The sequence below is a fragment of the Rhodococcus sp. NPDC055024 genome (genome assembly GCF_053608585.1).
The window spans coordinates 1,293,825-1,350,067 of the sequence record NZ_JBSGVT010000001.1; the positions used below are offsets into that span (position 1 = coordinate 1,293,825).

Consider the following 56,243-nt stretch of genomic DNA (forward strand, 5'->3'; position numbering starts at 1 on the left):
CGTACACACCGGACTCCGTCACGGTACACAAAGGACAGACCGTCACGTGGATTTTCGAGGACCAGGGTATGCCACACGATGTCGTGTTCGCAGAACTGGGGACCAAGAGTGAGCTGCAAGGAAGTGGAACCTACAGTCAGACCTTCGACACAGTGGGAACCTTCACGTACACGTGCACACCACATCCGAACATGACCGGCACGATCATCGTCGAAGAGTGAGTGGCGCAATGAAAGTGAATGAGGCTGCGGCCTCGGAAGATTCGACTGGTCTCGTCGACCGAGACGCTTTGGGTAGGATGATCGCGCCCGTGAGAAATCGACTCCTCCTGGGGGCTGGTTTGTCGGCGCTGTCGGTGCCGCTGCGTTTCCTGCCCTACGTAGCGGTGGTCGAGATCGCGCGAGTGCTTCTGACCGACGCGTCGTTGAATCTGGTCTGGTGGTGGGCCGCGATCGGCGCAGCGGGCACAATTCTCGGTTTTGTCGTCTACAACGCGGCCCTGACGGTGTGTCACACTGCCGACGCGCATTTCAAGTACTCGATCCGCTCGCGTATTGCTCGGCATCTGTCTCGAGTTCCTCTGGGATGGTTCGCAAACGGTGGAACCGGCGAAGTGAAACAAGCGATGACCGACGACGTCAAACGGATGCATCTCCTCGTCGCCCATCTTCCCGCCGACGTGGCGCCTGCCATCCTGTCGCCGCTAGTGGCTCTGGTCTATCTGGTGGCGATCGACTGGAAGTTCAGCCTGGTCCTGGTGGGCTACATCGGAGTGTGTCTCGCTCTTGCCGCGCCGTCGATGCGCAGAGCGTATCGAACGAACGTCGACTCGTGGAATCTTGCGATGTCGACATTGACCTCTGCAACAGTCGAACTGGGTGACGGTATCGAGGTCGTCAAGACCTACGGGAATGGGAGTCGAGCGTTCGCGCGCTACTCGAGCGCAGTCGATTCGATGGTCGCGGTGTGCGTGCGCTGGATGTCGGGGATGGGAAGACCGGTGGTCGCGATGTCGATCCTTCTCTCGCCGGCGGTACTCATCGTGGTTATCACGGGGTCGGGGATCGCACTGCTTTCCGGGGGTTGGGTTACCCCGGTAGCTCTGGTGGCTTTTCTCGTCGTCGGAACAGGCGTTCCATCTTCGGTTCTCCACCTGGGAACGATGGCCAACCTCTACCGCGAAGGCCAACTCGGAGCGACCCACGTCGAGAGCATTCTCGGCGAAGAAGAGCTGGCTGAACCCCGGGAGCCGGTCTCGGCTCGCGGTACCTTGGTTGAATTCGATTGCGTCGGATTCGAATACACCACTGGACAGCGCGTCCTCGAGAACATCTCCTTCGAGATGCAACCGGGCACCGTCACCGCGATAGTCGGACCGTCCGGCTCCGGAAAGACCACGTTGGCGCGTCTACTTCCGCGGTTCTGGGACGTGACGGATGGATCTATTCGCCTCGGTGGAAGCGATTTACGAGATCAGTCCAGTCGTGAAGTCTTGAAATCGATGGCTATCGTCTTCCAGGATGTTGTGCTCTTGCGGGACACCGTGCGCGAGAACATTCGGCTCGGCAGACCAGATGCAACGGATTTGGAAGTGGAGACAGCGGCGAAGCGGGCGCAAATTCATGACGTGATCGTGCGACTGCCAGACGGGTATGACACAGAGATCGGTGGTGGTTCGGGCGGTGAGCTGTCGGGTGGGGAGAAGCAACGCCTGACGATCGCCCGCGCCATCCTTCAGAACCCGCCGATCGTCATCCTGGACGAGGCGACTTCGCAGGCCGATCCCCACAGTGAATCGGCTGTTCAACGCGCCCTGGGCGAGATCAGCGCAGACGGCGGCACCCTGATGGTGATCGCTCATCGACTGCACACCGTCCGATATGCAGATCAGATACTCGTTCTCGACGCCGGACGGATCGTGGAAAAGGGTACGCACGAACAGTTGTCGGCACTCGGCGGAACCTACGCGCGGATGTGGGCGCTCCAGAACCCCCTCGTCGAAGACATATCTCCGCGAAAGGCGCTGCAATGATTCGAGACCTGGACGAAATCCTCGGGCGCGACAATGGGATGCGAGGTCAGATAGCGGGTTTCACGCTCGCCGGGATACTCGAGGGTGTCGTCTTTGCACTGATGATTCCGATACTGAAAGCGGTGGTTCGCGGCGATTACGACGCCGCAGTGCCGTGGGTTGTCACGGCTGCTCTCGTGGCGGTGGCCTGTGGCGCCGTACGGTGGATCGCCGAGAATCGGGCGTACCGCATCGGAATCGAGGGTTTCGCCGGTGGAATCATGCATCGCCTCGGTGAGCACTTGGTGCAGGTTCCGCTCGGGTGGTTCAGCAAGGCAAACCGTGGAGCGTTCACTCGCCTGGTCACCGAGGGCACGGCAATCTTGATGAGCATCCCGGGGATGATCATCGCGCAACTCGTCACTGTCACCGTGACTCCCGCGACCGTGGCGATCGCTGTCTTGTTTGTGGACTGGCGACTGTCCCTCGCGATGGTCGTGTTTGTTCCACTGGGAATTCGGGCTTACCGCAATGTGCAGCGGGCGGTTGTGCCCGAATACGAGACGATTGGCAAGAGCGAATCCGAGTTGGCATCGCGCGTCGTCGAATATGCACAGGCACAGCAAGTTCTACGCTCGGCCGGAAAGAGCGACGAAGGCTGGAATCGGCTGGACGACGCTCTTGTGTCCAATCGGGATGCGCACCTGCAGGAAATCGGTTCGGTCGACAAGTATCTGCTGCGGTTCATGATCGTCGTTCAGGTTGCCTTTCTCACCGTGCTGGCTCTGGCGGCACTGCTGGTCACCACCGGGTCCATCGACACCGCAAGCGTGATAGTTGTTCTCGTGTTAGCCGTGAGGTTCGTGGAACCGATGCAGATGCTCGCAGGGTTCGGCGAAGGGATCTCACTGGCTCGGGTGTCGCTCGGATCCGTCCGAGAGATGATCGGCGTACCGGTGCTGGCGGAGCCCGAGGTATCGAAAGAGCCCACGTCGTACGATATTCGGTTCGATTCGGTCACCTTCGGCTACGGGTCCGTCTCCGTGATCCGCGACCTCAGTCTCGAGTTCCCGGAAAGTTCGGTCACCGCTTTGGTCGGCCCTTCCGGTTCCGGAAAGACCACGCTGGTTCGGCTGATCTCGAGATTCTGGGATGTCGACGAAGGAACGGTAGCGATCGGGGGAGCGGATGTTCGCGAGATCGGAACGCGTGCGCTGATGACGCGGATATCGACTGTCTCGCAGCAGGTTTACCTGTTCGACGGAACCATTCTGGAAAACGTTCGGTTGGCGAGACCGGATGCCACGGAGTCGGAGGTCCGCCAAGCAGTGAGCGATTCCCGACTCGGCGAAGTGATCGATCGTCTGCCGAGCGGTGAAGAGACAAGGGTGGGTGAAGGGGGATCACTGCTGTCCGGTGGTGAACGTCAGCGGGTCTCGATTGCGCGGGCATTTCTCAAAGACACTCCGATCGTTCTTTTCGACGAAGCAACTTCTGCCCTCGACGGAGAGAACGAAGTCGCGATCACCGAGGCGATTCACCGCTTGGCTCGTGGTCGAACCGTCGTGGTGATCGCTCATCGCCTGTCGACTATTCAGGGAGCAGATCACATCGTCTACCTCGAAGACGGTGGGGTCGAGGAGGTCGGTACCCACGAAGACCTGATCGCGCGTGGTGGAAAGTACTCGGATCTGTGGGCCGAGCGCAGTGGCGCGGAGGGATGGAGGATCGACCGAGCACCTAAGCGGTGAAGAAACCGTGTGGTTTGATCGACGAATGGACGAAGCCGCTGCAGATCCAGTGAAACCGCCACGGAAGCGCAGGTGGCCTCGCTGGGTCGCGGGTATCGCCGTGCTCGGAGCGGTTGTCTACGCGGGGTCGATCGTGTGGATTTCCGTGGCGTCGGCCGGCCACACGTCGGACGCAGCGGACGCTCCGGAGGCTCCGGTGGTGATCGTGCTGGGCGCGCAGATCAAGGACGGCAAGCCGATGGCGTTCCTGCAGGGACGGCTGGACGCAGCCGTCGACCTGGTGGAAGCGGGGAAGGCAAGAGCGGTCCTGGTCTCCGGCGACGCGAACGGCGGCTCGGGTGACGAGATCGCGGCGATGACGAACTACCTGGTGGAGCAGGGAATCGATGAGCGTCGCATCGTGGGGGATCCGTACGGCCTCGATACCTATGACACCTGCTTCCGTGCCGTACATACGTATGGGGTGACCAAGGCGTTGATCGTCACTCAGGGGTATCACGTGCCCCGCGCTGTGGCGCTGTGCCGGGACGTCGGCATCGACGCAGACGGTGTGAACAGCGATTGCGGGTGCGCAACTCCGACGCTGATCAAGAACGCCGCTCGCGAGTGGGCACTCGCCAAACCCAAGGCGGCACTCGACATGCTGTGGAGTCGGGACGCAAAGGTGACGTCGCCGTCGGAGGACTCGATCCAGACGGCGCTGTCGGTGTCCTGACGCGCTGAGAGTGCGCACAGTTTGTGTCGAGCGAACACACGCTCCGGGGAGTCGGAGCGTGTGTTCGCTCGATGTACGGGGTGCTAGGTCGACAGTCAGATCAGTGCTGCTGCGGCAAATGCTCCCAGTGCTATCAGCGCAGCGCCGGTGACGCTCTGCACTCGACGGTCCACGACGCACATGATCGAGAGGAATCCCGGCATCGAGCCACCGCGCTTGGTGTGCACGATTGCCGCGAGGCTGGGCATACAGCGGCCAATGGAAACGACCGTGAACAGCGCCGCACCGAGTGCCGGCGAACCCGAGGCAATGACGCCGAGCGCCAGGAGGTAGTACGCACTCGACCGGATGAAGATCAGAAATCCCGGACCGATGATCGCACCGAAGATCAACGAGACCTTCCACGGCGCCATGCTGCGGCGTAGATGACGCGGAAGCTGTTGGCGCCGCATCGGAGTCGGCATCCTCACCGCACCTAACTCGTGCAGCCCGTACGCAACCGCGACGAGGGCCCAGACGCCTAGCGCCCAGCCGACCGGGACGTACCCGGACACTGCCGCTCCGATCGCGCCGATCAGTGCGCCGGTGACGGCTCCTGTCGTGACGGAACCCAGTGCGTGCCAGCCGAGTCGGCGTAACGGAGTCGAGGATCCCTTTCGGTCAGCTTGCTTCGGAGCGGCAACAACTGCGGCAACGGACATGCCGCAGGTCGACCAGTTGGCGGCCAGCGAGGTGACCAGCCCCGCTCCGACAACGGCAGTGGTCAAAGCTGTTGCCGCAGAAGGTGCAGCCACGAGTGCAATGCCGGCACCCGCGGCCGCACCCGCCGCGATGAGGCTGGCACGAGTTGCGGTCCCGACCGAGCCTTGAAGGGTTGGCCGGATGTCGGGGACATCGGTCTGGAGCGGGCCGTGTGAGAGAACGGTAGTCATCAGATCCTCCGAAATGTGTGTGGTTCAATGAAAGTAGTGAGCCAATCTCACAGCGAAAAAGGTTGAGCCAGAGTCACAGCACTGTGATGACTCCGATCATGTACGGGTGTACGGAGCACGAGTATTCGTAGACGCCGGCGCTCTCGAACGTGTGCCGGTATGCGCCGTCCCCGGTGATGCCGCTGTCGAACAGGCCGGGCGACTCGACGTGATGCAGGAGTCCACCGTCGTCGAAGCGCCACTCGACGGTGCCACCACGCTCTACTGTGACGTCCATCGGACTGAACTGAACATTGCTGATCTCGACCACCACGTCGGGGACGGGATCTTTTGTGCCGCATGCTGGAACACACGTTGCGGCGACGGCGAGGCCGAAGCCGGCGATCCACCTCCTCACTATTGAACGATCACGGTGCCCACCATCATCGGGTGGGGCGTGCAGTGGTAGGTGAAAGTTCCGGCGTCGTCGAACGTGTAGGAGAAGGTCCCCTCGGTGAGCAAGTCGCTCTTCAGTTTCCCGTCGAGTTCACCGTTGCCGACCACATCGTGGGGGAGTCCGCTGTCGTCGAACTTCCATTCGACGGTCTGTCCTTTCTCGATGGTGACCGATGCCGGTGTGTACGCCATGTTCTTCACCTCGATCACGACGGCAGGTTCGTCCGACGACGCACCTGCATCACTACTGCAGGCGGTGAGGCTCAAGGCAGCGCACGCGGCGAGGAAAGCGGGAACGAGTTTCTTCATGAGGAGTTCTCTCCATTCTTCAACTTGTCAGCGGACGTAACGCAGATTTGCCGTCATGCCGGCTTCGAAGTGGTAGGCGTTGTGGCAGTGGAACATCCACTCGCCGGGATTGTCGGCGTCGAACTCGATGGCAAGCTCGGCACCTGGTAGGACGTTGACGGTGTCGCGGCGAAGTCCGCCGTAGTCCGGTACCGCAAACGTGTGGCCGTGGGTATGCATGGGGTGCCACATCGTGGAAGTGTTCTTCATCGTGATGCGAACCCGTTCGCCCTGTTTCATGACGAGTTTGCCCGCATCGGCACCCGCCATGCCCCAGACGTAACGATCTCCGGCTTGGATCAATTCGATGTGGTAATCGCGGTCGGGTGACCTCGTCTGGAGACGTACGGATTCCGCTGGTCGTAGCGCACTTTCGGGTACCAGCCTGCCGGCCAGTTCCGAGAGGTTGCCGCCCACATCCGGATTCGCGAGAGCCAAGGCGTCAGTGCTCCGCAGGACGGTCGATGCGTAACCGTCTCGACCCTCGACCTTCGCGACCACCGGCCACGTTCCCGACTTCACCGTCACCAGTACGTCGTAGCGTTGGGCCATGCCGACGATGATGGTGTCGGCAGGAGTTGGCACCACGTCGTAGCCATCGGTGGCGACAATCGTCATCTCGTGTCCGGCCACGGCAAACCGGTACGGAGTTTCGGCTGCCGCGTTGATGATTCGTAGTCGAAGGGTCGAACCAGGCGCTGCAGTGATGACAGCAGGATCATTGGGTGGTCGCCCGTTGATCAAGTGCAGTGGATACGCGATGTGTTGAGTCATTCCGCCGAGTGCCTCGGAAGAACCGTGTCCGCCGCTCACCAACTGTTGCGCGACGGACATGTCGGCTTCAGAGTGTTCTGCCGGAGTTGTTGCCCCACCGCCGTGTCCGCCATGCCCGCCCGAAATTGCCGGGTTCAGGGCCATCAGGACGGAATCCGGGGTGGTACCCAATCCGTCGAGCCAGTCGTCGAGCACCAGGACGGCATCGGCGTCGGCTCCGGTGATGTCGTTCGGGTCCTCGACGATCATGGCGCCGAATAGCCCCCGATCGGCTTGTAATCCGCTGTGCGAGTGGTACCAGTACGTTCCCGGATCCGGTGCGATGAAGTTGTACTCGAAACTCGAACCGACGCCGATGGGGGCCTGCGTGGTTGGTGCAGCGCCGTCCATGTCGTTGCGGATCCGAATTCCGTGCCAGTGCAGCGTCGTTTCGGCCGCGAGACCGTTCTGGACGGTCGCACTGACACGGTCTCCGGACTTCAGACGAAGCTCCGGCGCCACCGCAGCGCCTCCGTACGTCCACGTGTCCACGAGGCGTCCGCCAAGATCTACCGTCGAGAATCCGGCGGCAAGGGCAAACGCAGCGGTGGTTCCGTTCCAGGCTCGCGCCGATTCGGCTGCAGCAACTTCGGGGTCGGTGGGCAGGATGTAGTCGAGATCGGTTGTGGGCGTCGGAGTTGCTGCAGTGGAACTGCATCCGGCGATCGTTCCAACAGCACCGAGCCCGAGTGCTCCGGCGCCGAGTGCTCCCAAACTCAGGAAACGGCGCCGGCCCATCACCACACCGGATCCGGGACGACTCATCGGAGTACTTCTGGTGTGATCAACCCACTGACATCGCCGACGTTGCCAGAGACATCGACAGAACTGACCTGCTCACCGGTGGTCGCGTTGTAGCCCACGATCTTCTGCGGTGCAGAACCTTCGGCTTCCGGCCCCGTACCCAGCACGTAGAACGTGGCGCCGTCGACGGAGAAGGTCATGCTCTTGATGTCCGTCAGGCCGAGGTCTGCGAGCGTCAGGCTTTTCACCGGGGCGTAGTTCGCGGCGTCGGACAAGTCGATCTTGACCAGTGAGCCTCCGCGAGCGGAGTCCGGATGAATGGCCGTGTCCGTGTACGCGATTGCGAGCCGGGTTGCGTCGGCGTTGATGACGTTCTCCGAGAATCGACCCGAATCCTGCCCGGCGTTCCCGATCGGCTTGACAACTTCCTGAGGCAGTCCGTTGGAGAAGTCGAAAACGTAGACATCGCCGTTCTCACTGACCAGCAACGCTTTTTGTGCTTCCGATGCCCACGTGACCTTGCGGGTGGAGACAAAATCCTCGGGTAGGACCTTGCTTCGGGCGGTTTCCTTCGGAACACCGTCGTCACCGATCGTGACGTGCAGCAGTTCTCGGGTGTCCTCACACACGCTGTACAACTCGTGCCCGACCATCCACGTGAACGGGCCACAACCGACTATCTGGAGCGCACCGGTCGCTTCCTTCTTCTCGAGGTCGACCACCCGGATGCCGTACAACCCGTCATCCCAGGTGACAAAGAACTTGCCGTCGGAGGTCACGGCATTGGAGCCGGGACGGGAATGCACGCGTGCGACGTCCGGAAGCATGACCTCGGCGGGTTCCAGCAGGTTGCCCGAGTAGGTGCTGACCGTGAAATCTGCTGCGCCGCGAGAACCTCTGGGACGCCACACCTCCGCCGCGAGAACCGCAGGGTCTTCGGCAGAATCTCCGACAAATCCGTGAATGACCGGATCCCAGATTCCCGGACCGACGGTAATTCGACTCTCGGCCACACCGGTTTTCGGATCGATCACATTGACACTGAGCTCGAGCTGGCCGAATCCACCCTCGACGCCCAGCAGGCGGTCAGCTGCGATCGGCGTGATCGAACCGACGTGCAGTGGTTCGGGAATGGTATCGCCGATTTCCTGATCGTCGTGCCCGAGTGAGATCCCCTCGCCCGGGGCGGTGAACGGAACTGTCGGATAGGTGACATCGCCTGCGCTGGAGGGTTCGTCGTTGTCGGACGAACTGCATCCGGCCAGCGCGAGCACGACGGTGAGTGGAATGACGGCAACGGCTGGGCGCGCCAGTTTTCGGGTTAGTGAACTGCTCATGATCCGGCACCGACCTTGGGGCGCTCGGCGGGTCGAGTCTGACAGTCCTCACCGATGATGGGCGCCATCGTGCAGGTGTATGCCTGAGACTCGTCGGAGACACACCAGATGATTTCCTGGTCGTAGCTTCCGGAGACCGGGTTGTACATCACGGCCTGCATGTCCGGTTCGCCGCAGAAGGCGTTGGAACACGAAGGCGCGCCGCAGCAGTCGTAGTAGGCGATCAGATAGGTCTTGCCGGTGTCAGGGTTGGTGCAGCATCCGACCCAGAACTCTGCGCCGGGTTTGCTGCCGGGCGCACAGGTGGTGACACCGCCGCCGTTGCATGCGGCACAGGATGTTCCGTCCATGTTGCACCAGCGCCAGTACTCGCACTCGGCTGGATCCTTGCCGTCGTAGACGGGGACAAGAGGCTCCGACCCGGGCGCCGGCGCAGGAACTTCGGGCTCCTGGGCGAAGGCGCTGCGAGTCACGGGAAGCGTGCTGATCAGTGCCACCCCTGACACACCCATGGTCCACTTGCCGATTCGACTGATCATCGAGCGCCGCGAAACTCGTTCGGAGAGTTTGCGCCCCGTTCGGCTGGTGAGCGAGCCGCCCTGGCCCGCCATCCATTCGGCCTGGGCCTGAACTGTCGCCTCGTCGACGGGATATCGATTCTCCGTCATGTTGTGCTGTGGGAATTTATTGTCGTCCAACGATTTTCTCCTGATTCGTGAAGAGGATCGAACTGTGCAGGAAGATCAGGCCGCGCTGCCGGATTTCGCCTGGGCATGAAGGTGCTGGAGTGAGGGGGTACCGGATTCGAGTGCATTGAGCAGGCTCTCCACTTGAGCCATGTGATTGCACAGGCCCTTTCCTCGGATCTTGCCGTGCTCGTCGAGAATCACTCCGTAGGGAGTTGTACCCACCTGGTACGCGATGCCGACGTCTCGGGCGTCGATGTAGCTGAGCTCGGAACCGATCCCGCTGCCGGCCAGGAACTCACGGTGCTCTTCGGGTGTTCCGTCGGAGATGATCACCACATCGAGATCGGATTCAGCTCGGGCCATTGCCCTTACGCCGGGAAGAAGACTCTTGCACGTCGAGCAGCTCGGTGCGGTGAACAGCAGGAGTTGCGGCTTGTCGCGGTGACCGCCGACTCCGACGATTCGTCCCTCCTGGTCGATCAGACCGGCAAACGACGGGCCGACTTGTTCGACCTTGGGCCCGGTATCCATCATGCGGGCGCCGAGCGGTCCGAGACGTACTTGTACGCGGCCGATTTCACGGGCCAGGGCAAGAACCATCAAGAAGAGTACGGCTACGGCGATCACCAGGATCACGGTCGCGACGAGTAGGAAAGTGGTCATCGTAGTAGTCCTGCCTTCGAGTTTTCGGGGCTGTGGGTGTGGTTCACGAGCCGTACCGGGATGCGGTTTCGGCAGTGCGGAGTCGGATCGAGGCACTCGACAGGTAGTCGTCGACCGGGCGTCGCCCTAGATGGACGACCGAACGAATTTGTGCGAGAGCAACTCCAGCCAGAACGAGGAGGAATCCGAAGGCTGCCGCCACGATCTGGACGCCGATCTCGACTTGATTGGGGGCGACCGACACGGCCACGGATATCACCGCGAGTGTCCCGGCGCGAACGGCGTGGAACCACCCGATATGCGGAATCTTGCCGACACCGAATGCAAAACAACCGCAGTCCAGATCGCGTCGGCCGCGTAGGAGATTGATCGTGAGACCCGTGAAGAACGACGCGAACATCACGGCAGCGGCCACGGCTGCGAGTCGATGGACAACGCCGAGAACCAGCAGGGCACCCACGACGGACTCGGCGACGGGGAGGGCGCGAGCGATCGGAACTTCGAGTCGCGCCGGCAGCACTTTGTAACCGCGCACGGAACTGAGTACCCCGTCGTGGTCGTTCAGCTTGGGAATGCCGGCGAGCAGTAGTACAAATCCGATGATCGCCGCAGTGGTGGCGCTGACGAAGTCCATGCTTCCTCCGTTCTGTTCGGCAGGGCCGGTGGTGTGTGGGACACATCCTGTACGGGCAGTGCTGCGAACCCGCGTCGACCGCGATACGCCTGGACGAGGTGCAACTGAGAGAGCAGTTTTCGTGTGAGAAGTGGAGAACTAGCAGGTGGAAGCGCCGCTCGTAGGCTTGGGACACCACGGGCCACTATTGATCCCGCACGATGCTGGGTGGCAAACAAAGTCGGATTCTCACTTGAAAGTTCTGTGCGCGCCATCGTGGAAACTGCGCCGAAACATAAGCGGACTAACTTGACCGAATTCTGACAATTCGCTCGTAGGTTCGGGCCCGGACGCGACGGACGGTGAGACATGGCCGTGAGTGCGGCACTGCGTGCAGCGATCGCGCGAGCGCAGAATGCGGATCAACACAGTGAGCCCGTGTTCTCCCCGCTCCGCGGTCTCGGACGGGGACGTCTGACCCCGATCGACCTGTTGGGACAATCGCTCTCCACGATCGCGCCGGCAACCGGGATGGTGTTCATCGCCCTGTGGATGATCACTTACAGTCCCGGCTACGTCGGGTTGGCTGCGATCGCAGCGACCACTTCGGCCGTGTTTCTCGTTGCGTTCTGCATCACTCAGTTCACGCGGAGACTGGCCGCAGCAGGATCGTTGTACAGCTTCGTCTTTCAGGGCTCCGGTATCCGGGCGACACTGACGGCGGGTGCCGCCTTGGTGCTCGGCTACCTCGGAATCTCGGTATCGGTTTTCTCCCAGGCGGTTCCGAGTCTGCTGGATACCGTCGCCCTTATCGGACTCGACGTGCGAGGGACTGCCGCGACGGTCATCACGACGGTGGCGATTGCCCTTGCAGTCGCGTGGATTGCAGTGCGAGGCGTTCGGTTCGCCACCCGAGCGATCCTCGTTGTCGAGGCTTGCTCGCTGATTCTGATAGTCGTGGTCATGCTGGCGACGCACACCAGCGCGACAACTGCTGTTGCCCTGCCGAACCCGTCGCTGAGCGCTGTGCCGTTTCTCGCCATGCTGACCGTACTGAGCATGGCGGGCTTCGAGAGTTCGGCCTTCTTCGGTCCGGAAGCAAAACGACCACTCATCAGCGTCACGCGCACGGTCCTCATTTCGCCGATCATCTGCGGGGTTCTCTTCGTTTTTGCGGCCTGGGCGGCGATGACCGGTCACGGCGCAACGATCGTCGGAGCGTACTTCGAAGGAACGGCATCCGGAGCCAGCGAGGAAGTGGTTCTGGCGGTCAAGATCGGAATGACGTGTTCCTGGTTCGCGTCGACCCTCGGTTGTGCGCAGGCGGGCTCGCGGTTGCTGTACTCGATGGGGATCGAACGGGTACTGCCGTCGCCGCTTGCCCTTGTGCACCGACGATTTCGTACCCCGTACGTCGCGGTACTTGCGTTCGTCGCGGCAAGCGCGGTGGGAGTATTCGTCTACTCCGATACGGTTCGCGACGATTCCGGATCCTTCGACGGGGTAGTCGAGACAGCGTTGGTCTGCGCTTACACCCTGGTGGCCTTTGCTTCGTGGAAGTTCTTGCGCCGAATCGGCGAACACACGTCACTGACCCGGATATGCACCGTGTCCGTGAGCGCTGCCGGCGCCGGTCTACTGGTCTACATCGTGCTCGACGGTGCGGTACACGGGATGTGGGCCTTGCCGATCGCAGCTCTTGTTGTCGCTGCGTCGGGGACCGTGTGGAGCGCCTTGCTCCGTAGAGCCAGACCTGCAAGCCTTCTGATGGTGGGCGCCTTCGACAGCGTCGAAACGGCAGACCTGTTGCCCGGTGCCGGCACACTGCTGATCGACGGTGACGGGCGAAGACGACTTGTCCCGGATCGCGATACCGCTGAAGGTAACTCGCCGGAGCATGGGTGGTGACCGCGGACCGTGCAACCGCTGATCCGCGATCAGGCAAAAGGATCGGCGAAGAGACTCACTTCAGCGGGCAACAACCGCGTGCGGTTCAGAAGGCACTCGGGATGCTCGAGGCTGTAGCTCACTTGGGGCCGGGAACGACTGCGAAGGAGATCGCCACGTTTGCAGGCGTCCCTTCGGCTACGGCGTATCGAATGCTCAATCTGCTGGTAGCCGAGGGCTTTCTGGTGCGGGTGCCAGACCTGTCCGGGTTTGCGCTGGGGCGTCGAACTGCCGAGCTCTCACATGCAGCGTCGGCGAGCGGTCCGGCGCCGACCCTGCACGAGCGCGTCGAAGACATGCGGACACACACGAGATTCGGATTGCACGTCGCGTCATTCGCCGGTGGGCGCTTGAGGTTCGTCGACAAGGATCCGGACCACGAGATCATCGGAATAGCGGCACTGCCGAAGAACCTTCACGCGAATGCGCTGGGGAAGGTGTTGTTGGCGCATGACGAGCGGTTGCTGCCGGGCTTGGACCTACGCCAGGTCACGGAGTTCACGATCGGTGACTTCGAAGTTTTGTCTGAACAGCTGAGGTCTGTTCGACGGCAAGGATTTGCGTTCGAGAACCAGGAGTGTCGTCTGGGTAGATCCGCCTTGGCGGTGCCCGTTCGGGATCATGCGGACCAGGTGGCCGGCGGGTTGTGCGTCCAGGGCGCGAGCGGACGAGTGACTGAAGGCGATCGAGAGTTGGTCGGCTTTCTATTCGATTGTGCGCGCCAGCTCACCGGATTGCTCTGACGTCACCCGCGCAGGTGCTGGGGGAGTCCGGCGGTCATCAGAACCACCGACTCGGATGCAGCGGCGACGCGGCTGTTCAGCAGACCGAGCAGATCACGGAACAACCTCCCGGACTTCGTGTCCGGGACCAGACCGCTTCCGACTTCGTTGGTGACGGCGACAATCGGTACCGGACAGGCGGCCCAGGCGTCGGCCAAGACGTCGATATCTGTGTGGACGCCGCTGAGATCTTCTGTGGTCCATGCCTGATGTCGGTCCAGGCGTGCGGTCAACCACGTGCCGAGGCAGTCGATCAGGATCGGTGTTGTTGCGCCTGACAGAATTTCGGCCACCTCGGAGGTCTCTACCGTCGTCCACGTCGACGGCCTCCGCGCGCGATGCGACGCAATTCGCTCGATCCAGTCGGGATCGTCGTCCTGCGGATCCCCGGTGGCGATGTACGTGACGTGCCGGTAGCCGGCAAGCAAGCCCTCTGCGTAGGTGGACTTGCCCGAGCGGGCGCCACCGGTCACGAGAGTTCGATGGCTCTGTCCTACCCCGATCTCGAGCGCAGTTCCATCGGGAACCGCTCGCGCCCCGGACACGCGAAGTGCCTCCGCGAGTTCGTTTTCGACCGGGTTGTGGTGCCCGAGGTGTACGGCGACCACATCGGTTCGATCGGTGATCGCGTCGTAGTTGCGTAGTCGCGACACCGTCTCCGCGAAACTCGGCAGATCGTGGTGCCCGGTGCCGTGGTCGGTCTTGTAGCCGAAGGTCTCTTCGAGGAAGATGGCGTCGAAACGTGCGTCGGCAAGGGCGTCGAAAGCTGATTCGGGCAGAGGCCCGGTGTCGGTGGCCCAGAAGATTCGGGATCCGGATGCGTCAGTGATGTCGTAGAGAAGGGTGGGTACTTCGTGTTCGGCTTCGAGTGTGCGAACCCGATAGGTGCCCAACATGATCGACTGGCCGGCCTCGAGTGGCGTGAAGGTCACCGGATCGCCTGGACCCACCCAGTCTCGGCAAAGATCGAGCGCGTCGGGTGGTCCGAGAACCTGTAGCGGTTCGGCGCGAGAGGCCCAGGATCGGAACAGCAACGCCATCGGGCCCAGATGGTCGGGGTGAGAGTGCGTCAGCAGAATGTGTTCGACGTGCGCCAATGTGCGACCGAATCGCGACGCGGCACGCGGTACTTCCGGCCCACAGTCCAACAGGATGCGGTTGTCCAGCAAGGCGGCGGTGTGTCCGCGAATGGTGCCATTCGACAATGCCGCCAGGCAGGAAGGGCAAGTACAGAACGGGTTCGGCCAACCGTCGGCAGCACCGGTGCCGAGCATCACCAGTTCCATCAGCGGGGGCCTTCCTGCCGAATCGGAACAACTATGGGACCACTGGGCCGGTCCAGGATTTCGACCCGAGCGCCGTACACACGGCCGAGGAGGTCTGCTTGCAGCACCGCTGAGGGTGTGCCGTCGGCGACGACGCTGCCTTTGTCCAGCAACACGATTCGTCGCCCGTATTGCCCTGCGAGAGTGAGGTCGTGCATCGCTGCGATGACTGTGATGTTGTCGGTTTCTCGCAGTTCCTCCACCAAGTCGAGAACCTGCTGCTGGTGACCGATGTCGAGGGCGCTGGTGGGTTCGTCCAGGAGCAGTACCTGAGGTTCTTGAGCCAATGCCCGAGCGAGGACCACGCGCTGCAATTCGCCGCCGGAAAGTTCGGTGGCTCGTCGATCTGCGAACTCGGTGAGGTCGAGCCTGTCGATCACCGAGGAAATCACCGAACGGTCTGTGGCGGTTTCGGTTCCGAAGCGTCGTAGATAGGGAGTGCGGCCGAGCGCAACCAGTTCCTTAACCGTTGAGCCCTCGGGTACCACCGGGCGTTGCGGCATCAGCGCGACTACGGCTGACGTGGCCTTGCGGCTGGAATTGCGTGGGCTGAGTCCCCCGACCGAGAGTTCACCGGTGGACGGAATCAATCCGGCGAGGGCGTGCATCAAGGTCGTTTTGCCTGCGCCGTTCGGCCCGACCACGGCAACCCAATCACCGGGTGTCACATCGAGATCGATGCCGTCGACGACGTCCTTGCCGCCGAGGTTGACTCGGAGGCCGCGGCACCGGACTGCGCTGTCGGTCATGCCGAAACCCGACTGCGGCGCAGAACCAGAAGGAAGAACGGAGCGCCGATCATCGCGGTCACAACCCCGATGGGGAGTTCGGCCGGTGCCATGACCGTGCGGGCGGCAACGTCGGTGAGGACGAGAAACGCCGCTCCGAGCATGAGTGACAGGGGGAGAAGCAGTCGATGCGACGGGCCGACGACCAGTCGAACCGCATGGGGAACAACGATTCCGACAAAGCCGATCAGTCCACTTGCACTCACGACCGCCGCCGTTCCCAGAGTTGCGGCGAGCACCAGTACCAGGCGTGATCTGGCCGGGTCGACGCCGAGGCTGGCGGCTTCGACGTCACCTACGGCCATCACGTCGAGTACGCGTCGGTGTACCAGGATGACGGCAGATGCCAGGGCAACGTACGGCAAGACAACCAGAACTTCCGACCAACCGTCGGTGGACAATCCGCCGAGCAGCCAGGAATAGACCTCGCGGAGTGAATCGTCGAACCGCTGCTGGACAAAAGTCTGCGCTGCATTCGCGAACGCTGCGACTGCGACACCGGCGAGGATGATGACTACCGCGTTCTGCGGCCCGCCTATGCTTCGGCCGAGCGTATAGGTGGCGAACACTGCCAGCACGCCACCGACGAAGGCGGCCATGGGAATTCCGAACATGCCCAGCGCTCCGCCCGAAACGATGGCGAGGGTTGCGCCCAGTCCGGCTCCGCTGGAAACGCCGAGGAGATACGGATCCGCCAAGGGATTTCGGAACACGCCCTGGTAGGCGGCGCCGGCCACGGCCAACATTGCTCCGACCAACGCGCCCAGGACTACTCGCGGAAGCCGGATCTGCCAGAGAATCGCCTGCTGTGTCGCGGTGAGACCGGAATCGATGTTGATGCCGGGTATTCCGTCCAGAAGTTCGAGAATGGTCCGATCAGGCGTCAAACCGGCCGGCCCCACCAGAACACCGATCAGCAAGGCAGCGCACAGAATCAGCGCGGCGCCGAGCAGAACGACGGTTCGATGTTGGGAGATACCGGCTTTGATCATCGAGCACTCAGGCCGTGGGAACTTGGGCAACGACGGCCGCGACAGCCTTCACCTGATCGGCGACTCGGGGTCCCCACCGGCTCGAGAGGTCCTCGTCGAGCACATGAATCTGGTTACCGGTGACAGCCTTCATGCCGCTCCAACCGGGTCGAGCGGCGACGGATTCTGCTGTCGCTCCGCAGCATTGGGAGTCTGCGAGAAAGATGAGATCGGGATTGGCCTGTACCACGAATTCGGCGGACAACTGCGGATAGTCACCCTGCCCGGCGGCGTCGGCGATGCTCTTCATGCCGAACAACGAGTAGATTTGCCCGACGAAGCTCGAACTCGTGACGGTGTAGAGCGAGGAGTCGAGTTCGTGGAAGTACGTCAGCGGCTGTTGGCGCGCAGGAACACTGGCGACAGCGGCGTCGATGTCCGAGCGCATGGTGGCGACAACTTCGGTGCCCTTGTCCTCGTGGCCGGTGGCCTTCGCGACGCGCTCGATCTGGGCGTAGACGTCGTCGATGCTGGTCGCTGCCGGTAACAGGAGCGTCGGCACCTTCGCCTTCTGCAGTCCGGAGACAAGATCGTTCATGTCGTCCGACGCGATCACCAGATCCGGTGCGTAACCGAGGATGGCTTCGACGTTCGGCTGAAAGCCCGAGAGATCGGTGATCGGGATGCCGGCTGGGTAGTCGGACTGATTGTCGACGGCCTTCACCTGATCGCCCGCGCCGACGGCCCACAGGGTCTCGGTGGCGCTGGGACTGAGTGACACGATCGACTGCGGACGTGACTCGATGGTGATGTCCGTGCCGGAATCCGTAGGACCGGAAACAACAGTCACCGGGAACGAACCGTCCGAGGCGGCTGTCGTTGTGGGTGCGTCGGATGTCGAGCTACTGCAGGCACCGACAAGCAGCGCGGTACTCACCGTCAGCGCTGCAAGTACGGATCTGAATCTACGTGTCGGCCGACTACTCACAGCCACCCCTCCGCTAGTGGACTAGGGTCGCGAGCAGCGCGGCCGCGAGGGGAAGCGCCACGAGCGGTCCTTCGTCCGAGAACCATCGTGTCGCCACGAGGCCGGTGACCTGACTCGTTCGCCTCGAGTAGTGACGGGCGAATTCACAGTTGCGTCGACAGTGCCGGGGTTTCACCGAACTTCACACGAGCAGCGTGGCACCCCGGTGAACCGGGGCATCTGCACTTTACAGGGGTCGTCGGGCTTGACCCGGGAGGTCAAGGCAGGGTAAATATCTATTCCACTAATGAACTAGTGAAAGGGTTCGGATGATCGACTTCCGTATCGACCGCCGATCCGGCATTCCCACATACGTGCAATTGGTCCTTCAGGTGAAGCAGGCGCTCAGGCTCGGTGATCTCCAAGTCGGGGATCGGCTGCCCACAGCCAAGGACGTCGTGGGAGCGCTCGCGATCAACCCGAACACAGTCCTGAAGGCCTACAAGGAACTCGAGCGCGACGGACTTGTTGCTCCGCGGCCTGGATTGGGCACGTTCGTCGTCAAGTCCCTGGCCAAGCCCGGTATGGCGGAAAGCTCTGCGCTACGGCGCGAGTTGGCGCGTTGGGTGGCAGATGCCGTGGCCGCTGGACTCGAGCGCACGGACATCGAAGCACTGGTGAGTTTGGAACTCGAGAAGACGTTCATCGAAACGGATCCGTCCGGAAAGCAGGGGGAGACATCATGACTGAGCAAGAATCGGCGCTCACGATGCAGGACGTAGACAAGCGCTTCGGCAAGAAGAAGGTGCTCGACGCCTGCACTTTCGAGGTCGCAACAGGAAGCATCACTGCCTTGGTCGGGGTGAACGGCGCCGGTAAGTCCACGCTGATGTCCCTGGCTGTCGGGTTGACGATGCCTGACCATGGTTCGATCTCGGTCCTGGGTAGCACGCCGGATCAGGACGGCATCTGCCCAGGCCTGTCCTACCTCGCTCAGCACAAGCCGCTGTACCCCAAATTCACTGTTGCAGAACTCCTTCGATTCGGTGCATACACCAACGACGAGTGGGATGCGAAGTACGCTCTGGATCTGGTGGAGCGCGCTGGAATTTCTCTCGATGCAAAGTCGAAGACTCTGTCACCAGGTCAACGAACCAGGGTTGCACTGGCTTTGGCGCTCGGGCGCAGGCCGCAACTGCTCCTTCTCGACGAGCCCTTGGCGGATCTTGATCCGGTGGCACGGCGGTCCGTTGCGACCACCCTGCTCGAGGACGTTGCCGAGTACGGCACCACGGTTCTGTTGTCTTCACACATCGTCTCCGAACTGGCGGATGTCTCGGATCGACTACTTCTACTGGGCGGTGGAAACGCGAGATTGTCCGGACCGTTGGATGAATTGATCGCTGCCCATTACGTATTGATCGGCGACGGCGATCCTTCGGACGTGGTCGGCGCCGGTGCGGTCATCCATACCGACAAGGGGATGCGGTCGAATTCTCATGTGGTGGAGGGCGTGCGTCCGAGCCCTCGGGACGGCTGGGTGATCGACGACGCAACTCTCGACGACGTGGTGCTCGGGCACCTGAGCGCAGAAACGATGGTGGCGGCATGATCTGGGTTACGTGGCGGCATCACCGGACGTCGCTCCTTGTGTCATTGGGATTCATCGCGGCACTAGCAGTCATTGTCTTGTCGAGTGGTGCGATCATCAAGAGCAGCGGACAAACCCAACGCTTCGGATCGCCACTCAGTTGCTTCGACGACATCACCGCGATCTGCACGGCAGAGACTGCACTCACCCTGACGACAGTGGTTGCGACGGCTCTGCCGGTGTTCCTTGGCGTGTTGATCGGTGTCACCGTGTTTTCGCGGGATGTCGAACAGGGAACACACGTATTGGGGCTTACTCAATCGGTCAGTCGGACTCGTTGGTTCTGGACCCGGGTGTTGATTGTCTTCCTGCCGATTTCTGTGGCTTCGGCATTGCTTGGATTTGCATTGCAATGGGCTCGATCGCTCCCGGACAACTCCCGGTATGCATTTGTTTCCGGGCGTTCGACTTTCGTCGAGATATCGAACCTGTCGTATCCGCTCTTTCAATCCAGCGGACTGGTCTTGGGTGCATACACATTCATGGCACTCATGCTCGGAGCAGCACTGGCTTTGCTGGTGCGTAGTTCGATCGGCGCAATGGCGATCACGATGGTCGGTGTTGTTGCGATCCTGGCAGGATTTCAGTTGGTTGCACGACCCGATTACGCCGAGCCGAGTGTTCGAACATCACCCGTCGCCGGATTCAGTTCCTACTATTCGAGCGATACCAGTATCCCCGCGGTCAATTGGGAACTCGCCCAGGGATATGTCGACGTCCGAGGTAACTGGGTCGACATCGGATACGACGAGTGCATGTGGGGTGGATCAGGCGATGAGAACCCGTACGACCAGCGCCCGGAGGAGACCGGCGCCGAGTACAGCCTCCGCATGGATGTGCTCTCAGCGCAGCAGAACAGAGAGATGGAGATCTGTTTGCGGGAACACGGCGTCGACCACTATGAAGTTCGCTACCACTCAGCTGATCGGTTCTGGCGTTTCCAGTTCACGGAAGCTGCACTCGTCCTGATCCTTTCAGGCCTGTTCCTCCTGCCTGCGCTCTGGGGTCTACGACGCCTCAAGCCGTGACTCAGCGGGCGACCGGCGCGACCGTCAGTTGGTTGATGTTCGCGCCGGTCATCGAGCAACCCTTGGTGGGGTAGGCGAGGAAGACCGAGTCGTAGCTGTTGGGCGGGTAAACCTTCAGTCCCGCAACGTCGGTCACGCCGCACTGATCTGCCGGGTAGTTCTCGACGTTCGTAGCTCGCACCAAAGACGTTGCGGCAGAGCCAGGGGCAAGGGAGACGAGTGATCCGGATCCGGAGCGGCCGGCGGCAGCACCCACTTCGCTTCCGGACGCTCCCGTGACATACGAGACGCCGGGGAAACCGTCGAGCGTGCACGTGCGGCCGCCCGTGTTGGTGAAGACCACCGGAAGCTCCACCGAACCGGCGGCGCCGCTCGGTTGGCCGAGGGTGACGTTCAGTTCCCCGATCGCGCAACCCTCGGGATTGGGTGCCGTCGAGGTTGTGGTTTGGGTGTGATCGGTATGGGTCGTCGACGGTGCAGCGGTACCGGCCGAGGTCGTCGGCGAAGAGGCGGTCGTCGTTGAGGTGGGTGCCGGTGAACTCTCGGCCGTTCCCGTTTCATCCGAGCCGCAACCGCTGAGAAGGGCGAGAGCCGCAAGTGGAGCCGCCAACAAGCCGACGTTGCGCATGCGGTTCGAATTCATCGCTCTGTACTCCTCAGGCTGGTCGACAACTGGCTCCGGAACATCCGTGTCCGGTATATCCGAGTTTGAAGCCGGATGTGCAGAAACGAATCAGGCTCGCCGGTGATCAGGACCTACTTCCCGGATGGATTGCCGCTGCGGATCTAGCATGAGAAATGACCTGTCCGGATCGCGACTACCGGGAGTAGCGAATGTTCACCTTCACCAGCGACGACGGAGTGGTCATTCATGTCCACGAATGGCCCACCGATCAGGAACCTCGAGGGGTTGTTCAACTCGCGCACGGTATGGGTGAGCACGCAAAACGCTACGCACACGTTGCCGAAGCCCTGAATGCTCGCGGTTTTCACGTCTACGCGGCTGACCACCGCGGCCACGGTGAGAGCATGCACGCCGGCCCCGGCAACATCGGCGACGACGGCTGGAACCGCTTGGTGGCAGACATGGTGACTCTCACGGGCATCATCCGCGACAAACACCCCGGCCTGCCCGTCGTACTGCTCAGCCACAGCCTCGGTTCGTTCGCTTCGCAGCAGTACATCCTCGATCATTCGCATCTCATCGACGCCGTCGCACTGTCAGGGACCACCGCGGTCGATCAACTCATCGAGAGCCTCGTCAACGACGGCCCGGACGTCCTCGCCCAGTTCAATGCCGAATTCGAACCGGCCCGTACGCCGCACGACTGGCTCAGCCGCGACGACGCGCAGGTGGATCTGTACATCAACGATCCGCTGTGCGGTTTCAGCCTCGACGACGCCGGCATGGGCGGACTTATCGCTGCCGGGCCGAGGTTCGTCGACGTCGACAGCGTGCGCCAAGACCTTCCGATCCTGGTGTTCGTCGGCACCTCGGATCCCCTCAACGCCGCGCTGAGCCGTACCGACGTCGCCGTCGAGCGGTACAACTCGGCCGGAATCGAAGACGTCACCTACTACACCTACCCGGGTGCCAGGCACGAGATCTTCAACGAGACCAACCGCGGCGACGTCATCAACGATCTGACGACGTGGATGGATCGCGTACTCGAAGCGTGACCGCCTCACCGGAAGGGGAACACGATGTCCACAGTTCCGGCTGCACGACCCGATCCAGATCCTCGGGATGTCAAGCGCTGGAGACGATACCTCGCCGACGAACAAGCCGAGGCCGCCGTCTACCGCGACCTGGCGGGTAGACGCAGCGGCGAGGAGCGCGAAATCCTTCTCGCACTGGCCGACGCGGAGGGCCGACACGAGGCGCACTGGCGAGCGCTACTCGGCGATCACGTCGGCAAACCACTTCGCGGTGATATCCGCACTCGGATACTGGGTTTTCTGGCCAGACGCTTCGGCTCCGTCTTCGTGCTCGCTCTCGCCCAGCGCGCGGAGACGCGATCCCCCTATCCAAACGACGCCGACGCGACCGCATCGATGGGCGCGGACGAGAAGATCCACGAAGAAGTGGTGCGCGCCTTGGCCGCTCGGGGTCGGAACAGACTTTCCGGGACATTTCGTGCCGCCGTCTTCGGGGCCAACGACGGCCTGGTCAGCAATCTCGCGCTCGTTCTCGGCATCAGCGGTAGCGGCGTCTCCAACCAGATCGTTCTGATCACCGGCATGGCCGGGCTTCTGGCCGGCGCCCTGTCGATGGGAGCCGGCGAGTACGTTTCCGTCCGCTCGCAGCGAGAGTTGTTGGAAGCCTCCAATCCCGGTCCCGCCGCCAGCGAAGCTGTGGGACTGCTCGACGTCGACGCCAACGAATTGGCTCTGGTCTACCGGGCCCGCGGCATGTCCGCCGAGGAAGCAGACCAGCGTGCCGCCGAGGTCCTCGCGAACAGCACCTTCGGCGCCGCGGACGTTGTCGACGACCATGAAGCCGTCGGAACCGGGTTGGGCGCAGCGGCGGCAAGTTTCTGCTTCTTCGCCTCGGGCGCAATCATTCCGGTGTTGCCGTATCTGTTCGGCCTCGAAGGTATGACAGCCCTGATCGTCGCGTCCGTTCTCGTGGGTATCGCATTGCTGACCACCGGCGTTGTGGTCGGGTTGCTGTCGGGCGGGCCGCCGTTCAAGCGGGCACTACGCCAACTTGCGATCGGCTACGGCGCCGCAGGCGCTACGTATCTGCTCGGCATGTTGTTCGGGACTTCGCTCTGAGTGCCGGGTCACGCGCGCAGGGCTGGATCGCGGTGAGCCGGATCGATCCGGACCGGAATCTGACACACCACTGCCTCGGTGTGTTTGCGCAGTGCATGAGCGATCTCGTCGGTCCGTTGGCTCGGGAGGAACCGGTGCCATCTGGTCGCCGGGTCGATGGTGGCGACTCGGTTTCCCTCGCCGATCCCCACTCACCACCGCAGTCTTTGACTGGGCAGTCGTCAGTGCTTCCACGCAGTCCACCGCCGCGGCACTCTCGAGCACGATCGTCGACCCGAACGAACTTGTCGCCCAACCGAGCTGGTGGCGCACTCTCACAGGAAACCTCGCGGCTTCACAAAACTGACCACGCAGCAGCGTGAGGAACTGCGCAGTGCGTACTCCTCGTTGCACTGGCCGCTGCGCGAGGAAGGCCCCGAGATCCGACTCGTCGTGATCGCGGAAAATGTTGTCGCACGGATCATCTCCGACCTATCCTGGACACACCCCATGCTCGACGGACACCGCTCCGTTTTCGGTTTCACCATCGAACTGCACATGATCGCGGCCGCCGCACACGAACTCCTACGCCTACGGTCCACTACACCAACGCTGCCGGCAGACGACGGAACCGACCAACTCGCCAAAGCGAGGGCAGAGTGGGACCGCCGGCACGTCGCCGCCGCACGCGTCGAAGCCGCCCTTGTCGACCGGGTCGTCGCGCTACGCGCCTACGAACAAGCCCTCGCCCCGATCGGGGTTGCACTGAACAATCTGCAGTCAGTGACCGAGCTGGCACCAGGAGCCGCGGACGTGGACCGGATTTTCGGGCAGATCATCGGATCCGACTACGCCGCCGGCCACACCAACGCATGCGAGACGACATCGACGACGTGCGCGCCGGTCTCGACGCCCAAGTCGCCTACCTCGACAGTCTCATCGGCCCACACCGCAACGCCTGAACATAGGACAAAGCGAACAGCACACAAACGGTCTGCCGCGACACCACTTCGTGATGCCTTGCCCTCTAAGGGATTCTGGTTGTGTCAGTCAGTGGTCGGGAGGTGGCTCCGGTGAGGATCGAAGGGTTCTCTCACGTGTGAGGTACTGGTAGACCGCAGGTTGAGAGAGAGAAAAGCGTTTCATCAGCTCGGGGACTGAAGATTCATGCCGTTCGTACAGGTCGAACATCTCTGCTTGCTGCTCCGGCGTGAGTTTCGGCTTACGTCCCTTGAACGCCCCCGATGCTTTCCGCTGGGCAACACTCTCGTGCAGTCGCAACCGCAGTAGACCGGACTCGAACTGCGCGAACGTCGTCGACAGCATCGAAAACACCGTCCCACCGATCGGGTCCTTCGGATCGTGCACGACACCGTCGACCATCAACAACACGTCCCGACGTGACAAATCAGAAGTGATATCCGAAAGATCCGGCACCGAACGCGCCAACCGGTCGAGCGAGGTCACCACCAACGTGTCACGCGCAGATACCGCACCGAGCGCCGCCGCAAGTGCCGGCCGCGGCCGATCGATACCGCTCAAACCATGATCGACGTGAATCCGACCTGACTCGACCCCGAGTTTCACGAGTTGGTCACGCTCAACCTGCTCATCGTCACCAGACGATGAGCATCGTGCGTAACCAATCAACATCACACCATCGTATTCTACGAAGAACCCCAATCAAGTGTAGACGCCGACTGCGGTGGGCATCCGCTACATTGAACGCAGTTTTACCAGGTCGTAGGCGACCAAAGCAGCATCGTGAAAGGAGTTGACGATGTCCGTAGTCCCACGCAAAGTCATCCGCAAGAAGCTCCTACACACCGCCGTCCTCGAAAAAATCGAACGCGAACACCTCAACCTCGACACCGATCAGGTCCACCAAAGCCTGCACCGACTGCGCCAGCACGTCACCGGCGCCTCACTGACCCGATGCCTCGACCAATGGGAACACATCGTGAGCAACAACGACCTCGACGCCGTCCGCGAGATCGAAGCCTCCGATACCGAGACTGCCCGCGAAATGCGCAACCTCTCACCCCTGTCGGTTCTACTCAGCGAACCGGAACGATTCCACGTGATCGACGACCTTCGCACCTGCACGTCGACGAGCGATTGCTGATGTGGTGCAGACCTGATCCGGCTACCGCCCGCATGATCGAAGGAACATCACTATGAGCAGCCCCATCGAGTCGCGAACACGCCGGAAGACACCACCGCGAGAACCCGCCCCCGGATCGGCCGCGCCCCTGGCAGCAAAAACGCGGCGCCCCAGGCCCGCACAGTGCGAACACGGGACGCGATCATCACCGTTGCGGCCCGTCACTTCGACACCGACGGGTACGGCCACACCAGCATGAACACCATCGCCCGCGCTGGAAGATTCGCCAAAGGCGCGATGTACTATCACTTTCCATCCAAAGAAGCGATCGGCGACCAACTCCTCTCGGACTGGAAGCGCACCGTCGACGAAACCATCACCGACGCAACGCCCGGTTCGAGCAGTACAGCGGCAGAGCAACTGACAGCGATCTTCACATCCCTCGTACGACAGATGACCGAGGACATCAACCTGCGTGCTGGCATGAAGCTCACTCTCGAACCCTCCATCGACAACGCCGACGGCTTTGCGCACTGGGTGGACGCCATTAGTGAAATCGTCGACACCGCCATCAGCACAGGCGAAATCTCCGACACCCCCACCGCACATCGACTCGCCTGGAACTTGTGCGCCGGCACCGTCGGAGCGGCCCACGCTTCCGCTTCCTTGGGTGAAGACATCGACCTCGCTACCCGTATCGGTGACACCGTCGCAGCCCACGTCAAGTCAGTGAGTGCTTGAGATGTTCGACGCCATGAGGAGCACTAGCAGCGACGCCGACAGCGCCTTCGAGACCGCGCCGCAGCGAGCTTGCGAGCGTATTTCCAGGCAAACCGGCTAGACGAGCGGGAACTTCCAGGATGCAAGGTATGCGCAAACGGTGGCTCTGAATTCGCCGTCTAGGCAATCTATTTTTATCGCAGACGCGAGCATCTCTTTGTGCGCACCAGTCGCGCCGTGCCAACGTTCAAGCATGGACTTAACCTTCTTGAGTCGATCGATTCGTGCTCCCACCAAAGTCATGCGATTCAAATCGAGTTTATTTATGGTAATCTCCCCGCGAATCGACCCCAGCTGAAAATCCACAAAATCGCCGTGAAATCGAAGATGGTCGTCAACAATGTCAACGAATGGATTCAAAATCGCCGCGTGGACATCATAATACTCACGCTTGTTATTATTGCAGAGGGGGCATGACCATGTCAGATTATCCCATTCATGCGCCAACTCCGGGAACTTACCCTTTGGGACTATATGCTCAACGTGGGGGTAGGTAATGTCTGCCATTATAGATTCGCAGTACACGCACTTTTCGAAAGACTCTTCCGCAAGAGCTGCTTTTATTTCAGCGTGTCGCCACTTCTCGGCAGATTTTTCATCTTTGCCACCTTTAAGTTTTACATATTCTTCAGTCCATTGAGTACCGTTTTTTATCAGGATGTCCGGAGCTTTGTTTTTGGTTAGATTCCTCACTCGGTCGCCCTGTCATCTCCGAAATTATCGGTCAACCTAACAACAGCATCGGGAAACTCGGTCTCCAGCCCGTTTGCTTTCAATTCATTTCGTAAAGCTCGTAATCTCTCATCGTTTAGTAGACTATGCATATATTGGGACACGATTTGGCTGAATTTGGTTTCAGCCCAAGCGGGCATGGTGCTCTCGACACCCAGCACGCGACGAAGCGTCTCGTCAGCGCTCGCGGCCTTGTTGGCGTAGTCGAGCTTCCGGGAATAAACCAGCCCATTCGGTCCATAGTCAAGCGCATATACGTAAGAGTCGGGGGTCGCTGTGACTACAAACGGACTGTGCGTAGCCACTATGAACTGCACTTTTGGAAAGGCGCGAAGTAAACTCGGTATGATTTCTCTCTGCAAGCTGGGGTGCAGGTGATTTTCCGGCTCATCAAGCAGAACGGTAAAGCTGGAGTAAGTGCGGGAACGTAGAAAGATCTGCCAAGCGACCTCGATAACTGCTGCAAGCCCCCCTGAGGCATCATCAAAAATGAAGTCGCCAGACTTAGTTTCAATGATTAGGTCAGGAACACGGGCACGCATCCTTCTAAAACCGATTGCAGGAGGAATGACATGTGATAGAACCTGCTGGAATCCCGACCAAATCGAGTCAGCATCCTCATTGTAGTCCATCGCTTCATTGCCTCGACCCCCAAAAGCAGCAGCAGCAATCAGTGACTCTTTCAAGACGAGTTGCGGTGTCTTTCCTGTGTATCCACCGGACCATTGATTGCGAACCTCATTCGTGTACTGGTCCGACAATGTGTTCGGGTCCGCAAATTCCGTAGGTATAGACGACACATGCGAGTAATTTCCTGAAACGGGCCTGTGGGAGGTTATATAAGCCCCATTCACAGCCTGCTGCGTGGTTAAAAACAGATCGTATTGAGACCTTGACCGCTGGGGTTCAGAAACCGGAACATTTATTTGGGTAGTGATACCGGTTCCGTATGTCAGATTCCCAATGGTTTGCCAGTTTGGGTCGCTTGACCGTTTTCGGTCATCCCGTTTCCATATACTCAAATCGAGGGGCGACCACCGCGTATTACTATTTTTGCTCCTGAAGGGGGCAGTCGAGTATGCCCGCTGCCAGTTAAAATGCCGGGCTAGGATGCCCAATACAGTGCTTTTTCCCGTCGCATTTGCACCCGTTAGAACAGTGAGTGAAGGGTGAAATTCAAGACTTACGTGGTCAAACTGCCTCCACCCACTGACGTCCATACTACTAAATCCTCGTTGCGACTCTAGGTTCAATCTCCTTGATCCTTCCTGGATGCTCTGGGCGAAAAGCGTACGCGACAGTTCTCATCGTGCACGAGCTGTAGATGTTACGAGCCACCACCAGCGGTTGACAGACCAGGACTGGTGCCGGGCATGGGCCAGGATTTGTTGAAGGCGTCTTGTAAGTATCCCCAGGAGCGGGTGCCGACGTCGTTGTAGTCGAAGGCCGCCGGGATGTTTATCTCCTTGAAACGGTTCTGCAGGTTATGCATGGTCATGCGTTGTCTTGCAAACATTCGTTGCCGAGACAATGTCAGGTGAGATATCGCGAAGGCCTAGGGAAATTCCCAGTGCAGCCAGCCCTCTTCGATGGTCGGAACCCAACCGCGACATGGGTGTCCATGTTCGAGTGAAGCAACAACCTCCTCCAGGAGCGCGTCGATTGATGGCCAACTCTGTCCCTGATCGTTGTCTTCTCCCATGAATCCGCGTACGCATCCGTTGGATTCGCCGGCTCGGGTATCGACGAACAAAAGATCGCCTTGAATGTTGCAGGCGATGGGGATATACGCGGACAAGTAAGTTCCAGAGACTTCCCCCGCAGGCTCGTCGAGCAAGCTGAGGCCGCCGACTGCTTCTGTCGTATCTGCCCACATTGCTGTCATCGATGCCCATACAGATGCGACGTGATCCAACGATAGTGGTTGGTATTCCGGAAATATCAGGGCGGAGTGCCTTCCGTCCGGGTTTCCGTTCTGGAGACCGAACCATGTCCGTAGTTCGGTCGGCCACTTTCTGCCGGTCGATGCTTCGATCTTGTCCACGACACTTTGGCCCGCTGGTGGGTCAATCGCCGCGGCCGTTGTCGGGGCTTCCCGCAGGCACCAATCGTGAAGCCTCAGCCAGTTCTGTTCCACGCTCATGAACGCACGCTACCTAGCTTCGATGGGTGTTCGGTCTCAGAATCGTTGGAAACGAGACGGTCGTCCTTGTCTACTGACCCCTGGCGAGTGGCGGATTGTTAGTGCCTGGCAGGTTGGGAGGGACCCCGGTGTTGGCATGGAGGGTGTCACCGTCGTAAGAGCCAGTGCCTTTAGTCATTGACTGACTCTTCTTACGTGGATGCCCTACGTGGTAGTGAGGCTGCGCGCTGTGATCCGGGTACGCATACCCGCACTCATAAACTTGCGCGCTGCCTCTTTTAAAGAATCCGAACATGAAGGGTCTCCTCGCGGTTGTGAGGCCTCACCTTAGACGCGCCGCTATTGCCAGCTGACTTCATCAATCTCATTGGGTAGCGTGCGTGTGTGGCCCTGGGAGAGATATTTTGAAGGCGCAACGCCGCTCGACGACCGTCACTGTGCTGGTTTTCGCTGGATTCGGCTTGGTGTGTGGTCTCATTGGTGCTGCCGTGTTGTGGTGGTATGTCTCCCAACCCTTCACGATCTACACAGCCAGCTACCAGCCGCACGATCTCCAATCGTTCCATATCGAGACGGTCCCGGTGTCCCGATTCATCATTGGCATGATCATCGGGGGGACCCTGTTCGGGGCAGCGGTCGGGGCCCTCGTTTCAGTGACTGGCTGGAACCTCGTATGCGAACGCACGCTCGATTCTCACTAGATCCTGTTTGTCTCGCTCGACTCCGATCGGGCGCGACAGTGCCCCGAATTGGTATGTCCATCAATCGTCCGTTTCTCGGACACGAAACGGCGACGACGATCAGATGAGGTGACCAGGCCGGGGGAGTGTTGCAAAAACCCGTCCCACTGCTTTTGTCCCGAAACTTCGCCTGTCGGTGAGTTCTGCAACACTGTGCCCTTGTGAGCGACTTTTCGGGCTATGCCAGGTTTCAACCACCGACCATAACCTGGAATTACAGCAAGACGCATTGAAAGCGGCCGGCTGTTTCCGCACATGGACAGATAAAGCATCAGGAGCGAAGACGGATCGTCCGGAGCTGGCTGCCGTCATGGACGCACTGCCGACCGGGTGACACACCCGTCGTGTGGCGACTCGATCGACTCGGCCGCTCACTGCCTCACCTGATCGAGACGGTCATCCAACTCGAAGCGAGAGGGGTGGCGTTCAAATCCTTGACAGAAGAGATCAACACGGCCACACCCCGGTGGCAAGCTGATCTTCCACATCTTCGGAGCCCTAGCGGAATTCGAACGCAACCTCATCCGCGAACGCACCATGGCAGGACTCTCCGCAGCTCGCGATCGCGGCCGCGTCGGAGGCCGGCCATCCTCGCTGACCGCGGCGAAGAAACGGCAAGCCAACAAAATGCGCGGCGATGGCGTATCAATGACAGAAATCGCCGAAGTGTTGAACGTCGCCCGCAGCACCCTTTATCGGAACTTGCAGCGAGAAAACAGCTTTGACATGAAGCAGCGGGTTCTCGGCTACCCGAAATGCACACTGAATTGTTTGGCAGGGTTTTCGTCGCAACTGACCCGAGGCTCCTATGCTGTCGGCTGGAAACTACCCCTTAGTGAATTTTTTTACGGACAGTCAAAATGGATCCGAAAAATCGCATTTCCGCAGGTGAAACCTGTAACGGAGGGGGGTGCGATTGTCTGGTGGCGATAGTCATAATGCACACCGAAAGTGCAAGAAGGTACTGAGACGGTTTCGTGAAGCGGTCCCGATAAACTAAACCAGCCTGGCGATACGTAGGCGACCGGCGTGTGCGGCCTCCGAACTGCGCACGATCCGTACAAGATAGACGAGCTGCATTTCCACTCTTCAAAACCATTGACGGAGCACATCCATGTCGCGAGAAACTTCCAAGCAAACGGGGGAGCCCAAACTGCACCCCGACGACCTATTGGATGACCGCGAACTTGCGGCCGTGAAAGATGACCGTCTCGCGCACGCGGGAATCGTCGACCAACTCGCGGTCCTCGCTACGACAGTAACAATGCCTTCCAATATCGCCCTGTACGGACCGTGGGGGTCCGGGAAGAGCGGAATTGCCAACCTGCTCAAGAACAAGATCGACGGGCACAGCGATGTTCGCTGCGTACGTTTTGATGCGTTCAAATACGCGGACGTGCCGCTACGGCGGAACTTCATCAGCGCTGTCGCGAGCGAACTCGGATGCAAGCAGTCCAAGTATCACGAGGATCTCTACAGCGGCCGGACCAAGACCGAAATCAAGGTTCCGACAACCACCATCGTGAAGCTGTTGGGTGTCTTCGCGTTGCTGCTTCTCGGTCTCACGGCGATCCTCGCGGTCGTAGTGTCAGCCGTTGCCTTCGGCCAGAGCCGCATCGGGGCACACTCGGACTTCGGGGTCGAGTTCAAGTCATTGTCCAAGCAGGTCGTGCTGGCGGGTCTTGTACCGGCCACTCTGCTCGCCGCGCTGATCACGTTGGCGAGCAAGACGTTCGGCGTCGATCACAGCCTTGCGAAGCCAGACAGCGACGAGCAGTTCGAGAAAATATTTAAGGATTTGGTCTCTGCCGCGGGAGCCAAGCGTCTCGTCGTCTTCGTGGATGAACTCGATCGGTGTTCGGCCAGCGAGGTGGTTACCACCCTCGATACCATCCGGACGTTCCTAGGCATTGACCGGTGTGTCTTCATCGTGGCTGCAGACCAGAACGTGTTGGAGGGAGCGCTCACCCGAGCTGCAAAGCAGGACACCCCGGCCGACGACACCAACCCGTACTACAGCACCGGCAGCGCGTACCTGGACAAAGTCTTTCAATACCAACTGAGCCTGCCGCCGCTACTGACTCAAAGCGTCAGCAAGTACGCGACAACGCTCGTCGAAAACCGCAAAGGTTTGTGGGCAGAGGTCAACCGCGAGTATGTGCTCTCGGTCCTCATCCCCACCCACGTCACCAGCCCCCGACGCGTCAAGCACCTGCTCAACACGTTTGCGCTGACCTATCGGCTCGCTCAGGAACGTCACAACTCAGATCTCCTGGCAGAGGATCCGCGTACGAACGCGGCCGCCCTTGCGCGACTGGTCTGTCTTCGAGTGGAGTTCCCGCTATTCGCCCGACACCTCGAAGTCGATGCCAACCTTCCGGCACTCGTACTTCAGCTAGTGCGGGACAAGGACGCGAAACTGCCTGCCGGAACCTCGGACCGCGCCAAAGAAATCGCCAGGTCGTACGCACTCGAGAGCGCCGCCCCCAGCATCGTTCTTGTCGAGGACGAACCGGACGGTGATGATGAGGCCGATCACCGTGCGACTCAGATCGGCAAGGCACACAACAAACAACTGCTCAACTACCTGAGCCGGACCCGCCAGGTACGGGGTCCGTCTCGGGACATGATCTACATGCAGAGCACCGGAACAGTCTTTGGGCTGGACGGTGAACTTGCGCTCGCGGTCGAGCGCGCTGCGGAAGATGCGGACATCGGAACACTGCAACGACACCTCGATGGGCTCGACGAAGCTGCGCGGGAAGGGGTACTGCTGGTCCTGACCAACCAAATCCGGACAGGCGCCGGGCTCGCCGGACCGAATGCCGCACGGTCTTTCCTGCTGCTCACCGAAGCTAACCCATCCCTTCCCGTAGCCAAGGTGGCAGACACCGTCGCCGAAGCTATCTGCGTTCTCGACGACGACAACACCGAGTTCCTCGACGAAGACACAGCCGAGAGTGCCTGGACACTCACCAAGGTCGGATCCGAGGCGAGCGCACCCGCACTGCGCCGCCGTGTCATCGCAGCGATCACGAGCCCCGGCTTCACTGCACCGGACTTCTTCTTCCGTGACGCGGCACTCGCACTGGACGCCGACCCCGCGATCGTCGCTAACTATCTGTCCGCTCGCATCGTGTCAGAATCCGGCCCTACAACGATCGCTCGCCTTTTCGAACTTTCCGACGACGACCTCCTCAAGGTCATCACCACCACGCAGACCCGAGTTTCCACACTTGTCAGCGAAACGGAGCAAACCCATGCAGAATGGGTCACCGAGCAGAAGGCAGCGGCCAATGCAACCGCAGCGGCAACGACGATAACCGAGGAACCCGAGCCTGAACCTTTCTCCCCCAAGGCGGCGCTTGATGCTCTCGCAGACAATTCCGGCACGCGGGAAACGCCGCTCCAGCATCTGGTCCTGCGCCTTCTTCTGAAAATCGACGTGAGAGACGCTCGCGATGCCGCGCTCCGGCTGCTCAGCAAGACCGAGCCCACCAGCGAAACCGGCCTTGCAACCAGCATCCTCGAAGCAACCCGTAAACGGGGCGTCGGCGGCTGGAATAACTGGCTGACCGGCATCGCCCCCTCGGTAATAGACGCCACGCACGCCGAGCCATTGAAGAAGCTTGTGGTGAAGGCATGGAGTAGTTGGGAAGGCCTGGACGTCATTCACTCCGCCCTCGACGCGCTCGCGCCGCTTACTGCCAACTTGCCTGACGGCAGCATCCCAAGTCTGAACTCAGACGTGCTCGAAGTCGTCGAGAACCACGTCACCACTACAGAAGAAGCCAGTGAACGCCGAGACGCCCTCGCTCGAGCGCGGCTCTTCGCTTCGGCAGGTGTCCTCGACTTCGACCGGGTCCTTTTGGCTGTGGCACGCTCCCTGCAAGACACTCTTGCGGAGACGCTCGAACCGGTTGCTGCCGACGACCCGCTGTACCGGTACCTAATAGACGACGGCACGGAGGCCGTACGCGTGTCCGCTGACCAGCTGGAAGACCAGGAGGTTCGAGGGCTACTGGCCGAAGCAGCGGAGAGCCCATGGCTCGATGACCTCGGACACGTCGCCATGCCCCTCGCCCTCGCTCAGGCGATCGGGTCCACTCACGTGCACACCACCGATCTGCCAACAGTCCAGGTCATGGTCGACGTCGCCTCCAACTACGAACAAGCGGCTGTTCACGCCGCCGCACTTTGGCTCGAATTAACCCATCCGGACCCCGATGGCTTCGCAGCCGTATACGAACCCCTGCGACGAACCGACGCCTACGCATCCGAGCTCAAGAACGCAGCCAACGAGGTGCACCGAGGATGGACAGCGGAGCAGCACCGCGCGCTACTCGACAAGTACCTCGTCGTCGCCGAGCCCGATATCCCAAACAACGCGGTGCTGGATGTGCTCGGCCTCGCCAACGCGGACGAAACCCAGGTCGCTGAACTGCTCATCAGCCGCTTCTCAGCCGCAACGAATAACGCCCGACGACAGGCCGTAATTGCTTTATGGGACAGAGCGGAAATCAAGGACAATGCGGTGCGACGTCAACTAGTCGAGACGATCATCTACGGACTTTTCGACTTAAAATCTACGAGCGGCAACGTCGGGGCAGCCGAGCTCGCTCTCAACGCCCTCAACAGCGTCGGCAACCCACTCCCGCCGCGTATCAAGGGCGCGCTAGGCAAGCGCGTCAAAAACGCAGTGACCGGTACCAAGAGTTTGGAAGACAAGGCTCTCGTTGTGCTACCGGCCCTCGGCTACGACACTACGACGAACTTCTTCGGAAGATCTAAACGCGTCCGTTATGACGACTGACCGAAGGCAGTTCGCTGCGTCTGCGTCCGCTCGTTCACGATTGGTGCCTTTCGATTCACGACGAACAGTCGTTGCCCGGCACTCGGAAATTCCCGAGTTGACCGCCAAGGCGATCCGCAACCAGCTCGGAGTGGCCGAGCCACGTCAGGGAAAGGGCAAGAAATGAAGGTCAAAGCACACGCGGTCCGATCAGGCGACTGGTGGTCGGGTCGACCATGGCGTTGATCGGGATCTCGGCATATGGGCTAGTCCCGGTGGCACTGGCATGCTGTTCGGGACCTCGCTCTGAGGGTCGGCTCATGCGCGCAGGGCGGGATCGCGGTGAGCCGGATCGATCCGGACCGGAATCTGACACACCACGGCCTCGGTGTGTTTGCGCAGTGCATGAGCGATCTCATCGGTCCGTTGGCTCGGGAGGAACCGGTGCCATCTGGTCGCCGGGTCGATGGTGGCGACTACGACAAAGGTTTCTCGGTGGGGGAAGTGTGTGCGGATGTATCGAGCGAGAGTGTTCCCCACCGAATTCTCGGTGTCCTCGATGACGATCAAACGCGAATTCGGGTGTCGGGCTTGCCATCGGCGTGTGAAGTCCGTCGTCGATTCGTGGGCCAGGCAGACTCGAATTGCGATGGGCTGTGACGACATCGCTGTTGCTGCGGCCATCGCGCGGGTGGAGAGTGACGTAATTTCCGACACGGGTACCAGCACCGCTGGTTTGTATCCGATGGACAGAGAATCGTTGTCACTCTGAACGGTCAGTCGGGCACCGAGATGCGTGTACGCGCCGCGGATGCGTTCCATGCCGAGGACGAGCGCAGGGAGGGCGAAAGCGATCAGCCAGGCTCCCTCGGTGAACTTCGTGGCGGTGGTCACCACTGCTGCGATCGAGGTCAACGAAGCGCCGAAACCGTTGAGCGCCAATCGCCACTTCCAGCCCGGTGTCCGTTCGGCGAGCCAGTGGCGCACCATGCCGAACTGCGCGAGCGTGAATCCGATGAACACACCAATGGCGAACAGCGGCACCAAGGTGTTCATGTTTCCACCCGATCCGATGAGCAGGAGAGCGCCGACGCCGCCGAGCGACAAGACGCCGTACGTGAAGACGTCGCGCGTCGACTTTCGGCTGAAGCGGTGCGGGAGCACGTTGTCGTCCGCGAGGATCCGCATCAGGTTAGGGAGTCCGCCGTACGAGGTGTTCGCGGCCAACGCCAGCAGAATCACGGTGGAGAATTGGACGACGTAGTAGCCCAAACCATTTCCGAGGGCAGCAGAAGTGAGTTGCGACAGGACTGTTGTTCCAGGGACCGGGGCGAGCGAGAACTTCTCGATCAACACAGCGAGTCCGATCAGCATGGTGCCCAACAGGATTCCCAAAGCAACTTCGGCACGCTGAGCGCTACGCACGCGAGGCTTCTTGAAACTGGGTACCGCATTGGCGATGGCCTCGACGCCGGTCAAAGCGGCGCAACCACTCGAAAATGCCTTGAGCAGAAGGAGAATGCCGATCGTGTGTGCGTTGTCGGCGAGGAAGGGAGCCGTAGCGGCGGCAGGGTTTTCCCGTAGTAGTCCGGCACCGATCACCGTGAAGATGCTGACGACAAAAACCACGGTGGGCAACATGAATACCCGCGCGGAATCTGCGATGCCCCGTAGATTCAGTGCAGTGATGCCGCCGAGTATCGCCAGTGCGATCCAGACCGTATAGGGAAGAAGCACAGGGAAGGCGGAGGTCAGAGCCGCGACACCGGCTGCGATCGACACCGCGACGTTGAGGGTGTAGTCGACGATCAACGACGCGGCGGCAGTCAGGCTTGCTCGAGGACTCAGATGCTTCTTTGCGACGGCGTAGGCGCCACCGCCTTCGGGAAATGCAGCGATCACTTGGCGGTACGACGCCACCAGAACCACAAGCAGCACCGCGATGGCGATCGTCACCGGCACGGTGAACCCGATCCCCGCGCCGCCGGCGAGGGCCAACACCAACACGATGGCCTCTGGACCGTACGACACCGAGGCCATCGCGTCGAGCGAAAGGCCCGCCAGTCCGGTTGCGACGGAGAGCTTCTGCTTCTCCGGTCCACGGCCGGGGCGGGTGGTCGACGATATGACCCCACGGTATCCGAGTATCACTGCATGTCTCACCGACTCAGTATCGATACTTCCCGTTGAGCTGAGACCGATCTTGACGATGCCTTGACGCGATGGCCCGCCAATCTGTACAGGCTCACGACGGCGGCTCGAGTGGGGGCGCGTAGCAAACTCGCTAAACGAAGACATGCCCGGTCTCGGTGGGATCCAAACGTGCGGGCTGATCCACACTTCAAGCCTCCACGCTGCGGCGATGGTGCGCCTTCACCCGAAACGGATGATGTCGACGCTGTCGTGATCCTGAAACGCTTGAAAGAGCGTACGAGCGACAGAAGGCGAGACGTCATGACGGATCCGACAGGCCAGAGCCGCGCTGTACTACCGATCCCGGATCGACAACATCTTGGTCTGGTGACGTACGACGCGAAGGATCCGGACACCGAGTTTCCGCCGATCACTCCGCTACTGCCGCCGGCCGGGGCGCCCAATGTTCTGGTGATCCTGTTGGACGACGTGGGGTACGGGGCGAGCAGTGCTTTCGGCGGACCAGCAGACACTCCGACTGCCGAGCGACTACAACGTGATGGGCTCACATACACGCGGTTTCACACGACGGCACTGTGCGCTCCGACCCGCGCCGCTCTCCTGAGCGGGCGCAATCATCACTCGGTCGGAATGGGGTCGGTCACCGAGACCGCGACCTCAGCTCCTGGCCTTTCCGGTCTACGCCCGAATACCAAAGCAGCACTGCCGATGACGTTGAAGCTCAACGGATATTCGACGGCGCAGTTCGGCAAGTGCCACGAGGTGCCGCCGTGGCAAACGTCACCGGTGGGACCGTTCACGTCGTGGCCGACGGGAGAGGGCGGTTTCGAGCACTTCTACGGATTCATCGGCGGGGAGAACAACCAGTATTACCCGGCGTTGTACGAGGGCGTTGCGCCCGTCGAGCCCGACAAGACACCAGAGGAGGGTTACCACCTCACCGAAGACTTGGCCGACCACGCGATCGACTGGGTCCGGATGCAGAAGTCCCTGGCTCCGGACAAGCCGTTCTTCGTCTACTTTGCTCCCGGCGCTACCCATGCACCGCACCATGTGCCGAAGGAGTGGGCCGACAAGTACGAGGGCCGGTTCGCAGGAGGTTGGGACGCTCAACGCGAGTCGATTCTCGAGCAGCAGAAGCAGCGGGGAGTCGTTCCCGCGGATGCGGTTCTCACCCCTCGTCCCGAGGCCATTCCGGCGTGGGAAGACATGAGTGAGGAATTGAAGCCTGTCCTCGAACGCCAAATGGAAGTTTATGCAGGCTTTCTCGAACACACCGATTTTCATGTCGGCCGGCTTGTCGACGCGATCGAAGAACTCGGAGCTCTCGACAACACGCTGGTGTACTACATCATCGGAGACAACGGAGCGTCCGCGGAGGGGACGATCAACGGAGCCTTCAACGAGATGGCCAATTTCAACGGACTCGCTGCCATCGAGACACCGGAATTCATGGCCGAGGTCAAGGACAAGTTTGGTACCAAGGACGCGTACAACCACTATTCCGTGGGCTGGGCGTGGGCAATGTGTACGCCGTATCAGTGGACGAAACAAGTTGCGTCGCATTGGGGTGGTACTCGAAACGGGACGATCGTGCACTGGCCGGCAGGGATTCGAACCAAGGGTGAGACGCGGTCACAGTTCACGCACGTCATCGACGTCGCGCCGACGATCCTCGAAGCCGCGAAACTACCGGAACCGACCTTCGTCAACGGCGTCCAACAATCTCCCGTCGAGGGGACCGGCATGGTCTATACCTTCGACGACGCCGAAGCCCCGGAACGCCACGATCTGCAGTACTTCGAGATGGCCGGCAATCGCGGTATCTATTACAAGGGTTGGAGTGCGGTCACCAGGCACAGCACTCCGTGGCTGTTCGCGGAGGTACTCCCCGCTCTCGACGACGATGTCTGGGAACTTTACGACGGGTCGCAGGATTGGACGCAGTCCAAAGATCTGTCCGCCGAGATGCCGGAGAAACTTGCTGCACTGCAACGTTTGTGGTTGATCGAAGCGGTCAAGTACAACGTGCTCCCCATCGACGACCGAAGATTCGAGAGGTTCAATCCTCACATCGCGGGGCGCCCGCAGTTGGTGTCCGGGAACAGACAGGTTCTGTTTCCCGGAATGAAGCGACTGAGCGAGCACAGCGTGCTGAGCATCAAAAACCGATCGTTCAGTGTCACTGCAGCTGTCGACGTCGCGGATGGCATCACAGCAAATGGTGTGATGATCGCGCAGGGAGGCAGGTTCGGGGGCTGGGCACTCTACGCGCGGGAAGGTCGCACCAAATTCGTCTACAACTTACTGGGCATGACCGAGTTCGTCATCGGATCCGACGTTGACATTCCGGCAGGATCACACCAGATCAGGGCTGAGTTTGCCTACGACGGAGGTGGTCTCGCGAGAGGCGGCGGGGTCACGATCTACCACGACGGTCGCGAAGTGGGCTCGGGTCGCGTCGAGCAGACGCAACCGATGGTTTTCTCCGCCGACGAGACTACCGACATCGGTGACGACTACGGCATGCCTGTCAGTGTTGATTACAGTGGCGCAACCACATTCAACGGCCGTATCGACGTCGTGCAGATCGATGTCGGTGACGACGACCATACCCACCTGATCGATCCGGAGGAGGTGGCGCGAGTGGCGGTGTCCAGACAGTGATTCCACCGACAAGTACAACAGTCGCCATCTCCCGAGGGAGGGTCGCAATGCCGACCGTCATCCGAAGTGTTCACGATCTGGTTCGCCATGCGCGGGGACCGACGCACCATCACCACCATCAATCCGTGCACGAGGCGCGGCGAATGCGTGCCCACCACATTCTGGTCACGCATTCGCTCGCCTGATTCGGGTTACAGGTCGCGCGCCAGTGCCCGCCCGGCTGCGCGGCCCGAGAAGATGCACCCACCGAGGAAGGTCCCTTCGAGCGCGCTGTAGCCGTGGACTCCGCCGCCGCCGAAACCTGCGACCTCGCCGGCTGCGTACAGGCCGTCGAAGACACTGCCGTCGGCCTTGATGACCTGTGAATCCAGGTTGGTTTCCAAGCCTCCGAGAGTCTTGCGGGTGAGCAGGTGCAACCGGACCGCAATCAGTGGGCCGTTCTTGGGGTCCAGGATCTTGTGCGGCGCAACAACTCGCACGATCTTGTCTGCCAACAGATTACGCGCACCGTGGATGGCGGTGACTTGAAAGTCCTTGCTGTACTTGTTGTCGACTTCGCGGTCGCGGGCGATCATCTCACGCTCGATGTCCTCGTAGTCCAGGAGCGGTTCGTCGGTGAGGGCGTTCATGCCGTCGACCAGATCGCGAAGGTTGTTGCGCACAACGAAGTCGGCACCCTTCTGCTTGAACGCTTCGACCGGTCCCGGCGCGCCCTTCTTGATTCGTTCGAGGAGGAGCTTGAAGTCGCGATTGGTGAAGTCAGGGTTCTGTTCCGATCCCGAGAGTGCGAACTCCTTCTCGATGATCTTCTGGTCGAGGATGAACCACGTGTACTCGTGGCCGCTGTCCAGGATGTACTTGAAGGTCCCCATCGTGTCGAAGCCCGGGAAGTTGGGGACCGGCAGACGCTTGCCGGTGGCGTCGAACCACATCGAGGACGGTCCTGGGATGATGCGGATTCCGTGGTTCGGCCAGATCGGATTCCAGTTCTGGATGCCTTCGGTGTAGTGCCACATGCGGTCGCGGTTGACGATGTTTCCGCCCGCGGATTCGGTGATTTCGAGCATGCGCCCGTCGACGTGCGCCGGCACTCCAGTCAACATGTGCTTCGGAGCCGTGCCGAGTCGCTCCGGCCAATTCTTCTTCACCAGTTCGTAGTTTCCGCCGATACCGCCGGAGGTCACCACGACGGCCTGTGCGGCGAACTCGAACTCACCGACGGGAGTGCGTGAGCTCTTCACACCGCGCAGATCACTGGAAGGTTCGAGGACGGTTCCTCGTACACCGGTGACCGCGCCGTCGGTGACCACCAACTGATCCACCTGGTGGCGGTGCTTGAACGTGACAAGTCCGCGTTTCTGGGCAGCGATGACCTTGGTCAGAAAAACGTCGACGACGCCAGGTCCCGTTCCCCAGGTGAGGTGGAAGCGCGGCACCGAATTGCCGTGTCCGAGAGCCATTCCGCGCCCGCGTTCGGCCCAGCCGACGTTGGGCATCAGGCGAAGCCCCAGATCGTGCAGGTACTGACGCTTGTCTCCGGCTGCGAACTCGACGTATGCCTTGGCCCACTGACGCGGCCAGTGATCTTCGCGGTCGCGGTCGAATGCGGCAGTGCCCATCCAGTCCTGCATGGCCAACTCGAGGGAGTCCTTGATGCCGAGTCGGCGTTGTTCGGGGCTGTTCACGAGGAAGAGTCCGCCGAGAGACCAGAATGCCTGCGCACCGAGGTTGGCAGCGTTCTCCTGTTCCACCACAAGGACTTTGCGGCCGGCGCGCGTCAGTTCGTAGGTGGCGACCAGTCCCGCCAGCCCTGCCCCGACAACGATGACGTCAGCTTGTTCGCTCACGACAGCTCCTCTTCCGATTGGTTGTTCTGGATTATTTCGCTGTAGGACAGCAGAATTCGAGTGAAGATATCGCGGCGCAACGCGAAGGCCGCGTTGGTGTCGGTATCGACGAGGCACTGCACGCTGGTGCCGTCGTGTACGGCGACCAGCGCCCGTCCCAACGACGTCGGGTCACCGACGATTGTTCGCCCGACATCGCTGAGTGCGACCTCCACGATGGGAAGCAGCGTTCGAAGGATTGCATCTTCGCGATCGGCGAGGGCTTTGCGAAGTGCCGGGTTGCGGAGAGCGTGGGCGGTGAACTCGGCGTTGATTCGGTACCACTGCGGGTCGACCGGAACCACCGCCACGATCCGGGCCACGGCGGCGTGGATATCGACGGTGTTACCGGCGGTGATCGATTCCGTCGCCAACCGCAGATCGGCGAGCATTGCTGCAGATCGCTGCTCCCACATCGCGAAGAACAATTCGTCGAGTGAATCGAAGTTGGAGTAGAACGCGCCCCTGGAGTACCCGCCGCGTTCGCAGATCTGCTCGACGGTGGCGTGTCCGAACCCGGATTCGGAGAAGACGTCCGCGGCCGCGTCCAGAAGGCGCTGCCGGGTCTGACCACGGCGTTTGGTGACACGCTTGGCCGGCGAGTTGTCCGTTCCAGTCGTCATCGGCGCCTCCGTCGGGATGGAACCCAAACGATACACCGATGTATCCGATGCGTGGGCGTATCTCGATCGGAATCTACTTGTCCGGTATTTCTATGAATATCTAGCAAATATGCAAGAGATGGAGATATTTAGATGTCATCCACTACAGGTACAGATCACGCTTCCTGATCGCCGCAGTGGCGACGACGCTGATCGCCGAGGTGGCCACCAGATATCCACAGGCCAGCCACGGTGAACCGCCGGTGGCGCCGATCAGTGCAGTAAGGATCAGGGGAGTGACGCCGGAGGCGTAGATACCCGAGAACTGGTAGACGACCGACAATCCGGTGTACCGGATTTCGGTGGGGTACAGGCTCGCGTAGAGCGTTCCCTGGGCTCCGTAGAACAAGGCGTGAATCACTCCGAAGACCACGATCATCGCGAGTCCGAAGAGCAGAAGGTTTTCGGTCCCGAACAGTGCGAAAGCGGGGAAGATCGCGAGTCCGTACGCGGCGATGCCCACGATGTAGACCCGTTGCGGACCGAACCGATCAGTGAGCAGGCCGGAGAACGGCAGCAAGATCGCCATGACAACTGCGGCGACAGTGACCACGAGGAGTACGGGCACCTTCTCGAAATGCAGAGTCTTGGTTGCATAGGTGATTGCAAAGACGCCCCAGGTGTTGAAGGCGGCGCCCTCGCCCCAGCGAGACAGCATGCCCAGTACGGTGTTTCGTGCAACCCTTCCTTGGAAGACTTCCTTGAGCGGTGCGGAGGAGCGTTGTTCGAGGTCGCGAACTGCCTGAAATGCCGGCGTCTCGTCGACCTTCAATCGGACCACCAACCCCACGATCACGAGCACCAAGCTCAGAACGAAGGCTATGCGCCAGCCGAAACGGAGAAACTGTTCGTCGTCGAAGACCGTTTGAAGTAGCGCGAACATTCCTGTGCCCAAGGCCAACCCGAGAGCCAGCCCGATCTGCGGGATGCTGCCGAACAAGCCGCGCTTCTTCTCCGGGCTGTGTTCCACTGCCAGAAGAACAGCTCCGGCCCACTCACCGCCGAGTGCAAATCCCTGCAGGATTCGAAGTAGCAGAAGCAGAATCGGTGCCACGACACCGATTTGAGCGGCCGTCGGTAGAACGCCCATGAGCGCCGTCGCGATACCCATGATGAACATCGTGAGCGCAAGCGTTTTCTTGCGCCCGATGCGATCGCCGATGTGACCGAACACCACTCCGCCGATCGGGCGAACGAGAAAGCCGACCGCAAAGGTCGCAAAAGAAAGCATGGTCCCGACAAAGGAACTCTGGTTCGGGAAGAACAGTTGGTTGAAGACGAGGCTGGCGGCCGTCGCGTAGAGGAAGAAGTCGTACCACTCGACCGTCGTGCCGAGCAGGCTTGCTGCGACGACGGTTCTCAGCCTGGAACGTCGCTCATCGTCGGTCTCGTTCGAGAACGGTGAATTGTGCTCGACTTCGGCAAACGTAGTCATCGGAGCCCCTGGGTAGCGGTGCAAATTCACGAACGTATCGCCGGGACTGAAAGTGGGCACCCCTAGAGATCAGGGTGATTTCAACCCTGTTCTTCGAGGTGGAGTGTGGATGTAATGACAGAAGAGTTCTGCCTGTTCGTCGACGAAAGGAATCACCGTGTCACTGCGCTTCCACTGGTTCTTGCCTACTTATGGTGATTCTCGGAATCTGATGGCGGGTGGGCACGGCAGCTCGATGTCCGGTGATCGTCCGGCGACGCTGAAGTACCTCAATCAGATCGGTGCGGCCGCGGAGACGAACGGCTTCGAAGCAGTCCTCACACCCACGGGCGCGTGGTGCGAAGACGCATGGCTGACGACGGCGATGATGGTCGAGACCACCGAGACGCTCAAGTTTCTGGTTGCTCTGCGCCCGGGATTGCTCAGCCCCACGTTGGCTGCCCAGATGGCCGCGACCTTCCAGTGGCAGTCGGGCGGTCGCCTGCTGCTCAACGTCGTGACCGGTGGAGAGGACCACGAGCAGCGCACGTTCGGTGACTTCCTCGACAAGAACCAGCGGTACGCACGCTGCGGCGAGTTCCTCGACGTGATCCGCCAGCTGTGGTCCGGTAACGGTCCGGTTGATTTTTCCGGCGAGTACGTCAACGTGGAAAAAGCTACGCTGCAGCGTATTCCGGATCCGGTACCGCCCATCTTCTTCGGCGGATCCTCGCCGGCAGCCGGAACCGTCGCATCGCGCTACGCGGACACCTACCTCACCTGGGGTGAGACGCCGTCCGCCGTCGCCGCCAAGATCGCCTGGATCCGCGACCTCGCGGAAGTTCAAGGACGCCATCTCGATTACGGAATCCGTTTGCACGTCATCAGCCGGGACACCTCGGAACAGGCGTGGGCAGAAGCGGATCGGCTGCTCAGTGCGCTCGACCCGGCGACCGTCGAGCAGGCTCAGGCGAGTCTTGCGCGATCCGGCTCCGAAGGTCAGCGTCGGATGCTCGAATTGCACGGCGGCGGTTCGGCATACAAAGAGGGTGTCGGAGCGAGGTCGCTGGAAATTGCGCCGAACCTGTGGACCGGCGTCGGATTGGTCCGAGGGGGAGCGGGTACCGCATTGGTCGGTTCGCACCAAGAAGTGGCCGATCGGATTGCCGAGTACGCGGCGATCGGCCTGGATCACTTCGTACTGTCGGGTTATCCGCATCTCGAAGAGGCGTATCAGTTCGGTGAGGGCGTGCGTCCGATCCTCGAAAAGCGTGGATTGGTCGCACCGCACGGTTCGGTAGGCGGACCGGTGCGTACGCCCTTCGTCTCCAGCGGGAATTGAGTCGAAGAGCGAGCTCTTCGAGAAGGGGACGTTTGTCCCGATTTTTCGGGCATGACCTCCCGGCGGGACCATTGGGCCATTTCGGGCGCTAGATCCGATCTAGGCTGCGCACTGTTGCCGAACTCAAGGCGCAGTACGAAAGGATCCTCGATGAAGCTGGGCACGAGTGGAGTACGTCGTGTAGTGGGAACCGTGGCCGTTGCCGCTGCAACCGCGGCAGGCGTCGCGATGGTCAATCCTGCAACTGCGTCGGCCGAGGTGGTCCCGCCGGTCGTCTCGTACAAGGTGACCGGAAACGATCTGGCACTGACGATCACGAACAACAACACGGGCATTGCCCCGTTGTGCCAGGCGTTTGTCATCAATGCCGCGGATTCTGCTGCCGTGCTTGACGATCCGTTGAAGCTGCTCGATCCGAACCTTGTGGTGTACCCCAAGATCACCGATCCGAAGTCTCTGTTCGCCGTGGGCAAGGGGCAGACGGTCACCAATACCGTGACCGATGTTCCGGACGGGACTTACGCGGTGCTCGGTGCCTGCTCCGATCTTCTCGATCTCGAGACGTTGGGTAAGCCCGTTCCTGGCGTGCCGAGCCTCGTTGTCATCGGTGGACCGTTCAGCGGCATCAATACCGGAAGCCTGAGCGACCTGTTCGGCAGCGGCAGCCTCGAAGGACTTTTCGGGTAGCTCAGCGTCTGTCTCCCCAAATTTCCGACTGAGCGGTCTATTCTTCAGGCATCTGGTGATCTGACCGACTTGCCTGGAGGTTCGGAAATGCGAAGTCGTGGCTTCATACGAGCTTGCGGAAGCATCGCTGCGGCGTCGGCCGCCGTCGTGGGACTGGTTGTGATGTCTCCGGCGACGGCGTCGGCAGCACCGGCGATTCTCCCGCCGCCGGTGTCGGTGGGCGCAGCGGACAATGCGATCACCTTCACCATCACCAATCCGAATCCGCGGTTCAGCTTCATCAACTGCACGGTGGCGATCCTCAATGCCAGGGATGTCCCCGACGTGATTCGTGACCCGGCAAAACTGCTCCAGCCTGGCGTGCTGGTGTATCCGACCGTCAGCAACATCCTCGATTTGTTTGCCGTCTCGCCTGGCCAGACGATCACCCGGACCGTCGGTAATCTGCCCGCTGGGGTCTACGCCGTCGCGGGAGCGTGCGTTCGACTCCTCGATCCCACCAACCCGACTATTGCCATTCCGCAGGCCGTCGTGGTCGGCGGCTGGTTCGAGGGCGCCGGAACCGGAAGTCTCTCAGGTTCTTTGGAGGACCTGGGATACAACACGGTTCAGGACTTGATCGACGCGTGGAATCGGATCAGTTCGGGAAGCAGCAGCGGCAGCTTCCAGTCCGACTACCAAGGTGGCTCGGACTTCGAGGTGGTCGGTCCGACGTCGTAGTCGGTACAGCTCACTTGCGCGCGCGGTGGCGTCGCACCGCGTCGCGATTCGCACACGTGGGGGAGCAGTACCGCTGATTGCCGTTGCGTGAGGTGTCCGCGTAGATGTTGGTGCACTCGTCCAGGGTGCACCGACCTAATCGGTGCATTCCGCGGCCGACGAGGTGCAGCGCCGTGCCTACCGAGAAGAGGGCCTTGAGGACCTCGGCGAGCGACTGTTGCGGATCGCGATAGTGCAGATGCCATCCGTCGTTGGCGTGGTTGGTCATGCGCGGATATGCCGACGCTTGCTCGAGCATGACGTTCACCAACTCGGCGCGGGCAGCCTCGTCCGTGACGTCGACGATCTTCGACCACTCGATCAGAAGATCGAGGGTCTCGTCGAGATCTTTCTCGGCGATGGGGAAATCGAGAATGATGCCAGCGTCGACGCAGCGTTCGACCAACTCGGCCAAGGATGTGGGATTTCGATTGGCCAGGTCGGCTGCCAACGTCACCGCATATTCGCCGTAAGGGTTGAGATGCACAATGCCATTACATCATGCTCGTCGTATGAAGAAAACAGATTTCGCGCCGATAAGTTGCATCCACCGCTGGGAGATCGAATCTCGGCATCGGACCAGCGAGGGGACGGTCACCTACCTGCGCTGCCATTGCGGGTCGTGGCAGACCTTGCTCGCCGAATGGGTGTCGGGCGGTGCGGGCTCGGCCGTCGCCGCGCCGATCAAGGTCAGGTCCAGGTAATGGTCAGCTAATCGTTCCGTTTTGCCTCGGGCTGCGTGGAACGTGTTCTAGATTCAGGGTTGTATGCCTCGATATCGCGGCGCAGACCCTGAAAGGGAAGACGATGCAGTTCAACCTCGCTGATGTATTCGAAACCGTCGCCAGCTCGGTACCTGATCGCGTCGCCTTGACTTACGAGGGAGAGAACTTCTCCTACGCTGAGTTGGACGCGGAGGCCAATCGAACCGCCAACCTGCTCGCGCAAGCCGGTATCTCGCGTGGTGACCACGTGGCTCTGTTCCTGAAGAACAGTGTCGAACATGTCACGTCGATCCTCGGGTTGATCAAGATCCGCGCGGTCCCGATCAACGTGAACTACCGGTACACGCCCGCCGAACTGGAGTACATCTTCACCAACTCCGACTCGGTCGCGGTGGTCGTGGAACTTCCCGAACATCAGCGTGTCCTTGCTTCCCTCTTCGGTGCATGCCCGAAGGTGAAGACGGTGATCGTGATCGGCGAGATCGAGGCCGAACTGGTCGCCGCCGCGAATGAGCACGGAGTTTCCGTGGTTTCCTTCGACGACGCTCGCGAACAGTCGCCAGTGGGGGAGTTCGACTCTCGTTCGGGCGACGACGTGTACCTGCTCTACACCGGCGGGACTACCGGATACCCGAAGGGCGTCATGTGGCGTCACGACGACTTCTTCCGTAAGCCGCTCTCCGGCGGAAATCCGTACGGAGAGGGAGCGCGGCAGGACCTCGCCGAGATCGCCAGTGCTGCAAAGGAATTTCCGGAGCTCTCGTTCCTAATTGCCGCCCCGCTGATGCATGGCGCCGCCCTGTACTCGCTGTTCACCTTCCTCACCCTCGGTGCGCGGGTTGTTCTACGACGAGAGTTCGACCCGGCGAAGGTCGTCGAAGCGATCGAGAAGGACTCGGTACAGGTGATCTTGATCGTCGGCGACGGTATGGGACTGCCGTTGGTCGACGAGATGGAACGACGCAAAGACGAGGTTGATTTCAGCACCCTGTTCTCGATCACCTCGGGTGGCGCGATCTGGTCCACCAGCGTCCGGGACCGCATGCTGGCGGTGAAGCCGGACCTGCTGTTGCGGGACAACTTCGGAGCCTCGGAGTCAGGCAACGACGGCGCCTTCGCCATCGACGAGGCAGGAAATCTGCGAATGCCGCCCTCGCCGAACATGATTCTGGTCGACGAGCGTCTCGAAGAGATCCCAGCCGGCTCCGACGATGTGGGATACATCGCGCGCATCGGAAACGTCCCGCTCGGGTACTACAAGGACGAGGAGAAGACCGCCCGGACGTTCCCGACCCGCGCCGATGGCACCCGTCTTTCGGTGCTCGGAGACATGGGCAAGGTGGAAGCGGACGGCACCATTGTCTTCCTCGGCCGTGGCTCACAGTGCATCAACACCGGCGGCGAGAAGGTATTCGCCGAAGAGGTCGAGGCCGCCCTTCACGCGCATCCGGCGATCTCCGACGCGCTTGTTGTCCCTGCACCCGACGCGCGCATGGGGCAGCAGGTTGCCGCGGTGATCGCGACCTATCCCGAGTCTGACGAGCTGACTCTCGAAGCGGTTCAGGAACATTGCCGTAAGACGTTGGCCGGCTACAAGGTGCCGCGCACGATCGTGCTGGTCGACGAAGTCAAGAGGACTCCGGCCGGTAAGGCGGACTACCGCTGGGCGACGACACTGGCGTCGTCCTAGCAGTGTGGAGTGATCGGTGACGACCTTTCACATGGATTTCACCACGACATAAGGGACGTACCGGAAAGATGGCGCAGAGTAAGTCGTTCGCGCCTTGCGTCGTCACTCCACGAAAGGGTCTTTTCACATGCTCATCATCGGAATACTTCTGTTCGGAATCGTCATCGGAGCGGGAGCCCAGTTGATTCTGGGACAAAGGGCGGCACGGGTGGATTGGACCTTCGCGTTCATCGCGGGAATCGGCGGTTCGCTGGTGGGCGGACTGCTCGTGAGTTTGATTGCAGGCGACGGAATATCATTGCGCCCGAGCGGCATCCTGGGGTCCCTCGCCGGCGCCGTCATCATCACCGCGGGCTGGCAGTGGTACCGCCGGAAGAACGCAACTACAGCTACGCGTCCGTCTGATCGCTGATTCCTCAGTTCCGTCAGGGGACGGAAAGCGACGAGACATGAACGAACTACTCGATGAAGTCCTCATCGCACATGGCGGCGTCGAACGTTGGCAGTCCGTTTCAGCGATCACGGCACGGGGACGCTTGGGCGGTCTGTTGCCTGGGCGCTTCCCCGGCAACAAGCTCGCGACGTTCACGGTCGAGGTGCAAGTTGCCGAGCAACGCACTGTCCTCCAGGACTTTCCGCGCGTCGGCGAGCGCGCTGTGTTCGACAAGAGGGCCGTGTGGATCGAGACTCGTGACGGCGAACAACTCGAGAGCCGAACCGACCCGCGTCCAGAGTTCTTCGGGTTGAGTGGAATCCGGCGCAATCTTCACTGGGACGCGCTCGACACCGCTTACTTCGCCGGATACGCCTTTTGGAACTATCTGAACGCACCCGTGCTGCTCACCCGCGACGACATCACTGTCACCGAAGGCGAACCGTGGCAGGAAGCCGGGCGCCAATGGCGACGACTACAGGCGACATTCGCGCCAGGAATCGACACCCATTGCCGGCAACAGACCTTCTACGTAGACACCGATGGCCTCATCCGCCGCCACGATTTCGTCGCTGAACCTGTAGGAAAGTGGGCCAAAGCCGCCCTTTACTGCGACCAACATCGCCAGTTCGACGGCCTCACGTTCCCCACTCGGCGCCGCGTACTTCCGCGGGGCCCAGGTGGCCGTGTCCTCTCGCGGCCGACGCTTTTGGCGCTCGACTTCGACGATATCGAGATCAAGCGATGAACACTTCTGAGCTATTCGTTACCTGTTGTCGAGGGTGAACAAGCGGAACACGGTCCGCATGCACAGGACGACCCCCACAAAGCCCAGTACCGCACTCACGAGCGCATAGCTGGACAACTGAGGTGTGAGCTGTGGTCCACCGGGAACGAACAGCAGGATCGCCGCGACTATCAGCGCAGCAACTCCAGCCGCCATTCCCAGGGCATTGTTCGCCGACCGTCGGAGCCACCGCCTGTCGTCGGGGTGCGCGAAGGAGCGGGTACGGAGTGTGAAGCTTCCCGAGGCCAGTGAGGTCGTGATCTGGTCGAGCTGACCAGGCAGCCGCCTTACCACGGCCGTTGTGACCGCAATCGTCGACAGCATCGCCTGCGCCGCTGCGGCGGGGCTGGCGACCTGGGTCAACAGTCGGGGTACTTCGGCGCGCACCGCGGAGACGAGGTCGATGTTCGGATCCAGAAGCCGGAGGGCGCGTTCCACCGACGCGAGTGAACGGAAAGCTGCTGCGACATCTCCCGGCACACCAATTCGGTGCTCTCGAAGCACAGTGAACATTCGCGCGAACGATCCCATCGAAACATTGGGCGCAAGACCGAGAAGGGTGATCTCGCGGCCTACTTGGTGACGTAGCGCTCCACGATCCACGTCGTCAGGCACGTCGAACGCCATCAACATCGCGTCGACTGTTGCCACCGGATCACCTGCCAGTGCGGCATTCAGGAGTACGGCGAACAGGATCCGTGTCTCCCCGTCCAGAACACCGACTGCGCCGAAGTCGAGTAGGCCGACGCGTCCGTCGTCAAGGACCATGATGTTGCCGGGGTGCAGATCGGCGTGGAACACCCCGTGGACGAAGATCCCGTCGAGCAGCGACGCGAGAAGCTCGTTGGCAATTCTGCTGCGAGAGTCGACGTCGACGTCGGTGAGCGCTGCCTCGCCGTCGGAAAGTGGTGTTCCGTGAAGACGTTCCATCACAACCACTCGCCCGCTGCTGAGTTCGGGGTAGATGTGCGGAACGACGATATCCGGTCGGCTTGCCATGGTGGCGGCAATCGTGGCGGTGTTCGCGGCCTCGGTACGGTAGTCGAGCTCTTCGAGCAGCGACGTGACGAGACCGCCGGCGAGTCGATGAACGCCGATATCGCGTGCCCAGGGAAAACGGGTTTCGGCAAGGGATGAAACACGGAGGAAGATATCGCAATCCACGCTCACCTGTGCGCTCGCCTCGGGTCGTTGAACCTTCACCACCACATCGACGCCGTCGGTGGTGCGCGCGGAATGTACTTGTGCGACAGAGGCGGCGGCGAACGGCTCTACATCGAACCATGCGAACACCGGCTCGGGGGCGTCTCCGAGTTCCGATGCCAGTAGCTCTGCAATGCGGCCTGGATCAGCCGGGCGTGCCGAACTTTGCAGAGACGAGAGAGTGCGAGCCAGCTCAGGTGGTATGAGGTCGTCTCGCGTGCCGAGGATCTGTCCCAGCTTGACGAAAGTGACGCCGCACCGGTTGATTACTTCCACCAGCGCGTCCCCGAACTGAGGCGCTGACGGCCCGGCACGGAGCGCTGGCCCGCCTCCCGCTCGCACGACGATGCCCATGATCTGGACGTATCGCTTGGTTCGTCGCCAGGATTTGCGGCTGCGCTGCAATGCTTCTGGCGGACCGGGAATGGACCCCGTTGGAACGACAACTTCGAGGAAAACCAAAGCAGCCAGGCACGCCGCGAACACCCAGAGTGCGACAACTCCGAAGAACGTGAGCGCTACTCCCACGCTCACCAGAAGTTGATCGTCCTGGCTGGCAATTCCTGCGAACGTCGCGGCGTAGCCCGACAGTGGGACACCCACCGAGAGCGCTATCACCGCGACCGCAAGTGTTCGCGGCCAACCGACCCTCGTCCCCAGCGTTCGTCGCATCACGCCCGCCAGTGCTGCTGCAAGAAATGGCGTCGTGACGATCCAGACCATCAAGTCCATTGCGATAGCGTACGGGTTCGCAATCTGCGATACATCCAGGAAAACCCCGAGCCCACCCCGACTGACGGGTAGCAAGACCGCAAGGACCAAGCGTCGAACATGCTTGGGCACTTCGGTGTTCATTCGCTCCGATGTCGACTCGTCCTGATCGACTGTCCAGAAGAAGATATCGAGGCCGCCGCGAGGAAACAATCACAGGTACCTGTGCATGCCTTGTCTCATTCACGACCGCGACGGTGCCTCCCGTTGGCGGGGTGTCCGGGCTCTCGAGAACCGACGTACGAATCTCGGCGGTCAGTGTCCGAGGAAGTCGACTACTATCGGGGTGAATATGTTGTGGTACTGGAAGATTCCGCCGTGCCCGGAGTCGGGGTAGATGATCAGTTCGGAGCCGGGGATGCGTCGTCGTAGATCTTCCGAAAGTGGGGTGGGGACCATTCGATCGTGGTCGCCGTTGACGATGAGCGTCGTGGCGGTGATTCGTGACAGATCGGAAGGGGCGGAACGGCCGTATTTCTTGATAGCGTCGAGTTGTGTTCGCAATATACCGATTCCGACGGTCTTGTCGCGGTCGACGGTGCGTTCGTGCAAGCGCTGTATGAATTCTTTCGCGGCGGTCTTACCCGCGGCGTTGCGGTTGAAGAACAGAAATTCCTTCGGGTCCGCTCTGACCAACGTCGCGCGCAGAAAATCCCGATATGTCAGTCCGGCAACCTTGTCGATGTCTTTGCCTCCACGTGGGCCGGTGCCGGTAAGCACGAGCTTGCGGACCAGGCCGGGGTGCGCGAGAACTAGATCCTGGGCGACGAAGCCCCCCATCGAGAACGTGAAGAGATCGATGGTGTCGAAATCGAATGCCGAAATGAAGGTGTAGGCGTCCGCTGCCATCGCTTCGATCGTGTCGGGAACCTTCCCGGATGATGCACCGACGCCGACATTGTCGAACGTGATGACGTGACGGTTCCGGGCGATCGCGTCGATGATGCGGGGGTCCCAGTTGTCGAGGTTGGCGGCGAGGTGAACGAGGAAGACGACGGGGATGCCCCCTTTTGGTCCAAGTTCGCGGTAGGCGTACGTCGTTCCGCCTGCCGTGACGGTCTTCGTCGGCGCTGACGCGTAGGTGGTGCCGACGGGGTGGTTCGAGGTGCACATTCGAATGATCTCCGGGTGGTGTGTCAGTTTGTGGGCAGGGTGATGACGGCTTTGCCGCGGATACCGCCCTTGGCGAGTGCTGCAAGCGCTTCCGGTGCTTCGTCGAATGCGTGAATTCTCCCGACGATCGGCCGGATGACGCCGTCGTCGACGAGTGTGGCGATGCGGCGAAGTTGGTCACCGCTTGCGCGCATGAACAGAAATTCGTAGCTCACCCCTGCCTTTGCGGCCTGTTTGCGGATCTTGCGACTCAGTGCGGCTATCGCAAGACGCATGATGGGATTCAAGCCGGCGGAGTGGGCGAAGGCTGGGTCCGGGGGGCCTGCAATGCCGATTGCCAGTCCACCCCGCCTGAGCACGCGAAGAGACTTCTCGAGGTTGTCGCCACCCAGGCTGTCGAGAACCACGTCGTAACCGGCGAGCAGTTGCTCGAAATCCTGGTTGCGGTAGTCGATGACGACATCGGCGCCGAGTCCCCGAACGAAGTCCGAGTTCGAACTGCTCGCGGTCGTGGCGACCGTCGCCCCGAGGTGTTTTGCGAGCTGAATGGCGATCGACCCGACCCCGCCGGCACCGGCGTGGATGAGAACCTTCTGTCCCGGTTGAACATTGGCTCTCTCGACGAGTGCCTGCCATGCAGTGAGTGCGACGAGCGGTAGCGAACCAGCTTCGACAATGTTGATCGATGTCGGCCGCAACGCCACGTCGTCCTCGTGCACCGAGATGCGTTCGGCGAAGGTTCCGATGCGCCCGTCCCGGGGACGGGCGTAGACCTCGTCGCCGATCGAGAATTGACGAACGAGGGCACCGATCTGAATGACTGTGCCTGCCATGTCGTGTCCGAGCGTGAGCGGAAACGAATAGTGCAGCAACTGTTTGAACTCACCCGTGCGAATCTTCTCGTCGAGCTGGTTCAAGCCGGCCGCCTGCACCTTCACAAGCACGTCATGATCGCCGACAGCGGGTTCCGGCGCCGTCGTTTCCTGCAGAGGTCGTTTGTATGCGGTGAATGTGAGTGCTCTCATGGCTGATCTCCTGTAGCGCTTGTAGATGGTGTCGGGACGGGAGTACTGCCTCCGGCGGCAAGGAAGTCGAGAACTGCCGGGACGAAATCCTGGTGGTATTGGAATATCCCGCCGTGCCCTGAACGCGGATAAATCGTCAGCTTCGAATTCGGGATGCGCCGCGCGAGGTCAGCGGAGTGATCACTCGCGACCATCAGATCGTTGTCGCCGTTCGCTACGAAGACGGGTTGGGTAATGCGAGCCAGGTCGTCGGGTGCCGCCTTGCCACCGCCCACGATTGCTTTGAGTTGGGCGACTCGTGCCTGCATCGAAATGCGCGTGTCACGATCGACTGTTCGTTCGGCGAGTCGCGCGAAATAGTCATCGGCGGCGCTTTTTCCCTCGTCGGTGCGTGGGAAGAACAGGAAGTGTCGGGCGTCTTTACGCGCGAGGGCGGCTTTGAGGTAGGCGAACCCGACGATCTTGCCCATCTGGTCGACCCCGCCGGCACCGCGAGGTCCGGTGCCGGCCAGCACCATTCGCCGGACCAGAGTCGGGTCGTGCAGGGCGATCATCTGGGCGACTGCACCGCCGAGGGAGAACCCGTCAGGTCGACGGTGCCATGGCCGAGGGCGCGAATGAACGCAGCCGCATTCTGGCCCATCTGTTCGAGGTCTGCAGGTACCGCGGTGTCGGTTGCTCCTACGCCTCGGTTGTCGAACGCGATGACGTGGTGATTCTCGGCGATTCCGTCGATGATGCGCGGATCCCAGTCGTCGAGGACGGCGGCGAAGTGGTGCAGGAACACCACAGGCACGCCTCCCGGGGTGCCGAGTTCGCGGTATGCATAGTTCACGCCGTTCGCGTGCACGGTTTTCGTCCGGACGGTTTTCCATGTGGGCGTGTTGGACGGTGCGTCGTGGCGTGTCGCCATGTCTGTCCTTCCGAAGTGGTGAGCGTGGCCCGTGAGAGAAGCCTTTATATTACGGTCATACTATTATGATCGTAAGGCTATCGGATACAATCGGGCGAGGCAAGGGCATGGAGGGATCCTGACATGGCGAGATACGACACTGAACACAAAGCGCAGACCCGCGCTCGCGTGGTGGACGCGGCGGGGCGACGCCTCAAAAAGGATGGGATCGACGGGTCTGGCGTGAGCGCCTTGATGTCCGATGCCGGACTGACCAACGGTGCGTTCTACGCGCACTTCTCGTCCAAGGACGAACTCGTCGCGGTGGTGCTGGCTGATCAGTTGGCGACGCAACTCGACACTCTTCGGGGACTACCCGACGACGGTCAGGCATTGCGGACTTTCATCGAGAGCTATCTGTCGGCGAGTCATCGTGATCAACCAGAAGTCGGATGCCCATCGGCCGCGCTACTCGGTGAGATTAGTCGCTCGAATAGCATTGTGCAGCAATCATATACAGATGGTTTGGAGGCAATGATCGGTGTCGTCGCCGATCGAACTCGAATCAAGGAGCGCGTTGCTGCGCGATCAGTTGCTATCGGGGTGATGTCCATCCTTATTGGGGCCCTTCAACTGTCACGGTCAGTGTCGGATCCGGGACTCTCCGACGAAATTCTCTCTTCTGGTCTCGTGAATGCCAGCCTCTTGCTCCAGGCATGACGTGTGGCGAGACTTCGCACCGTTCAGTCGGGCGTAAGTCGCGTCGGTCGGTCTGCAGAGCCGGTCTGGAGAATGCTCACACGGGACATGACGGTGGTCAACCCTGTTTTGTCTCGCGAGCATCAGTTCGCAGACAGGCCGTGCCCTGTGAGCACGCTCACGGCCTGCTGCGACGGGAACGCGACTGTCGACCTGAATTTATCCGCAATCGATATGGGAGGGCTTGTGGGAGTCTGGGGTCCGGGAAACTTTGACAATGACACCGTCGCGGATGGGTTGGGGGCCCTGACCGGTCGAATCGTGGACGACATCACTGCCGAGTTCGAAGACGATTCGAGTCTGGAGCCGGATGAATGGGGCGGGGAGATGGTGCCGGCGTGGCTCGAGATCCTCACCGATATTGCCCAGACGAAACGAGTCGGTGTGACCTTTCCATCGACGCAAGTGCTGATCGACTGGCGCGATCGATATCTGCGCGTGTGGGATGGCTACATTGACGAACTCGAACCGAACGAGGATCACAAGGTCGCTCGACGTGCAGTGCTCGTCCACACCTTCGAACAGGCGGTCGCCCTCGCAGCCGAGCGGGAACAGGCATAAACCTGGTGCGGCCGCGCTACTGACCATAGATCCGTCAGTTCCCCGGTGGAACGACGGTGAACGTGAACCCTCCGGAAGTCATTGCGTTGGCTTCTTCGAACATCGAACAGAGAGCTTCGGCGGCGTCGGTCGCCAATGCTCGGGCGGCGCTGGGG

55 protein-coding genes and 3 pseudogenes (2 of these 58 cut by a window edge) are annotated in these 56,243 nt (G+C 61.0%); 29 read left to right on the top strand and 29 right to left on the bottom strand.

Features of this window, described 5'->3' with window-relative positions; translation table 11 throughout:
• From ACWF6P_RS05995 to ACWF6P_RS06010, 4 genes are all read left to right on the top strand, one after another.
• On the top strand, positions 1-221 hold the 3' portion of the coding sequence (locus ACWF6P_RS05995; protein WP_452620356.1) for a plastocyanin/azurin family copper-binding protein. It extends 127 nt beyond the left edge of the window; 221 of the gene's 348 nt are visible here — the last part of the coding sequence; the start codon falls outside the window, past its left edge; it ends in the stop codon at positions 219-221.
• A gap of 89 nt (positions 222-310) precedes the next feature.
• Positions 311-2,032 (top strand): ABC transporter ATP-binding protein, encoded by a 1,722-nt coding sequence (locus ACWF6P_RS06000; protein WP_452620357.1) that lies wholly within the window; start codon positions 311-313, stop codon positions 2,030-2,032.
• A complete protein-coding gene (locus ACWF6P_RS06005) occupies positions 2,029-3,762 on the top strand; it encodes an ABC transporter ATP-binding protein (protein ID WP_452620358.1) in 1,734 nt (577 codons plus the stop codon). Before ACWF6P_RS06000 ends, ACWF6P_RS06005 begins: the two co-directional genes overlap by 4 nt.
• A gap of 25 nt (positions 3,763-3,787) precedes the next feature.
• Positions 3,788-4,477 carry a SanA/YdcF family protein gene (locus tag ACWF6P_RS06010; RefSeq protein WP_452620359.1) on the top strand — a complete coding sequence of 230 codons (690 nt, stop codon included), beginning with the start codon at positions 3,788-3,790 and terminating at the stop codon, positions 4,475-4,477.
• Between the two features lie 95 nt (positions 4,478-4,572).
• On the opposite strand, the gene ACWF6P_RS06015 is transcribed toward ACWF6P_RS06010, so the two are convergent.
• From ACWF6P_RS06015 to ACWF6P_RS06050, 8 genes are all read right to left on the bottom strand, one after another.
• Complete coding sequence (locus ACWF6P_RS06015) at positions 4,573-5,409, bottom strand: methylamine utilization protein (protein WP_452620360.1); 837 nt, start codon at positions 5,407-5,409, stop codon at positions 4,573-4,575.
• Positions 5,410-5,482: 73 nt separating this feature from the next.
• The gene (locus ACWF6P_RS06020) at positions 5,483-5,806 is read right to left on the bottom strand and encodes a cupredoxin domain-containing protein (RefSeq protein ID WP_378542181.1); all 324 of its coding nucleotides are present in this window, start codon (positions 5,804-5,806) and stop codon (positions 5,483-5,485) included.
• Entirely contained in the window at positions 5,806-6,153 is a 348-nt protein-coding gene (locus ACWF6P_RS06025; protein ID WP_378531099.1) for a plastocyanin/azurin family copper-binding protein, read from the bottom strand. Before ACWF6P_RS06025 ends, ACWF6P_RS06020 begins: the two co-directional genes overlap by 1 nt.
• Before the next feature lie 27 nt (positions 6,154-6,180).
• Positions 6,181-7,770, bottom strand: a complete 1,590-nt coding sequence (locus ACWF6P_RS06030; RefSeq protein ID WP_452620361.1) for a multicopper oxidase family protein — start codon at positions 7,768-7,770, stop codon at positions 6,181-6,183.
• Positions 7,767-9,086 carry a hypothetical protein gene (locus tag ACWF6P_RS06035; protein ID WP_452620362.1) on the bottom strand — a complete coding sequence of 440 codons (1,320 nt, stop codon included), beginning with the start codon at positions 9,084-9,086 and terminating at the stop codon, positions 7,767-7,769. The genes ACWF6P_RS06030 and ACWF6P_RS06035 overlap by 4 nt, the downstream gene beginning before the upstream one ends.
• Entirely contained in the window at positions 9,083-9,754 is a 672-nt protein-coding gene (locus ACWF6P_RS06040; RefSeq protein WP_452620363.1) for a methylamine dehydrogenase light chain, read from the bottom strand. The genes ACWF6P_RS06035 and ACWF6P_RS06040 overlap by 4 nt, the downstream gene beginning before the upstream one ends.
• Before the next feature lie 75 nt (positions 9,755-9,829).
• Positions 9,830-10,438 carry a redoxin domain-containing protein gene (locus ACWF6P_RS06045; RefSeq protein ID WP_452620364.1) on the bottom strand — a complete coding sequence of 203 codons (609 nt, stop codon included), beginning with the start codon at positions 10,436-10,438 and terminating at the stop codon, positions 9,830-9,832.
• A 43-nt stretch (positions 10,439-10,481) separates the two neighbouring features.
• Complete coding sequence (locus tag ACWF6P_RS06050) at positions 10,482-11,072, bottom strand: MauE/DoxX family redox-associated membrane protein (RefSeq protein WP_452620365.1); 591 nt, start codon at positions 11,070-11,072, stop codon at positions 10,482-10,484.
• A 348-nt stretch (positions 11,073-11,420) separates the two neighbouring features.
• Between ACWF6P_RS06050 and ACWF6P_RS06055 the strand changes: the two genes are divergently transcribed.
• The gene (locus tag ACWF6P_RS06055) at positions 11,421-12,959 is read left to right on the top strand and encodes an APC family permease (protein WP_452620366.1); all 1,539 of its coding nucleotides are present in this window, start codon (positions 11,421-11,423) and stop codon (positions 12,957-12,959) included.
• Entirely contained in the window at positions 12,956-13,741 is a 786-nt protein-coding gene (locus ACWF6P_RS06060) for an IclR family transcriptional regulator (RefSeq protein WP_452620367.1), read from the top strand. Before ACWF6P_RS06055 ends, ACWF6P_RS06060 begins: the two co-directional genes overlap by 4 nt.
• A gap of 2 nt (positions 13,742-13,743) precedes the next feature.
• Here the strand turns inward: ACWF6P_RS06060 and ACWF6P_RS06065 are convergent, their stop codons facing one another.
• From ACWF6P_RS06065 to ACWF6P_RS06080, 4 genes are read right to left on the bottom strand one after another with little or no spacing between them, the layout of a single operon-like run.
• On the bottom strand, positions 13,744-15,066 hold the full coding sequence (locus ACWF6P_RS06065; protein ID WP_452620368.1) for a bifunctional adenosylcobinamide kinase/adenosylcobinamide-phosphate guanylyltransferase: 1,323 nt from the start codon (positions 15,064-15,066) through the stop codon (positions 13,744-13,746).
• Positions 15,066-15,854: an ABC transporter ATP-binding protein gene (locus ACWF6P_RS06070; protein WP_452620369.1), complete on the bottom strand. Its 789-nt coding sequence runs from the start codon at positions 15,852-15,854 to the stop codon at positions 15,066-15,068. The genes ACWF6P_RS06065 and ACWF6P_RS06070 overlap by 1 nt, the downstream gene beginning before the upstream one ends.
• On the bottom strand, positions 15,851-16,885 hold the full coding sequence (locus ACWF6P_RS06075) for a FecCD family ABC transporter permease (protein ID WP_452620370.1): 1,035 nt from the start codon (positions 16,883-16,885) through the stop codon (positions 15,851-15,853). Before ACWF6P_RS06075 ends, ACWF6P_RS06070 begins: the two co-directional genes overlap by 4 nt.
• 7 nt (positions 16,886-16,892) lie before the next feature.
• Positions 16,893-17,852 carry an ABC transporter substrate-binding protein gene (locus tag ACWF6P_RS06080; protein ID WP_452620371.1) on the bottom strand — a complete coding sequence of 320 codons (960 nt, stop codon included), beginning with the start codon at positions 17,850-17,852 and terminating at the stop codon, positions 16,893-16,895.
• 308 nt (positions 17,853-18,160) lie between these two features.
• On the opposite strand from ACWF6P_RS06080, the gene ACWF6P_RS06085 reads away from it, so the two are divergent.
• From ACWF6P_RS06085 to ACWF6P_RS06095, 3 genes are read left to right on the top strand one after another with little or no spacing between them, the layout of a single operon-like run.
• Positions 18,161-18,577: a GntR family transcriptional regulator gene (locus ACWF6P_RS06085; protein WP_003939899.1), complete on the top strand. Its 417-nt coding sequence runs from the start codon at positions 18,161-18,163 to the stop codon at positions 18,575-18,577.
• 23 nt (positions 18,578-18,600) lie between these two features.
• Complete coding sequence (locus tag ACWF6P_RS06090; protein ID WP_452620444.1) at positions 18,601-19,443, top strand: ABC transporter ATP-binding protein; 843 nt, start codon at positions 18,601-18,603, stop codon at positions 19,441-19,443.
• Positions 19,440-20,510, top strand: a complete 1,071-nt coding sequence (locus tag ACWF6P_RS06095) for an ABC transporter permease (protein ID WP_452620372.1) — start codon at positions 19,440-19,442, stop codon at positions 20,508-20,510. Before ACWF6P_RS06090 ends, ACWF6P_RS06095 begins: the two co-directional genes overlap by 4 nt.
• 1 nt (position 20,511) lies before the next feature.
• Here ACWF6P_RS06095 and ACWF6P_RS06100 read toward each other — a convergent pair whose 3' ends face one another.
• Entirely contained in the window at positions 20,512-21,153 is a 642-nt protein-coding gene (locus ACWF6P_RS06100) for a DUF4232 domain-containing protein (RefSeq protein ID WP_452620373.1), read from the bottom strand.
• 191 nt (positions 21,154-21,344) lie between these two features.
• On the opposite strand from ACWF6P_RS06100, the gene ACWF6P_RS06105 reads away from it, so the two are divergent.
• Both ACWF6P_RS06105 and ACWF6P_RS06110 read left to right on the top strand, forming a co-directional pair.
• Positions 21,345-22,190 carry an alpha/beta hydrolase gene (locus ACWF6P_RS06105; protein WP_452620374.1) on the top strand — a complete coding sequence of 282 codons (846 nt, stop codon included), beginning with the start codon at positions 21,345-21,347 and terminating at the stop codon, positions 22,188-22,190.
• Between the two features lie 24 nt (positions 22,191-22,214).
• Positions 22,215-23,288 (top strand): VIT1/CCC1 transporter family protein, encoded by a 1,074-nt coding sequence (locus ACWF6P_RS06110; protein WP_452620375.1) that lies wholly within the window; start codon positions 22,215-22,217, stop codon positions 23,286-23,288.
• Between the two features lie 8 nt (positions 23,289-23,296).
• Here the strand turns inward: ACWF6P_RS06110 and ACWF6P_RS06115 are convergent, their stop codons facing one another.
• Positions 23,297-23,479, bottom strand: a complete 183-nt coding sequence (locus tag ACWF6P_RS06115) for a hypothetical protein (protein ID WP_452620376.1) — start codon at positions 23,477-23,479, stop codon at positions 23,297-23,299.
• 112 nt (positions 23,480-23,591) lie between these two features.
• Here ACWF6P_RS06115 and ACWF6P_RS06120 point away from each other — a divergent pair, with 112 nt between their 5' ends.
• Entirely contained in the window at positions 23,592-24,344 is a 753-nt protein-coding gene (locus ACWF6P_RS06120; protein ID WP_452620377.1) for a hypothetical protein, read from the top strand.
• Here ACWF6P_RS06120 and ACWF6P_RS06125 read toward each other — a convergent pair.
• The gene (locus tag ACWF6P_RS06125; protein ID WP_452620378.1) at positions 24,318-24,920 is read right to left on the bottom strand and encodes a recombinase family protein; all 603 of its coding nucleotides are present in this window, start codon (positions 24,918-24,920) and stop codon (positions 24,318-24,320) included. The genes ACWF6P_RS06120 and ACWF6P_RS06125 overlap by 27 nt on opposite strands.
• Before the next feature lie 127 nt (positions 24,921-25,047).
• Here ACWF6P_RS06125 and ACWF6P_RS06130 point away from each other — a divergent pair, with 127 nt between their 5' ends.
• Positions 25,048-25,392 (top strand): hypothetical protein, encoded by a 345-nt coding sequence (locus tag ACWF6P_RS06130; protein WP_452620379.1) that lies wholly within the window; start codon positions 25,048-25,050, stop codon positions 25,390-25,392.
• 162 nt (positions 25,393-25,554) lie between these two features.
• Positions 25,555-26,112 (top strand): TetR family transcriptional regulator, encoded by a 558-nt coding sequence (locus tag ACWF6P_RS06135; RefSeq protein ID WP_452620380.1) that lies wholly within the window; start codon positions 25,555-25,557, stop codon positions 26,110-26,112.
• Between the two features lie 96 nt (positions 26,113-26,208).
• Here ACWF6P_RS06135 and ACWF6P_RS06140 read toward each other — a convergent pair whose 3' ends face one another.
• From ACWF6P_RS06140 to ACWF6P_RS06155, 4 genes and pseudogenes are all read right to left on the bottom strand, one after another.
• Entirely contained in the window at positions 26,209-26,844 is a 636-nt protein-coding gene (locus ACWF6P_RS06140) for an HNH endonuclease (RefSeq protein WP_452620381.1), read from the bottom strand.
• On the bottom strand, positions 26,841-27,644 hold the full coding sequence (locus ACWF6P_RS06145; protein WP_452620445.1) for an AAA family ATPase: 804 nt from the start codon (positions 27,642-27,644) through the stop codon (positions 26,841-26,843). Before ACWF6P_RS06145 ends, ACWF6P_RS06140 begins: the two co-directional genes overlap by 4 nt.
• Before the next feature lie 366 nt (positions 27,645-28,010).
• Positions 28,011-28,103: pseudogene (locus tag ACWF6P_RS06150) on the bottom strand (hypothetical protein); the annotation flags it as partial.
• A 335-nt stretch (positions 28,104-28,438) separates the two neighbouring features.
• Positions 28,439-29,026: an SMI1/KNR4 family protein gene (locus ACWF6P_RS06155; RefSeq protein ID WP_452620382.1), complete on the bottom strand. Its 588-nt coding sequence runs from the start codon at positions 29,024-29,026 to the stop codon at positions 28,439-28,441.
• Positions 29,027-29,902: 876 nt separating this feature from the next.
• Between ACWF6P_RS06155 and ACWF6P_RS06160 the strand changes: the two genes are divergently transcribed.
• The 4 genes and pseudogenes from ACWF6P_RS06160 to ACWF6P_RS06175 all read left to right on the top strand — a co-directional run bounded on the left by ACWF6P_RS06160 (position 29,903) and on the right by ACWF6P_RS06175 (position 34,579).
• Positions 29,903-30,100: a recombinase family protein gene (locus tag ACWF6P_RS06160; RefSeq protein ID WP_452620383.1), complete on the top strand. Its 198-nt coding sequence runs from the start codon at positions 29,903-29,905 to the stop codon at positions 30,098-30,100.
• Positions 30,101-30,110: 10 nt separating this feature from the next.
• A pseudogene (locus ACWF6P_RS06165) lies at positions 30,111-30,161 on the top strand (recombinase family protein); the annotation flags it as partial.
• 142 nt (positions 30,162-30,303) lie between these two features.
• Entirely contained in the window at positions 30,304-30,699 is a 396-nt protein-coding gene (locus tag ACWF6P_RS06170; protein WP_452620384.1) for a helix-turn-helix domain-containing protein, read from the top strand.
• Positions 30,700-30,880: 181 nt separating this feature from the next.
• Positions 30,881-34,579: a KAP family P-loop NTPase fold protein gene (locus tag ACWF6P_RS06175; protein ID WP_452620385.1), complete on the top strand. Its 3,699-nt coding sequence runs from the start codon at positions 30,881-30,883 to the stop codon at positions 34,577-34,579.
• 297 nt (positions 34,580-34,876) lie between these two features.
• Here the strand turns inward: ACWF6P_RS06175 and ACWF6P_RS06180 are convergent, their stop codons facing one another.
• Complete coding sequence (locus tag ACWF6P_RS06180) at positions 34,877-36,709, bottom strand: APC family permease (RefSeq protein WP_452620446.1); 1,833 nt, start codon at positions 36,707-36,709, stop codon at positions 34,877-34,879.
• 303 nt (positions 36,710-37,012) lie between these two features.
• On the opposite strand from ACWF6P_RS06180, the gene ACWF6P_RS06185 reads away from it, so the two are divergent.
• Both ACWF6P_RS06185 and ACWF6P_RS06190 read left to right on the top strand, forming a co-directional pair.
• Complete coding sequence (locus ACWF6P_RS06185; RefSeq protein WP_452620386.1) at positions 37,013-39,379, top strand: arylsulfatase; 2,367 nt, start codon at positions 37,013-37,015, stop codon at positions 39,377-39,379.
• A 47-nt stretch (positions 39,380-39,426) separates the two neighbouring features.
• Entirely contained in the window at positions 39,427-39,564 is a 138-nt protein-coding gene (locus ACWF6P_RS06190) for a hypothetical protein (RefSeq protein WP_452620387.1), read from the top strand.
• Between the two features lie 6 nt (positions 39,565-39,570).
• Here ACWF6P_RS06190 and ACWF6P_RS06195 read toward each other — a convergent pair whose 3' ends face one another.
• The 3 genes from ACWF6P_RS06195 to ACWF6P_RS06205 all read right to left on the bottom strand — a co-directional run bounded on the left by ACWF6P_RS06195 (position 39,571) and on the right by ACWF6P_RS06205 (position 43,362).
• Entirely contained in the window at positions 39,571-41,226 is a 1,656-nt protein-coding gene (locus tag ACWF6P_RS06195) for an FAD-binding dehydrogenase (RefSeq protein ID WP_378447311.1), read from the bottom strand.
• The gene (locus ACWF6P_RS06200; RefSeq protein WP_452620388.1) at positions 41,223-41,888 is read right to left on the bottom strand and encodes a TetR/AcrR family transcriptional regulator; all 666 of its coding nucleotides are present in this window, start codon (positions 41,886-41,888) and stop codon (positions 41,223-41,225) included. Before ACWF6P_RS06200 ends, ACWF6P_RS06195 begins: the two co-directional genes overlap by 4 nt.
• Before the next feature lie 142 nt (positions 41,889-42,030).
• Entirely contained in the window at positions 42,031-43,362 is a 1,332-nt protein-coding gene (locus tag ACWF6P_RS06205) for an MFS transporter (RefSeq protein ID WP_452620389.1), read from the bottom strand.
• Positions 43,363-43,519: 157 nt separating this feature from the next.
• Between ACWF6P_RS06205 and ACWF6P_RS06210 the strand changes: the two genes are divergently transcribed.
• The 3 genes from ACWF6P_RS06210 (at position 43,520) to ACWF6P_RS06220 (ending at position 46,090) form a co-directional block, all read left to right on the top strand.
• Positions 43,520-44,683, top strand: coding sequence for an LLM class flavin-dependent oxidoreductase (locus ACWF6P_RS06210; RefSeq protein WP_042447073.1), 1,164 nt, complete (start codon positions 43,520-43,522; stop codon positions 44,681-44,683).
• 150 nt (positions 44,684-44,833) lie between these two features.
• Positions 44,834-45,370 (top strand): hypothetical protein, encoded by a 537-nt coding sequence (locus tag ACWF6P_RS06215; RefSeq protein WP_452620390.1) that lies wholly within the window; start codon positions 44,834-44,836, stop codon positions 45,368-45,370.
• Between the two features lie 87 nt (positions 45,371-45,457).
• Positions 45,458-46,090 (top strand): hypothetical protein, encoded by a 633-nt coding sequence (locus ACWF6P_RS06220; protein WP_452620391.1) that lies wholly within the window; start codon positions 45,458-45,460, stop codon positions 46,088-46,090.
• A 10-nt stretch (positions 46,091-46,100) separates the two neighbouring features.
• Here the strand turns inward: ACWF6P_RS06220 and ACWF6P_RS06225 are convergent, their stop codons facing one another.
• Positions 46,101-46,616: a CGNR zinc finger domain-containing protein gene (locus ACWF6P_RS06225; protein ID WP_378447306.1), complete on the bottom strand. Its 516-nt coding sequence runs from the start codon at positions 46,614-46,616 to the stop codon at positions 46,101-46,103.
• A 25-nt stretch (positions 46,617-46,641) separates the two neighbouring features.
• On the opposite strand from ACWF6P_RS06225, the gene ACWF6P_RS06230 reads away from it, so the two are divergent.
• The 4 genes from ACWF6P_RS06230 (at position 46,642) to ACWF6P_RS06245 (ending at position 49,725) form a co-directional block, all read left to right on the top strand.
• Positions 46,642-46,833, top strand: coding sequence for a hypothetical protein (locus ACWF6P_RS06230; RefSeq protein WP_039973125.1), 192 nt, complete (start codon positions 46,642-46,644; stop codon positions 46,831-46,833).
• Positions 46,834-46,936: 103 nt separating this feature from the next.
• Positions 46,937-48,544 carry an AMP-binding protein gene (locus ACWF6P_RS06235; RefSeq protein ID WP_378447305.1) on the top strand — a complete coding sequence of 536 codons (1,608 nt, stop codon included), beginning with the start codon at positions 46,937-46,939 and terminating at the stop codon, positions 48,542-48,544.
• 127 nt (positions 48,545-48,671) lie between these two features.
• Complete coding sequence (locus ACWF6P_RS06240; protein WP_452620392.1) at positions 48,672-48,956, top strand: hypothetical protein; 285 nt, start codon at positions 48,672-48,674, stop codon at positions 48,954-48,956.
• A gap of 37 nt (positions 48,957-48,993) precedes the next feature.
• Complete coding sequence (locus tag ACWF6P_RS06245) at positions 48,994-49,725, top strand: hypothetical protein (RefSeq protein WP_452620393.1); 732 nt, start codon at positions 48,994-48,996, stop codon at positions 49,723-49,725.
• A gap of 18 nt (positions 49,726-49,743) precedes the next feature.
• Here the strand turns inward: ACWF6P_RS06245 and ACWF6P_RS06250 are convergent, their stop codons facing one another.
• The 4 genes and pseudogenes from ACWF6P_RS06250 to ACWF6P_RS06265 form a co-directional block, all read right to left on the bottom strand.
• Positions 49,744-51,699: an ABC1 kinase family protein gene (locus ACWF6P_RS06250; RefSeq protein WP_452620394.1), complete on the bottom strand. Its 1,956-nt coding sequence runs from the start codon at positions 51,697-51,699 to the stop codon at positions 49,744-49,746.
• A gap of 294 nt (positions 51,700-51,993) precedes the next feature.
• Complete coding sequence (locus ACWF6P_RS06255) at positions 51,994-52,851, bottom strand: alpha/beta fold hydrolase (RefSeq protein ID WP_452620395.1); 858 nt, start codon at positions 52,849-52,851, stop codon at positions 51,994-51,996.
• A 23-nt stretch (positions 52,852-52,874) separates the two neighbouring features.
• Complete coding sequence (locus tag ACWF6P_RS06260; RefSeq protein ID WP_452620396.1) at positions 52,875-53,876, bottom strand: NADP-dependent oxidoreductase; 1,002 nt, start codon at positions 53,874-53,876, stop codon at positions 52,875-52,877.
• Positions 53,873-54,789, bottom strand: a pseudogene (locus ACWF6P_RS06265) (alpha/beta fold hydrolase). The gene ACWF6P_RS06260 and the pseudogene ACWF6P_RS06265 overlap by 4 nt, the downstream one beginning before the upstream one ends.
• A 123-nt stretch (positions 54,790-54,912) precedes the next feature.
• Here ACWF6P_RS06265 and ACWF6P_RS06270 point away from each other — a divergent pair.
• Entirely contained in the window at positions 54,913-55,488 is a 576-nt protein-coding gene (locus tag ACWF6P_RS06270) for a TetR/AcrR family transcriptional regulator (protein WP_452620397.1), read from the top strand.
• A 300-nt stretch (positions 55,489-55,788) separates the two neighbouring features.
• On the top strand, positions 55,789-56,088 hold the full coding sequence (locus ACWF6P_RS06275; protein WP_452620398.1) for a DUF4259 domain-containing protein: 300 nt from the start codon (positions 55,789-55,791) through the stop codon (positions 56,086-56,088).
• Between the two features lie 34 nt (positions 56,089-56,122).
• Here ACWF6P_RS06275 and ACWF6P_RS06280 read toward each other — a convergent pair whose 3' ends face one another.
• Positions 56,123-56,243, bottom strand: partial view of a hypothetical protein gene (locus ACWF6P_RS06280; RefSeq protein ID WP_452620399.1) — the end only. It continues 326 nt past the right edge of the window; only the last 121 of its 447 coding nucleotides appear in the window; its start codon lies off the right edge, out of view; its stop codon occupies positions 56,123-56,125.

Excerpts from the sequence above, each read along its gene's own strand:
- ACWF6P_RS06095 (WP_452620372.1), top strand. The coding sequence starts at position 19,440 with ATGATCTGGGTTACGTGGCGGCATCACCGGACGTCGCTCCTTGTGTCA.
- ACWF6P_RS06190 (WP_452620387.1), top strand. The coding sequence starts at position 39,427 with ATGCCGACCGTCATCCGAAGTGTTCACGATCTGGTTCGCCATGCGCGG.
- ACWF6P_RS06240 (WP_452620392.1), top strand. The coding sequence starts at position 48,672 with ATGCTCATCATCGGAATACTTCTGTTCGGAATCGTCATCGGAGCGGGA.
- ACWF6P_RS06070 (WP_452620369.1), bottom strand. The coding sequence starts at position 15,854 with ATGACCGACAGCGCAGTCCGGTGCCGCGGCCTCCGAGTCAACCTCGGC.
- ACWF6P_RS06035 (WP_452620362.1), bottom strand. The coding sequence starts at position 9,086 with ATGAGCAGTTCACTAACCCGAAAACTGGCGCGCCCAGCCGTTGCCGTC.
- ACWF6P_RS06220 (WP_452620391.1), top strand. The coding sequence starts at position 45,458 with ATGCGAAGTCGTGGCTTCATACGAGCTTGCGGAAGCATCGCTGCGGCG.
- ACWF6P_RS06270 (WP_452620397.1), top strand. The coding sequence starts at position 54,913 with ATGGCGAGATACGACACTGAACACAAAGCGCAGACCCGCGCTCGCGTG.
- ACWF6P_RS06125 (WP_452620378.1), bottom strand. The coding sequence starts at position 24,920 with ATGTTGATTGGTTACGCACGATGCTCATCGTCTGGTGACGATGAGCAG.
- ACWF6P_RS06105 (WP_452620374.1), top strand. The coding sequence starts at position 21,345 with ATGTTCACCTTCACCAGCGACGACGGAGTGGTCATTCATGTCCACGAA.
- ACWF6P_RS06055 (WP_452620366.1), top strand. The coding sequence starts at position 11,421 with ATGGCCGTGAGTGCGGCACTGCGTGCAGCGATCGCGCGAGCGCAGAAT.
- ACWF6P_RS06170 (WP_452620384.1), top strand. The coding sequence starts at position 30,304 with ATGGCAGGACTCTCCGCAGCTCGCGATCGCGGCCGCGTCGGAGGCCGG.
- ACWF6P_RS06155 (WP_452620382.1), bottom strand. The coding sequence starts at position 29,026 with ATGAGCGTGGAACAGAACTGGCTGAGGCTTCACGATTGGTGCCTGCGG.
- ACWF6P_RS06015 (WP_452620360.1), bottom strand. The coding sequence starts at position 5,409 with ATGACTACCGTTCTCTCACACGGCCCGCTCCAGACCGATGTCCCCGAC.
- ACWF6P_RS06010 (WP_452620359.1), top strand. The coding sequence starts at position 3,788 with ATGGACGAAGCCGCTGCAGATCCAGTGAAACCGCCACGGAAGCGCAGG.
- ACWF6P_RS06045 (WP_452620364.1), bottom strand. The coding sequence starts at position 10,438 with ATGACCACTTTCCTACTCGTCGCGACCGTGATCCTGGTGATCGCCGTA.
- ACWF6P_RS06255 (WP_452620395.1), bottom strand. The coding sequence starts at position 52,851 with ATGTGCACCTCGAACCACCCCGTCGGCACCACCTACGCGTCAGCGCCG.
- ACWF6P_RS06085 (WP_003939899.1), top strand. The coding sequence starts at position 18,161 with ATGATCGACTTCCGTATCGACCGCCGATCCGGCATTCCCACATACGTG.
- ACWF6P_RS06005 (WP_452620358.1), top strand. The coding sequence starts at position 2,029 with ATGATTCGAGACCTGGACGAAATCCTCGGGCGCGACAATGGGATGCGA.
- ACWF6P_RS06200 (WP_452620388.1), bottom strand. The coding sequence starts at position 41,888 with ATGACGACTGGAACGGACAACTCGCCGGCCAAGCGTGTCACCAAACGC.
- ACWF6P_RS06260 (WP_452620396.1), bottom strand. The coding sequence starts at position 53,876 with ATGAGAGCACTCACATTCACCGCATACAAACGACCTCTGCAGGAAACG.
- ACWF6P_RS06175 (WP_452620385.1), top strand. The coding sequence starts at position 30,881 with ATGTCGCGAGAAACTTCCAAGCAAACGGGGGAGCCCAAACTGCACCCC.
- ACWF6P_RS06245 (WP_452620393.1), top strand. The coding sequence starts at position 48,994 with ATGAACGAACTACTCGATGAAGTCCTCATCGCACATGGCGGCGTCGAA.
- ACWF6P_RS06025 (WP_378531099.1), bottom strand. The coding sequence starts at position 6,153 with ATGAAGAAACTCGTTCCCGCTTTCCTCGCCGCGTGCGCTGCCTTGAGC.
- ACWF6P_RS06215 (WP_452620390.1), top strand. The coding sequence starts at position 44,834 with ATGAAGCTGGGCACGAGTGGAGTACGTCGTGTAGTGGGAACCGTGGCC.
- ACWF6P_RS06110 (WP_452620375.1), top strand. The coding sequence starts at position 22,215 with ATGTCCACAGTTCCGGCTGCACGACCCGATCCAGATCCTCGGGATGTC.
- ACWF6P_RS06250 (WP_452620394.1), bottom strand. The coding sequence starts at position 51,699 with ATGGACTTGATGGTCTGGATCGTCACGACGCCATTTCTTGCAGCAGCA.
- ACWF6P_RS06090 (WP_452620444.1), top strand. The coding sequence starts at position 18,601 with ATGCAGGACGTAGACAAGCGCTTCGGCAAGAAGAAGGTGCTCGACGCC.
- ACWF6P_RS06205 (WP_452620389.1), bottom strand. The coding sequence starts at position 43,362 with ATGACTACGTTTGCCGAAGTCGAGCACAATTCACCGTTCTCGAACGAG.
- ACWF6P_RS06050 (WP_452620365.1), bottom strand. The coding sequence starts at position 11,072 with ATGGACTTCGTCAGCGCCACCACTGCGGCGATCATCGGATTTGTACTA.
- ACWF6P_RS06065 (WP_452620368.1), bottom strand. The coding sequence starts at position 15,066 with ATGGAACTGGTGATGCTCGGCACCGGTGCTGCCGACGGTTGGCCGAAC.
- ACWF6P_RS06030 (WP_452620361.1), bottom strand. The coding sequence starts at position 7,770 with ATGAGTCGTCCCGGATCCGGTGTGGTGATGGGCCGGCGCCGTTTCCTG.
- ACWF6P_RS06040 (WP_452620363.1), bottom strand. The coding sequence starts at position 9,754 with ATGACGGAGAATCGATATCCCGTCGACGAGGCGACAGTTCAGGCCCAG.
- ACWF6P_RS06235 (WP_378447305.1), top strand. The coding sequence starts at position 46,937 with ATGCAGTTCAACCTCGCTGATGTATTCGAAACCGTCGCCAGCTCGGTA.
- ACWF6P_RS06230 (WP_039973125.1), top strand. The coding sequence starts at position 46,642 with ATGAAGAAAACAGATTTCGCGCCGATAAGTTGCATCCACCGCTGGGAG.
- ACWF6P_RS06100 (WP_452620373.1), bottom strand. The coding sequence starts at position 21,153 with ATGAATTCGAACCGCATGCGCAACGTCGGCTTGTTGGCGGCTCCACTT.
- ACWF6P_RS06185 (WP_452620386.1), top strand. The coding sequence starts at position 37,013 with ATGACGGATCCGACAGGCCAGAGCCGCGCTGTACTACCGATCCCGGAT.
- ACWF6P_RS06130 (WP_452620379.1), top strand. The coding sequence starts at position 25,048 with ATGTCCGTAGTCCCACGCAAAGTCATCCGCAAGAAGCTCCTACACACC.
- ACWF6P_RS06075 (WP_452620370.1), bottom strand. The coding sequence starts at position 16,885 with ATGATCAAAGCCGGTATCTCCCAACATCGAACCGTCGTTCTGCTCGGC.